Annotated in this window: 55 protein-coding genes and 1 pseudogene (1 of these 56 running past the window's edge); 16 read left to right on the top strand and 40 right to left on the bottom strand. The window is 71.5% G+C overall.

Annotation, left to right across the window (positions count from 1 at the left end):
- Positions 1-131: 131 nt before the first annotated feature.
- The 7 genes from pheT to infC form a co-directional block, all read right to left on the bottom strand.
- Positions 132-2,642 (bottom strand): phenylalanine--tRNA ligase subunit beta, encoded by a 2,511-nt coding sequence (gene pheT, locus ABT001_RS27995; protein ID WP_351282956.1) that lies wholly within the window; start codon positions 2,640-2,642, stop codon positions 132-134.
- A complete protein-coding gene (gene pheS / locus ABT001_RS28000; protein ID WP_351282959.1) occupies positions 2,642-3,769 on the bottom strand; it encodes a phenylalanine--tRNA ligase subunit alpha in 1,128 nt (375 codons plus the stop codon). Before pheS ends, pheT begins: the two co-directional genes overlap by 1 nt.
- Before the next feature lie 114 nt (positions 3,770-3,883).
- Positions 3,884-5,038 (bottom strand): sensor histidine kinase, encoded by a 1,155-nt coding sequence (locus tag ABT001_RS28005; RefSeq protein ID WP_351282962.1) that lies wholly within the window; start codon positions 5,036-5,038, stop codon positions 3,884-3,886.
- A 145-nt stretch (positions 5,039-5,183) separates the two neighbouring features.
- Positions 5,184-6,023: a TrmH family RNA methyltransferase gene (locus ABT001_RS28010; RefSeq protein WP_351282964.1), complete on the bottom strand. Its 840-nt coding sequence runs from the start codon at positions 6,021-6,023 to the stop codon at positions 5,184-5,186.
- A 150-nt stretch (positions 6,024-6,173) separates the two neighbouring features.
- Positions 6,174-6,557: a 50S ribosomal protein L20 gene (gene rplT, locus ABT001_RS28015; RefSeq protein ID WP_003970214.1), complete on the bottom strand. Its 384-nt coding sequence runs from the start codon at positions 6,555-6,557 to the stop codon at positions 6,174-6,176.
- Between the two features lie 114 nt (positions 6,558-6,671).
- Positions 6,672-6,866 (bottom strand): 50S ribosomal protein L35, encoded by a 195-nt coding sequence (gene rpmI, locus ABT001_RS28020; RefSeq protein WP_099176763.1) that lies wholly within the window; start codon positions 6,864-6,866, stop codon positions 6,672-6,674.
- Positions 6,867-6,986: 120 nt separating this feature from the next.
- Positions 6,987-7,766 (bottom strand): translation initiation factor IF-3, encoded by a 780-nt coding sequence (gene infC, locus ABT001_RS28025; protein WP_351282968.1) that lies wholly within the window; start codon positions 7,764-7,766, stop codon positions 6,987-6,989.
- 280 nt (positions 7,767-8,046) lie between these two features.
- On the opposite strand from infC, the gene ABT001_RS28030 reads away from it, so the two are divergent.
- A complete protein-coding gene (locus tag ABT001_RS28030) occupies positions 8,047-8,412 on the top strand; it encodes a DUF1844 domain-containing protein (RefSeq protein ID WP_031097477.1) in 366 nt (121 codons plus the stop codon).
- 60 nt (positions 8,413-8,472) lie between these two features.
- On the opposite strand, the gene ABT001_RS28035 is transcribed toward ABT001_RS28030, so the two are convergent.
- Positions 8,473-9,237, bottom strand: a complete 765-nt coding sequence (locus ABT001_RS28035) for an SseB family protein (RefSeq protein WP_351282970.1) — start codon at positions 9,235-9,237, stop codon at positions 8,473-8,475.
- A 146-nt stretch (positions 9,238-9,383) separates the two neighbouring features.
- Between ABT001_RS28035 and ABT001_RS28040 the strand changes: the two genes are divergently transcribed.
- Positions 9,384-10,097, top strand: a complete 714-nt coding sequence (locus tag ABT001_RS28040; protein WP_502967539.1) for a serine hydrolase — start codon at positions 9,384-9,386, stop codon at positions 10,095-10,097.
- Positions 10,098-10,103: 6 nt separating this feature from the next.
- Here the strand turns inward: ABT001_RS28040 and mycP are convergent, their stop codons facing one another.
- Entirely contained in the window at positions 10,104-11,342 is a 1,239-nt protein-coding gene (gene mycP / locus ABT001_RS28045) for a type VII secretion-associated serine protease mycosin (protein ID WP_351282972.1), read from the bottom strand.
- On the bottom strand, positions 11,339-12,202 hold the full coding sequence (locus tag ABT001_RS28050; RefSeq protein ID WP_351283091.1) for a hypothetical protein: 864 nt from the start codon (positions 12,200-12,202) through the stop codon (positions 11,339-11,341). Before ABT001_RS28050 ends, mycP begins: the two co-directional genes overlap by 4 nt.
- A gap of 382 nt (positions 12,203-12,584) precedes the next feature.
- Here ABT001_RS28050 and ABT001_RS28055 point away from each other — a divergent pair, with 382 nt between their 5' ends.
- A complete protein-coding gene (locus tag ABT001_RS28055; RefSeq protein WP_351282975.1) occupies positions 12,585-13,787 on the top strand; it encodes an amino acid deaminase/aldolase in 1,203 nt (400 codons plus the stop codon).
- Between the two features lie 75 nt (positions 13,788-13,862).
- Here the strand turns inward: ABT001_RS28055 and ABT001_RS28060 are convergent, their stop codons facing one another.
- From ABT001_RS28060 to ABT001_RS28070, 3 genes are read right to left on the bottom strand one after another with little or no spacing between them, the layout of a single operon-like run.
- Positions 13,863-14,654 (bottom strand): 3-oxoacyl-ACP reductase, encoded by a 792-nt coding sequence (locus ABT001_RS28060; RefSeq protein WP_351282977.1) that lies wholly within the window; start codon positions 14,652-14,654, stop codon positions 13,863-13,865.
- A gap of 6 nt (positions 14,655-14,660) precedes the next feature.
- Positions 14,661-16,025 (bottom strand): aldehyde dehydrogenase family protein, encoded by a 1,365-nt coding sequence (locus ABT001_RS28065; protein WP_351282980.1) that lies wholly within the window; start codon positions 16,023-16,025, stop codon positions 14,661-14,663.
- A gap of 8 nt (positions 16,026-16,033) precedes the next feature.
- On the bottom strand, positions 16,034-17,395 hold the full coding sequence (locus tag ABT001_RS28070) for a glutamine synthetase family protein (protein ID WP_351282983.1): 1,362 nt from the start codon (positions 17,393-17,395) through the stop codon (positions 16,034-16,036).
- Positions 17,396-17,433: 38 nt separating this feature from the next.
- Here ABT001_RS28070 and ABT001_RS28075 point away from each other — a divergent pair, with 38 nt between their 5' ends.
- Together ABT001_RS28075 and ABT001_RS28080 are read left to right on the top strand one after the other, a co-directional pair.
- A complete protein-coding gene (locus ABT001_RS28075) occupies positions 17,434-18,195 on the top strand; it encodes a FadR/GntR family transcriptional regulator (RefSeq protein WP_502967540.1) in 762 nt (253 codons plus the stop codon).
- A 112-nt stretch (positions 18,196-18,307) separates the two neighbouring features.
- Complete coding sequence (locus ABT001_RS28080; protein ID WP_351282988.1) at positions 18,308-19,027, top strand: gamma-glutamyl-gamma-aminobutyrate hydrolase family protein; 720 nt, start codon at positions 18,308-18,310, stop codon at positions 19,025-19,027.
- A gap of 30 nt (positions 19,028-19,057) precedes the next feature.
- Here the strand turns inward: ABT001_RS28080 and ABT001_RS28085 are convergent, their stop codons facing one another.
- Positions 19,058-19,999, bottom strand: coding sequence for a LysR family transcriptional regulator (locus ABT001_RS28085; RefSeq protein WP_351282991.1), 942 nt, complete (start codon positions 19,997-19,999; stop codon positions 19,058-19,060).
- 70 nt (positions 20,000-20,069) lie between these two features.
- Between ABT001_RS28085 and ABT001_RS28090 the strand changes: the two genes are divergently transcribed.
- Complete coding sequence (locus ABT001_RS28090) at positions 20,070-21,215, top strand: TDT family transporter (RefSeq protein WP_351282993.1); 1,146 nt, start codon at positions 20,070-20,072, stop codon at positions 21,213-21,215.
- Positions 21,216-21,227: 12 nt separating this feature from the next.
- Here ABT001_RS28090 and ABT001_RS28095 read toward each other — a convergent pair whose 3' ends face one another.
- From ABT001_RS28095 to ABT001_RS28105, 3 genes are all read right to left on the bottom strand, one after another.
- Positions 21,228-21,773 (bottom strand): helix-turn-helix domain-containing protein, encoded by a 546-nt coding sequence (locus ABT001_RS28095; RefSeq protein ID WP_351282995.1) that lies wholly within the window; start codon positions 21,771-21,773, stop codon positions 21,228-21,230.
- 202 nt (positions 21,774-21,975) lie between these two features.
- On the bottom strand, positions 21,976-24,600 hold the full coding sequence (locus tag ABT001_RS28100; RefSeq protein WP_351282997.1) for an ABC transporter permease/substrate binding protein: 2,625 nt from the start codon (positions 24,598-24,600) through the stop codon (positions 21,976-21,978).
- The gene (locus ABT001_RS28105; protein WP_351282999.1) at positions 24,593-25,684 is read right to left on the bottom strand and encodes a quaternary amine ABC transporter ATP-binding protein; all 1,092 of its coding nucleotides are present in this window, start codon (positions 25,682-25,684) and stop codon (positions 24,593-24,595) included. Before ABT001_RS28105 ends, ABT001_RS28100 begins: the two co-directional genes overlap by 8 nt.
- Before the next feature lie 263 nt (positions 25,685-25,947).
- On the opposite strand from ABT001_RS28105, the gene ABT001_RS28110 reads away from it, so the two are divergent.
- Both ABT001_RS28110 and ABT001_RS28115 read left to right on the top strand, forming a co-directional pair.
- Entirely contained in the window at positions 25,948-26,856 is a 909-nt protein-coding gene (locus ABT001_RS28110; protein ID WP_351283094.1) for a 5'-3' exonuclease, read from the top strand.
- 65 nt (positions 26,857-26,921) lie between these two features.
- The gene (locus ABT001_RS28115) at positions 26,922-27,764 is read left to right on the top strand and encodes a siderophore-interacting protein (protein ID WP_351283096.1); all 843 of its coding nucleotides are present in this window, start codon (positions 26,922-26,924) and stop codon (positions 27,762-27,764) included.
- Between the two features lie 63 nt (positions 27,765-27,827).
- On the opposite strand, the gene ABT001_RS28120 is transcribed toward ABT001_RS28115, so the two are convergent.
- A complete protein-coding gene (locus ABT001_RS28120; protein WP_351283002.1) occupies positions 27,828-28,490 on the bottom strand; it encodes a MerR family transcriptional regulator in 663 nt (220 codons plus the stop codon).
- A 104-nt stretch (positions 28,491-28,594) separates the two neighbouring features.
- On the opposite strand from ABT001_RS28120, the gene ABT001_RS28125 reads away from it, so the two are divergent.
- From ABT001_RS28125 to ABT001_RS28140, 4 genes are all read left to right on the top strand, one after another.
- The gene (locus tag ABT001_RS28125) at positions 28,595-29,557 is read left to right on the top strand and encodes a hypothetical protein (protein WP_351283004.1); all 963 of its coding nucleotides are present in this window, start codon (positions 28,595-28,597) and stop codon (positions 29,555-29,557) included.
- Positions 29,554-30,024 carry an ABA4-like family protein gene (locus tag ABT001_RS28130; RefSeq protein WP_351283007.1) on the top strand — a complete coding sequence of 157 codons (471 nt, stop codon included), beginning with the start codon at positions 29,554-29,556 and terminating at the stop codon, positions 30,022-30,024. Before ABT001_RS28125 ends, ABT001_RS28130 begins: the two co-directional genes overlap by 4 nt.
- Before the next feature lie 77 nt (positions 30,025-30,101).
- Positions 30,102-30,686 carry a sigma-70 family RNA polymerase sigma factor gene (locus tag ABT001_RS28135; RefSeq protein ID WP_351283010.1) on the top strand — a complete coding sequence of 195 codons (585 nt, stop codon included), beginning with the start codon at positions 30,102-30,104 and terminating at the stop codon, positions 30,684-30,686.
- Positions 30,683-31,438 carry an anti-sigma factor gene (locus tag ABT001_RS28140; protein WP_351283013.1) on the top strand — a complete coding sequence of 252 codons (756 nt, stop codon included), beginning with the start codon at positions 30,683-30,685 and terminating at the stop codon, positions 31,436-31,438. The genes ABT001_RS28135 and ABT001_RS28140 overlap by 4 nt, the downstream gene beginning before the upstream one ends.
- A gap of 56 nt (positions 31,439-31,494) precedes the next feature.
- On the opposite strand, the gene ABT001_RS28145 is transcribed toward ABT001_RS28140, so the two are convergent.
- Genes ABT001_RS28145 through ABT001_RS28165 form a run of 5 tightly spaced genes read right to left on the bottom strand, consistent with a single transcriptional unit; the run spans position 31,495 to position 36,965 of the window.
- Positions 31,495-32,298, bottom strand: a complete 804-nt coding sequence (locus tag ABT001_RS28145; RefSeq protein WP_351283016.1) for a DUF1295 domain-containing protein — start codon at positions 32,296-32,298, stop codon at positions 31,495-31,497.
- On the bottom strand, positions 32,295-33,662 hold the full coding sequence (locus tag ABT001_RS28150; protein WP_351283019.1) for a class I SAM-dependent methyltransferase: 1,368 nt from the start codon (positions 33,660-33,662) through the stop codon (positions 32,295-32,297). Before ABT001_RS28150 ends, ABT001_RS28145 begins: the two co-directional genes overlap by 4 nt.
- A complete protein-coding gene (locus ABT001_RS28155) occupies positions 33,659-34,921 on the bottom strand; it encodes a class I SAM-dependent methyltransferase (RefSeq protein WP_351283099.1) in 1,263 nt (420 codons plus the stop codon). The genes ABT001_RS28150 and ABT001_RS28155 overlap by 4 nt, the downstream gene beginning before the upstream one ends.
- 53 nt (positions 34,922-34,974) lie before the next feature.
- Positions 34,975-35,700: a DUF1365 domain-containing protein gene (locus ABT001_RS28160; protein WP_351283101.1), complete on the bottom strand. Its 726-nt coding sequence runs from the start codon at positions 35,698-35,700 to the stop codon at positions 34,975-34,977.
- Positions 35,694-36,965 (bottom strand): NAD(P)/FAD-dependent oxidoreductase, encoded by a 1,272-nt coding sequence (locus ABT001_RS28165; RefSeq protein WP_351283022.1) that lies wholly within the window; start codon positions 36,963-36,965, stop codon positions 35,694-35,696. Before ABT001_RS28165 ends, ABT001_RS28160 begins: the two co-directional genes overlap by 7 nt.
- A 227-nt stretch (positions 36,966-37,192) precedes the next feature.
- Between ABT001_RS28165 and ABT001_RS28170 the strand changes: the two genes are divergently transcribed.
- The 3 genes from ABT001_RS28170 to ABT001_RS28180 all read left to right on the top strand — a co-directional run bounded on the left by ABT001_RS28170 (position 37,193) and on the right by ABT001_RS28180 (position 40,155).
- Positions 37,193-38,743 (top strand): molybdopterin-dependent oxidoreductase, encoded by a 1,551-nt coding sequence (locus ABT001_RS28170; protein WP_351283024.1) that lies wholly within the window; start codon positions 37,193-37,195, stop codon positions 38,741-38,743.
- Between the two features lie 70 nt (positions 38,744-38,813).
- A complete protein-coding gene (locus tag ABT001_RS28175) occupies positions 38,814-39,458 on the top strand; it encodes a fasciclin domain-containing protein (protein WP_351283026.1) in 645 nt (214 codons plus the stop codon).
- Between the two features lie 253 nt (positions 39,459-39,711).
- The gene (locus ABT001_RS28180) at positions 39,712-40,155 is read left to right on the top strand and encodes an SPW repeat protein (RefSeq protein ID WP_351283028.1); all 444 of its coding nucleotides are present in this window, start codon (positions 39,712-39,714) and stop codon (positions 40,153-40,155) included.
- A gap of 88 nt (positions 40,156-40,243) precedes the next feature.
- On the opposite strand, the gene ABT001_RS28185 is transcribed toward ABT001_RS28180, so the two are convergent.
- From ABT001_RS28185 to ABT001_RS28240, 12 genes are all read right to left on the bottom strand, one after another.
- A complete protein-coding gene (locus ABT001_RS28185; protein WP_351283030.1) occupies positions 40,244-43,072 on the bottom strand; it encodes a DEAD/DEAH box helicase in 2,829 nt (942 codons plus the stop codon).
- 49 nt (positions 43,073-43,121) lie between these two features.
- Positions 43,122-44,012 carry a diacylglycerol kinase gene (locus ABT001_RS28190; RefSeq protein WP_351283033.1) on the bottom strand — a complete coding sequence of 297 codons (891 nt, stop codon included), beginning with the start codon at positions 44,010-44,012 and terminating at the stop codon, positions 43,122-43,124.
- Between the two features lie 18 nt (positions 44,013-44,030).
- Entirely contained in the window at positions 44,031-44,993 is a 963-nt protein-coding gene (tatC, locus tag ABT001_RS28195; protein WP_351283035.1) for a twin-arginine translocase subunit TatC, read from the bottom strand.
- Positions 44,994-45,043: 50 nt separating this feature from the next.
- Positions 45,044-45,337 (bottom strand): Sec-independent protein translocase subunit TatA, encoded by a 294-nt coding sequence (tatA, locus tag ABT001_RS28200; RefSeq protein ID WP_014157210.1) that lies wholly within the window; start codon positions 45,335-45,337, stop codon positions 45,044-45,046.
- 215 nt (positions 45,338-45,552) lie between these two features.
- Entirely contained in the window at positions 45,553-45,750 is a 198-nt protein-coding gene (locus tag ABT001_RS28205; protein WP_351283037.1) for a hypothetical protein, read from the bottom strand.
- A gap of 23 nt (positions 45,751-45,773) precedes the next feature.
- The gene (locus ABT001_RS28210) at positions 45,774-46,058 is read right to left on the bottom strand and encodes a hypothetical protein (protein WP_351283040.1); all 285 of its coding nucleotides are present in this window, start codon (positions 46,056-46,058) and stop codon (positions 45,774-45,776) included.
- Positions 46,059-46,095: 37 nt separating this feature from the next.
- Positions 46,096-47,052 carry a helix-turn-helix transcriptional regulator gene (locus ABT001_RS28215; protein WP_351283043.1) on the bottom strand — a complete coding sequence of 319 codons (957 nt, stop codon included), beginning with the start codon at positions 47,050-47,052 and terminating at the stop codon, positions 46,096-46,098.
- A gap of 15 nt (positions 47,053-47,067) precedes the next feature.
- Positions 47,068-48,021: a helix-turn-helix transcriptional regulator gene (locus ABT001_RS28220; protein WP_351283046.1), complete on the bottom strand. Its 954-nt coding sequence runs from the start codon at positions 48,019-48,021 to the stop codon at positions 47,068-47,070.
- 115 nt (positions 48,022-48,136) lie between these two features.
- The gene (locus ABT001_RS28225) at positions 48,137-48,508 is read right to left on the bottom strand and encodes an FKBP-type peptidyl-prolyl cis-trans isomerase (RefSeq protein ID WP_351283048.1); all 372 of its coding nucleotides are present in this window, start codon (positions 48,506-48,508) and stop codon (positions 48,137-48,139) included.
- A gap of 43 nt (positions 48,509-48,551) precedes the next feature.
- Positions 48,552-49,484 (bottom strand): FKBP-type peptidyl-prolyl cis-trans isomerase, encoded by a 933-nt coding sequence (locus ABT001_RS28230; RefSeq protein ID WP_351283051.1) that lies wholly within the window; start codon positions 49,482-49,484, stop codon positions 48,552-48,554.
- 120 nt (positions 49,485-49,604) lie between these two features.
- Complete coding sequence (gene pafA, locus ABT001_RS28235; RefSeq protein ID WP_351283054.1) at positions 49,605-50,966, bottom strand: Pup--protein ligase; 1,362 nt, start codon at positions 50,964-50,966, stop codon at positions 49,605-49,607.
- A 9-nt stretch (positions 50,967-50,975) separates the two neighbouring features.
- Positions 50,976-52,235: an MFS transporter gene (locus ABT001_RS28240; RefSeq protein WP_351283057.1), complete on the bottom strand. Its 1,260-nt coding sequence runs from the start codon at positions 52,233-52,235 to the stop codon at positions 50,976-50,978.
- A gap of 131 nt (positions 52,236-52,366) precedes the next feature.
- On the opposite strand from ABT001_RS28240, the gene ABT001_RS28245 reads away from it, so the two are divergent.
- Positions 52,367-53,395 carry a LacI family DNA-binding transcriptional regulator gene (locus ABT001_RS28245; protein WP_351283059.1) on the top strand — a complete coding sequence of 343 codons (1,029 nt, stop codon included), beginning with the start codon at positions 52,367-52,369 and terminating at the stop codon, positions 53,393-53,395.
- A 65-nt stretch (positions 53,396-53,460) separates the two neighbouring features.
- Here ABT001_RS28245 and prcA read toward each other — a convergent pair whose 3' ends face one another.
- The 5 genes and pseudogenes from prcA to dop form a co-directional block, all read right to left on the bottom strand.
- Positions 53,461-54,303: a proteasome subunit alpha gene (prcA, locus tag ABT001_RS28250; RefSeq protein ID WP_351283062.1), complete on the bottom strand. Its 843-nt coding sequence runs from the start codon at positions 54,301-54,303 to the stop codon at positions 53,461-53,463.
- 55 nt (positions 54,304-54,358) lie between these two features.
- Positions 54,359-55,204, bottom strand: coding sequence for a proteasome subunit beta (gene prcB / locus ABT001_RS28255; protein WP_351283064.1), 846 nt, complete (start codon positions 55,202-55,204; stop codon positions 54,359-54,361).
- Positions 55,156-55,333, bottom strand: a pseudogene (locus ABT001_RS28260) (endonuclease domain-containing protein); the annotation flags it as partial. The gene prcB and the pseudogene ABT001_RS28260, both read right to left, overlap by 49 nt.
- A gap of 119 nt (positions 55,334-55,452) precedes the next feature.
- Positions 55,453-55,671: a ubiquitin-like protein Pup gene (locus ABT001_RS28265; RefSeq protein WP_351283066.1), complete on the bottom strand. Its 219-nt coding sequence runs from the start codon at positions 55,669-55,671 to the stop codon at positions 55,453-55,455.
- A 120-nt stretch (positions 55,672-55,791) separates the two neighbouring features.
- A protein-coding gene (dop, locus tag ABT001_RS28270; RefSeq protein ID WP_351283069.1) for a depupylase/deamidase Dop crosses the window boundary here: on the bottom strand, positions 55,792-56,213 show its end. Its footprint extends 1,090 nt past the window's final position; 422 of the gene's 1,512 nt are visible here — the last part of the coding sequence; its start codon lies off the right edge, out of view; the stop codon is at positions 55,792-55,794.

Here is a 56,213-nt window from a genome sequence, read left to right on the forward strand (position 1 = left end):
ACATCTGCCCACCCCAAACACAACGTCGGCCTGACCCACCAACGAGATGGATCAGGCCGACGTCACGACGAAGGGGCATTCGCCAACAGCATCCGGTGGCCGGATACGCCCCTTCTCACCTTCGCTGACGGCTACGCGCCGCGCAGCACCGCGCCGGTGCGCTCGGTGGCCAGGGCGACTGCGGTGTCGCGGGCCGCGGAGGCCTCCTCGACGGTCAGCGTGCGGTCCGGGGCACGGAACCGCAGCGCGTACGCCAGGGACTTCTTGCCCTCACCGATCTGCTCACCGGTGAAGACGTCGAACAGGCGCAGCGATTCGAGGAGTTCCCCGGCGCCCTCGCGGAGCGCCTTCTCCACCGCGTCGGCGGACACGTCCGAGGCGACGACGAGCGCGACGTCCTGGGTCGCCACCGGGAAGGTGGAGATCCGGGGCGCCTGGAGCGCACCGTCGACGGCCTGTTCCAGGACGTCGAGCTCGACCTCCATGGCGCAGGTCCGCTCAGGCAGGTGGAGCTCCTTGACGACACGCGGATGCAGTTCGCCCGCGTGACCGAAGAGGGTCTCCTCACCGGCGACCGTGACGTACAGCGCGGCACAGCGGCCGGGGTGCCACGGGGCGTGCCGGTCGGCGCGCACGGTCACCTCGACGCCCGCCTCACGGGCGAGGGAGCGCGCCGCCTCGACGGAGTCCGCCCAGTCGGCGGGGCGGCCCTTGCCCCACCAGCCGGCCTGCTCGCGGGCGCCCGCGAGCACGACGGCGGCCCGGCGGGGCTGGCGCGGGAGCGCCGCGTCCAGCCCGGCGATCTCCTCGTCGGTGGGACGGCGGTCGACGGGCAGCCGCACGGCCTTCGTCTCGTGACCGGTCGGCCTGAAGACCAGGCCGGTCTCGAAGAGGGCCAGGTCGTGGCTGCCCCGGCCGTCGTTGCGCCGCAGTGCGCCGAGCAGGCCCGGCAGCAGCGTGGTGCGCAGCGCCGGCTCCTCGTCGGAGAGCGGGTTGACGAGGGTGACCGTACGGCGGCGGTCGTCGTCCTCGTCGAGGCCGAGCTGGTCGAGGACGGCTTCACCGATGAACGGGTAGCTGAGCGCCTCGACGTAACCGGCTCCGGCGAGCGCCCGGCCGATGCGGCGGTGCAGCCGCTGACGGTCGGTGAGCCCGCGTCCGGACGGGGGTGTCGGCAGGGTGGAGGGGAGGTTCTCGTACCCCTCCAGCCGGATGACCTCTTCGGCCAGGTCGTTCGGCTCGGCGAGGTCGGGACGCCAGGACGGCACCGTGACGATCAGCTCGTCCTGCCCGTAGACGTCGCAGCCGACCTGCTGGAGGCGGCGTACGACGGTCTCGCGGCCGTACGCGACACCGGCCACCCGGTCGGGGTGGTTCGCCGGCATCGCGATGGTGCGGGGTGCGGACGGAGCGGTGATCTCCGTGACACCGGCCTCAGCCGTGCCGCCCGCGAGGAGGACCAGCAGGTCGACCGTGCGCTGTGCGGCGGCGGCCGCGGCCTGCGGGTCGACACCGCGCTCGAAGCGCTTGGACGCCTCGGAGCTCAGCTTGTGGCGGCGGGCCGTCCGGGCGATGGCGATCGCGTCGAAGTGCGCGGCCTCGATGACGACCTCGGTGGTCCCGGTGTCCTCGGCGTGGTCGGCGATCTCGGTGTCGGCGCCGCCCATGACACCCGCGAGGCCGATCGGCCCGCGGTCGTCGGTGATGACGAGGTCCTGGGCGTCCAGGACGCGCTTGGCGCCGTCGAGCGTGGTGAGCTTCTCGCCCTGCTGGGCGCGGCGCACCCCGATCGTCCCCTCGACGCGAGTGCGGTCGTAGGCGTGCAGCGGCTGGCCGAGCTCCAGCATCACGTAGTTGGTGATGTCGACGGCCAGCGAGACGGTGCGCATCCCGGCCTTCTGCAGCCTGCGCTGCATCCAGATCGGGGAGCGTGCCTCGGGCCGCAGGCCGGTGACCGTGCGCGCGGTGAAGTTGCTGCATCCGATCGGGTCGGACACCTTCACCGGGTAGCCGTGCGCGTTGGGCGGCGGTACGTCGAGGAGTGCCGGGTCACGCAGCGGCAGCCCGTACGCGATGGCGGTCTCGCGGGCGACGCCACGCATCGAGAGGCAGTAGCCGCGGTCCGGTGTGACGGCGATGTCGAGGACCTCGTCGACAAGCTCCAGGAGCTCGATCGCGTCGGTGCCGGGCTCGAACTCCGGCGGCAGCACGATGATGCCGTGCGTGCCGTCGTCGCCCATGCCGAGCTCGTCGGTCGAGCAGATCATGCCGTGCGAGGTCTTGCCGTACGTCTTGCGCGCGGCGATCGCGAAGTCGCCGGGCAGCACGGCGCCCGGGAGGACCACGACGACCTTGTCGCCGACGGAGAAGTTACGGGCGCCGCAGACGATCTCCTGCGGTTCGCCGGTGCCGTTGGCGGTGCCCACGTCGACGGTGCAGAAGCGGATGGGCTTCTTGAAGCCCTCCAGCTCCTCGATGGTCAGGACCTGTCCGACGACCAGGGGGCCCTTGAGGCCGGCGCCGGTCTGCTCGACGGTCTCGACCTCGAGGCCGACAGAGACGAGCTCGGCCTGTACGTCACGGCCGGTCTCCGTCGCCGGCAGGTCGACGTATTCCCGCAGCCAGGAAAGCGGGACGCGCATCAGATCTCCATCCCGAACGGCCGGGTGAACCGGACGTCGCCCTCGACCATGTCTCGCATGTCCTCGACGTTGTGGCGGAACATCAGCATCCGCTCGATCCCGAATCCGAAGGCGAATCCGCTGTACTTCTCGGGGTCCACACCGCAGGCGACGAGCACCTTCGGGTTGACCATGCCGCAGCCGCCGAGCTCGATCCAGCCCTCGCTGCCGCAGGTGCGGCAGGGGCGGTCCGGGTTGCCGACGGACGCGCCGCGGCAGACGTAGCAGACCATGTCCATCTCGGCGGACGGCTCGGTGAACGGGAAGAAGTTCGGCCGCAGCCGGGTCTTCATGTCCGGGCCGAAGAGCGCCTGGACCATGTGGTCGAGGGTGCCCTTGAGATCGGCCATGGTGAGGCCCTCGTCGACGGCGAGCAGCTCGATCTGGTGGAAGACCGGGGTGTGCGTGGCGTCGAGCTCGTCGGTGCGGTAGACCCGCCCGGGGCAGACCACGTAGACGGGGGGCTTACGGCTGAGCAGGGACCGGGCCTGGACCGGCGAGGTGTGCGTACGCAGCACGACACCGGACTCGTCACCCTTGGCACCGTCGGCGCCCTGGACGAAGAAGGTGTCCTGCATCTGCCGCGCCGGGTGGTCGGGCACGAAGTTCAGGGCGTCGAAGTTGAACCACTCCGCCTCGACCTCGGGGCCCTCGGCGATCTCGTACCCCATGGCGACGAAGACGTCGGCGACGCGCTCCATGATGGTCGTCAGGGGGTGGCGCGCACCGGCCGGGGTGCGGTCGTAGGGCAGTGTGACGTCCACCGCCTCCTCGACCAGCACCCGGGCGTCACGCTCGGCCTCCAGCTCGGCCTGGCGGGCGGCCAGCGCCTTGGAGACGGCGCCGCGGGCCTGGCCCACGCGCTTGCCCGCCTCGGCCTTGGCCTGCGGCGGGAGGGCGCCGATCTCCCGGTTGGCGAGCGACAGGGGCGAGGTACCACCGGTGTGCGCGGTCTTCGCCTGGGCGAGCGCGTCGAGGTCGCCTGCGGCGGCGAAGGCGGCGAACGCCTCGTCCCGCATGCGCTCGATCTCTTCCGGTTTCAGTGCCTCGACCTCGACTGGGTCGTACGACTTGTTCGGTGCCGACATCTCTTCCCGTGCTTCCGATTGGCTGGTGGCGACCCTGGTTCGACGACTGAGGACGCAAAGGTGCCAAAAGTCGAGTCTACGGGCCGCCGGTGGGCGAAGAAGCCCGTGGGCCGCCTAGACCAGGTAGGCCGGCGCGCTCACGGGCAGGATAAATCGGAATTCGGCGCCGCCGCCCGGCGCGCGGTCGACCGTGATGGTGCCGCCGTGGGCCTCGACGATGCCCTTGACGATGTACAGGCCCAGGCCGGTCCCGCCCCGCTTGCTGCCCCGCCAGAAGCGGGTGAAGACGCGGGCCATCGACTCCTCGGGGATGCCTGGACCTTCGTCGCTCACGGTGACTGCCGTTCCCGTCTCGTCGCTCTTCCCCGGCGCGGATGCGGGGGCGATCTCAATGGTGACGGTTCCCTCGCCGTGGCGCACCGCGTTTTCCAGGAGGTTGCCGAGCACCTGGTCGACCTTGTCCGGGTCGGCCCAGAGGTCGGGCAGCGGCTGCCGGGTGCGGACGAGGAAGCGGTCGGGCGCCTGGCCGTTCGCCGTGAGGGCCTGGATGTGGCGTTCGACGGCGGCGGAGACGTCCACGGGCTGCCGGCGCAGCTCCAGCCGGCCGGAGTCGATGCGGGAGATGTCGAGCAGCTCGGCGATGAGCCGGTTGACGCGGTTGGCGTCGGCGTCGACGGTCTCCAGCATCAGCCGCTTCTGGTCGTCGGTGAACCTCTCCCACTTGGCCAGGAGCGTGGCGGTGAAGCCCTTGACCGAGGTCAGCGGGGAGCGCAGCTCATGGGCGACGGTGGCGATCAGCTCGGCGTGGCTGAGTTCGGTGCGGCGGCGCGCCTCGGTGCCGCGCAGCGAGACGACGAGTCGGCGGACCGGCCCGGTCGGGGCCTCACGGACGTAGCGGGCGGAGACCAGGACCTCACGGCCGCCGGGGAGCAGCAGGTTCCGCTCGGGCTGGCCGACCCGGATGGCGAGCCCGCCGTACGGGTCGGTCAGGTCCCACCAGCGTCGCCCTTTGAGGTCTTCGAGGGGCAGTGCCTGGTGCAGGGAGCGGCCGATTGCGGCGGCCCCGGGCGTGGCGGTGATCCGGGCCGCGGCCGCGTTGAAGCAGATGACCGTGCCGGTCTCGTCGGCGACGACGAGACCGTCGGGCAGATCGTCCGGGTCGATGCCCGTGGTGGGGTCTCCGACGGTGCGGCTCGCGCCGGGCCCTTCGGAGAGTGCGCGCACGGTGGCCGTGTGTGCCGATCGCGGCCTGCTCATGCCGACAGCCATTTTCCCGTACCCCACCTCTCGAAACCGGTGCAGTGGGCCCCCGAGTCCGTCACCCTACTAGCCGTCAGCAGCCGTGCGACACCCTCCGGGCGGGCACCGGAGGCCCGGTGGCCGGTATCGATCGGTGGGCGGCCCCGCGGGGGGATCAGCCGGTGCGTGGCGGGCGCTGCGCCCGCGCGGAGGCGTAGAGGCACACGGCGGCGGCGGTGGCGAGGTTGAGGCTCTCGGCCTTGCCGTGGATCGGGACCCGGACCACGGCGTCGGCCAGGGCGCGTGTCTCCTCCGGGAGCCCCCATGCCTCGTTTCCGAACACCCATGCGGTGGGTCCGCCCATGGTGCCCGCGTCGAGTTCGTCGTCGAGGTCGTCCTCGCCTGCGCCGTCGGCCGCCAGGATGCGTACACCGGCGTCACGGAGCCCTCGTACGGCCTGTTCGACGGGCACGCCGACGGCTACCGGCAGATGGAAGAGCGAGCCGACGGAGGCCCGGACCGACTTGGGGTTGTAGAGGTCCACGGAGGCGTCGGTGAGCACGACCGCGTCCGCTCCCGCCGCGTCCGCGCAGCGCAGCACCGTGCCCGCGTTCCCGGGGTCGCGTACGTGGGCGAGGACGGCGACCAGCGTGGGCTTCGCCGCGAGGATGTCCTCGAAGGGCGAGTCCAGGAAGCGGCAGACGCCGATCAGGCCCTGCGGGGTGACGGTCTGGGAGACGTCGGCGAGCACGTCGCCGTCCGCGAGGTGCACCCGGGCGCCCGCGGCGGCGGCGGCCTCGATGATGTCGGCGTACCGCTCGGCCGCCTCGACGGTGGCGAAGAGCTCGGTCAGCGTGGGTTCGCCGTCGCCGCCCCGGTGTGCGGCGGCCTCCCGCACGGCCTGTGGTCCCTCGGCGATGAACCTGCGCTCCTTGCCGCGGAAGTTGCGCCTGGCCAGCCGGCGTGCGGCGGCGATTCGCGGCGACCGCGCGGAGATCAGTTCGGGGGTGCCCATGGTCGGCGGCGAGCCTCTCTGCGTAAGTCAGCTTCTCTGCGTACGTTTCTCCGCGTACGGCTGACTACGTACGCGACACGTGGTGCAACGCGCCGGACCCGCAGACGGCACACGCCTGCGGGTCCGGTGACGACGGAAGTGCTGCCTGGGTCAGGCGGCCTTCGGGGCGTTGACGTCGCTCGGGAGGGCCTTCTGGGCAACCTCGACGAGGGCGGCGAACGCGTTGGCGTCGTTGACCGCGAGCTCGGCCAGGATCTTGCGGTCCACCTCGATGTTGGCGGCCTTCAGACCCTGGATGAGGCGGTTGTACGTCATGCCGTTCTGGCGGGCGGCCGCGTTGATGCGCTGGATCCAGAGCTGACGGAAGTCGCCCTTGCGCTTCTTGCGGTCGTTGTAGTTGTAGACCAGGGAGTGGGTGACCTGCTCCTTGGCCTTGCGGTACAGGCGCGAACGCTGACCGCGGTAACCGCTGGCGGCCTCGAGGATCGCCCGGCGCTTCTTGTGGGCGTTTACTGCCCGCTTGACGCGTGCCACTTTTAACTCCTTGCAGCGGGGTCGGGTGGTCGCAGTGGGGACTCACCCGGCCCGGAAACGAATTGGTCCCGGTCGGATCGAGGTCGTGCCTCCGGGTTCACCGGAGGCGGCGCCTCACTTGCCGAGAAGCTTCTTGACCTTCTTGGCGTCGGCCGGAGCCACGACGACCGTGCCGGTCAGCGAGCGGGTCTTCTTGGACGACTTGTGCTCGAGCAGGTGGCGCTTGCCGGCCTTCTCGCGGAGCACCTTGCCGGAGCCGGTGATCTTGAAGCGCTTGCTGGCACCGCTGTGCGTCTTGTTCTTCGGCATCGCGCCGTTATCTCCTCGTCAGTGGCGCCCCTCACGGTGCGGGCACCGGACTGCAGGGGCGTCAGATCTCTGGGTGGTTTCCGGGGGACCCGGGGGCGCCTGGGTGGCGACCCCCGGAGGTCACGCCTCGGAAGGTGTCTCGGCCGGAGCCTCTGCCGGAGCCTCGGCCGCTGCGGCGGGGGCCTCAGCGGTCTCACCCTCGGACTCGGCGTCAGGGGTGTATCCCTGGCGCTCCGCCTTACGGGCGGCCTGGGCCTCGCGGGCTTCGGCCATGGCTTCGGTCTTCTTCTTGTGCGGGCCCAGAACCATGATCATGTTCCGGCCGTCCTGCTTCGGGTTGGACTCGATGAAGCCGAGGTCCTCGACATCCGAAGCGAGACGCTGGAGCAGTCGGAAGCCCAGCTCGGGGCGGGACTGCTCACGACCGCGGAACATGATCGTGATCTTGACCTTGTCCCCCTGCTTGAGGAACCGGACGACGTGACCCTTCTTGGTGTCGTAGTCGTGCGGGTCGATCTTCGGCCGGAGCTTCATTTCCTTGATGACCGTGTGCGCCTGGTTCTTGCGCGCCTCACGGGCCTTCATGGCCGACTCGTACTTGAACTTCCCGTAGTCCATGAGCTTGCACACGGGGGGACGGGCTGTCGCCGCCACCTCGACCAGGTCGAGGTCGTACTCCTGTGCGAGTTCCAGGGCCTTGGCAAGCGGAACAATCCCGACCTGCTCGCCGCTGGGACCGACAAGTCGCACCTCGGGAACGCGAATCCGGTCGTTGATGCGGGGCTCGGCGCTGATGGATCCTCCTCGGTAGCACCACGCGACCGCCTGGCGGACAGCCGCGTAACGTCTTATGTATGACCAACCGAGCCGGAAAGCAGAAATGCCCCGGACGGGACACATGCGGGGCTCCTGGAACTACCGGAACACCGCCGCGTGCAACCGCGGGGCGCAATCGGGCGGCCCCATCGTCCGTACGGAACGATGGCTGCCACCTGACCGGTGACCCGCCGTCCCTGAGGACGGTCAGGTGGGAGATCGGAGCCTCCACTTGTGGGCCGGTCACATAGGTGTCCGGCCGGTCGTTACACAAGGTTAGCAGCTCCCCGGGGCTACGGCTAACCCGCTGCCCGGACGGCTCCCGCAGCAGGAACCGCGCCGACGTGGCCTTATCGTGTGGTGCATGAGCGACGCGACCACCCCCAGCACCGAGAACCCCGGCTTCGACGACATGGCCCGCGACATCGCGGAGGTTCCCGCGGTCGAGGTGATCGTGACCGTCGCCGTCAACCTGATGAGCGCGGCAGCCGTGAAGCTCGGCCTGACCGAGGAGGGCGAGCAGCACAAGGACCTGGACGAGGCGCGCAAGCTGGTCCAGGCACTGGCCGGGCTGCTCGACGCGAGCGCCACCGAGATCAGCACGTTCCACGCCTCGCCGCTGCGCGACGGCCTCAAGTCGCTGCAGTTGGCCTTCCGCGAGGCCTCGCTCGTGCCGGACGAGCCCGGCCAGGGCCCGGGCGAGAAGTACACCGGTCCTGTCTACGGCTGACCGCCCCGCGCCCTTCCAGCCCGAGCCCGCCGCCCACGACAGGTGGCGGGCTCCTGCGTGTCAGCGGCTGAACAGCGGCTCGCCCGGGGCCTCAGCGCCTGCCGGGAGCACTGCCAGATCGAGCCCGCGCACCAGCCTGGCGCGCAGCACCTCGCTGGTCGAGAGCGCGTCGGCGACCCGGCGGGCGGCGTCCGCGACCACCGCGTCCGGGGCGAGGACGAGGGCGAGGGTGCCGTCGGCAGCGCCGGGGCCGAGGTGGGCGCGCAGCACCGCGGGCTCGGCGGCGACCGCCTCCCGCACCGCGGCGACGACGGCGGGGTCGTCGAGCGGGTCCACGCCGACGCGGTTCTCGGCCAGGGCCAGCAGCGCCGGCCCGGTCAGCTCGAAGGCCACGGGCCCCGCCAGGTCCAGCACCACCGTGTCCGCCTTCTCGTGCGCGGCCGCCTGCAACGCCTGGTGCAGGGGTACGGCGACGGGGCGCGCCTGCGGGTCCCAGCGGGCCAGCGAGGCGGTGGAGGTGAAGGCGGGCAGGGCGCGTCGGTCACCGGCCTGGAGGGTCGGCACCGCCATGTCGCTGGTCTTCTCGCGGCGCAGCCCGCTCCCCCGTCGCCCGCCGTGCCCCTCCTCGTGGGCTTCGTGCCCCTCCTCGACCTCACCGAGGACGGCGACGACCGGCACGAGCAGCCGGGCGTCACGGAGCGCCGCGAGGACCGGGCCCACGGCCGTCCGGTCCGCGGCCCATGCGGCGAGGGCCGCCGTGAGTTCGGGCGAGGCGGTGCCGTCGTCGTCGGAGAAACCGGGGTCCGGGATGTTCTTGAGCTCCACACGACGAGCGTAGTGGACCGGTTCTCCCACCTGGGCGACAGGTCGGCCCCGGTGCGAGGGCCGTGCCCCGCCCCGTGCCCGGGGCGGCGGACGTATCGTCCGCGTCGAGCCCGTCGGCCGCGGCGGGCCGGAGCGAGGAGGCCGGGATGGATCTCGACGTGGAGCTGGCCGACGCGCTGGCGCCCCTGGTGGAAGGTGCCGATGTGTCGGTGGCCGTGCTGGACACGGAGAGCGGCACGGATGCCGCGTACGGGGACGGGGCGTACGACACCGCCAGCATCGTCAAGGTCGACATCCTGGCGGCGCTGCTGCTCCTGGCGCAGGACGAGGGCCGGGAGCTGAGCGGCGCCGAGCACGCGTACGCGGAGGCCATGATCCGGTGCAGCGACAACACCTCGGCCACCGAGCTGCTCAAGGTGGTCGGCGGCGAGGAGGGCCTCGACGCGGCCAACGAACGGCTGGGGCTGACGGCGACGGTGGCCGCCCACGCGTGGGGACTCACCCGGACCACGGCAGCCGACCAGGTGCTGCTGCTGGAGGCGGTGTTCGGAGCGGATTCCGAGCTGTCGGCGGACTCACGCGCGTATCTGACGGAGCTGATGGGCCGGGTCCAGGCGGATCAGCGGTGGGGGGTGTCGGCGGCGGGCACCGGCGCGGTACTCAAGAACGGCTGGATGCCCCGGACCACGACCGGGCTCTGGGACGTCAACAGCATCGGGCGGGTGGAGAGCGGAGGACGCACCGTGCTGGTGGCGGTGGTGTCGCGCGGGCACGCGACCAAGGAGGCGGGGATCTCGCTCGTCGAGTCCGTCGCGAGGGCGGCGGTCGGTGTGGTCGGCGCGGGGGCCGGAACAGGCTGATCCGGGTCAGCGCAGGGGGCCGGTGGGGAACGGGTGGTATCCGGCCGCGGGGTTCCCGCCGCCGTTCCTGCCGCCGGTGCCCCTGCCCCGCCACAGCACCACGGCCAAGCCGAGGAGGACGGCGCCGAGCCCGCCCGCCGAGGGGGCCAGCCAGCCGGCCGGACCGCCCTCGTCCCGCTGGGGGGTGGGACCGGAGCCGAAGTACTCGGCACGGTGCCCCGACTCGGTGGACCGGGCGTCCAGACCCTCGGGGCTCAGCTTCGCCCCCGCCTCGATCGCGGCGGCCGGGTCGACCATGCCGTAACCCCTGGCGTCGTCACGGCCGCCCGAGGGGGCGTCGCCGGCGGTGTCCGCGAGCAGGGTCTTGATCTGCGCCGGGGAGAGGCCCGGGTGCGCGGCGCGTACGAGGGCCACGGCCCCGGAGACGAACGCCGACGCGGCGGACGTTCCCCACTCGATGTAGTAGTGCCGGTCGGGGTTGGCGACGACGATGTCGACACCGGGCGCGCTGACGGTGGCGTACCAGCGGCGGGTGGAGAACGAGGCGTGCGTGCCGTACTCGTCGACGGCCGCGGCGGCGATCACTCCGGGGTAGGCGGCGGGATAGGAGATGCGGTCGCCCTTCTCCCCGCTGTTGCCCGCGGAGGCCACGACCACGACGCCCTTGCCGAGGGCGTACTGCACGGCGGCGTCCTCGCCCGGCTCCGGATGGGCCGATTCGCTGTCGTCCCCGAGGGAGAGGTTGATGACGTCGGCACCCTGGTCGGCCGCCCAGCGGATGCCGTCGGCGAGCGCGGTTCCGCGTGACTCACGGGCCTTGGCGCGCGACGGGTCGCCGGATTCGAGGATCACCCGCACCGGCAGGATCTTCGCTTCCGGAGCCACGCCGAGCACGCCGTCGGCCCTGGAGGGGCCGTTACCGCGGCCCGCGATGATGCCGGCCATCGCGGTGCCGTGCAGGGCCCAGGAACGGTCGCCGCGTTCGGCGCCGAAGCCTATGAGGTCCTTGCCCGGGAGCACCTGCCCCGCCAGGTCGGGGTGGACGTCGTCGACCCCGGTGTCCAGGACGGCGACCGTGACGCCCTTGCCCTTCGTGGTCTGCCAGGCCGTGTCGGTGTGCAGGGCGTCCAGGCCCCACTGCTGGTCGCGGATGGCGTCCGCGTGGGCGGGGACGGCGGGCAGCAGCGCGAGAGCGGTGGCCGTGGCCACGGCGGCGAGCGCCCGCAGCCTGCGGGGACGGGTCATTCCGGCTTCTCCGTGAGGTCCGTGACGGTCCTGCGCAGGGTGCGCTCCACGCGGTCGGCGACGCCCTTCGCCTCGTGTCCCAGTCCGGCCTGGGCGGTCGCCGTCGTGGCACCCGCCACCATCGCCTCGGCCGCGGGCTGCGGCTCGGGTACCGCGCGGCCGTCGGCGAAGCCGGAGACGGCGAACGTGACCACGGGCAGCTCGGACAGGACGTGCACCGTCCAGCTGGCGCGCTGCCGGTCGCCGAAGCCGGCGGCGACGGTGCCCTCGACCGGGTAGGTGCGGGGCATCAGGTCGGAACGGCCGGCGAGGTGCTCGGTGGTGAACCGGGTGTCGAGAGCGCTCATCGCCTCGGCGCCGGCCTCGGTGAAGACCATGCCGACGGTGGTGACGCTGCTGCGCGTGGCGTCGGTGTAGGTGGCGCGCACCAGTCGTTCGCAGCCGACCGGGCGGAGCGTCTCGATCAGCAGCGGGTCCAGACCCCCCGTGCAGTCGCTGTCGCCCGCGACGGCGACCCTGGTCCAGACCCGGTCGGTGGCTCCCGGGCCCGCGCCGTCGCCCTTGAGGGTGCGGGGGAAGAGACGGTCCACGGGCACGCTGTGCCAGGCGGAGCGGCCCACGGTGTACGCGTCGGCGTCGGCGGGCCCGGCCGCGGAGTCGCCGGTGAGCCAACTGCCGGTGACCGCACCTCCGATGAGCCCGAGGCCGAGCACGGCGCAGACCGCCGCGGCCGCGGTCCTGACGGGTCGCCCGGCCCTGACCGGACGGAGCCGCGTGGTGGTCTCGGCGGGCGTCTCGGCGTACGCGTAGTACGCGCCGGGAGGGGCGGGGGTGGCGCCGGGGCGCGGGGTGAGGTCCACGGCACCGACCGGCCTGCGCCGGGTGGCGGCGGGGGGTACGGGGCGGAGCCGGGTCGTCGTCTCCACCGGCGGGGCGGCCTCCGTGCGCGGGGGCGGCGGCCCGGGCCGCGCCTGCGGCCTGGGGGCGTGGCCCGGTGCGGCCGGCGGGTCGGTCGGGCGGGGCGGCACTGGAGCGCGCTGCGCCTCGGTACTCATCCGCCCCCCTGGTCCACGTCCCCGTACGGCCCACGGACCGCCGTTGCGCACGGGCCCGTCGGTCGATCGTGTGAGCGTCACTCTACGGGGTGTACGGCGCCCGGTGGGAACGGTACGGAGGGCACGGTACGGATCTGCACGGAACGTCCCCCTACCCAGTGGTACGGCCGTCTGGCAAGCTGCGGCCATGACTGTCCGCGCCGCTGACCGGACCCGTTACGACCGGGCCACCGCCCATCTCGACGCCCCGGTGGCCGTCGTCGATCTGGATGCCTTCGACGCCAACGCCGACGATCTGGTCCGCCGCGCGGGCGGGAAGCCGATCCGGGTGGCGAGCAAATCGGTGCGCTGCCGTGCCCTGCTGGAGCGGGTGCTCGCGCGTCCGGGCTTCGCCGGGATCATGTCGTTCACCCTCGCGGAGTCGCTCTGGCTGGCCCGCGCCGGATTCGACGACGTCCTGCTGGCCTATCCGTCGGCCGACCGGTCCGCGTACGCCGAGCTGGCGGCGGACCCGAAGCTCGCCGGGGCGGTGACGGTCATGGTGGACGATCCCGCGCAGCTGGAGCTGATCGACGCGGCGCGGGCCGGGGGCGCGGAGGAGATCCGGGTCTGCCTGGAGCTGGACACCTCGTTGCGGCTGCTCGGCGGCCGGGTCAGGATCGGCGCGCTGCGCTCCCCGCTCCGTTCCCCCGCGCAACTCGCCTCGATGGCACGGGCGGTGGAGCGCCGGCCGGGCTTCCGGCTGGTGGGCCTGATGGCGTACGAGGGCCATGTCGCCGGGGTGGGTGACTCGGTGGCCGGCCGGCCGCTGCGGTCGCGCGCGGTCCGGCTGATGCAGGCGACGGCCCGCAGGGAGCTGGCGGCCCGGCGCGCGGAGGCCGTGCGGGCGGTCCGCGCGGTCGCACCGGGCCTGGAGTTCGTGAACGGGGGCGGCACCGGCAGCGTGCAGCACACCGCCGCCGAGACCGCGGTGACCGAGATCGCGGCGGGGTCCGGACTCTACGTACCGAGGCTGTTCGACAACTACACCTCGTTCACGGGCCGTCCGGCGGCGCTGTTCGCCCAGCCCGTGGTGCGGCGGCCGGGCGTGGGCGTGGTGACGGTGCTCGGCGGCGGTTATCCGGCGTCCGGGGCGGCGGGCGCGGACCGGCTGCCGGTGCCGTACCTGCCCGAGGGGCTGCGCTACGACCCGCAGGAGGGCCCCGGTGAGGTCCAGACGCCGCTGCTGGGTTCCGCCGCGGACGATCTGCTGATCGGCGACAAGGTGTGGTTCCGGCACGCGAAGGCCGGTGAGCTGTGCGAGCGCTTCGACGAACTGCGGCTGATCGAGGGTGAGCGGATCACCGCCACCGTGCCGACGTACCGCGGTGAGGGCCGCGCCTTCCTGTAGGGGCGGGTCGAGGCGCCACGGTGCTGCCCACGCCGGCCCCGGGCGTCGCCGATCGGGGCCGGTTCTCCGGGAGCGTCAGTCGAGCGGGGTCACGTACGCTCCCGAGATTCCGCCGTCGACGAGGAAATCGGTGGCGTTGACGAACGAGGAGTCGTCGCTCGCCAGGAAGGCCACGGCCGCCGCGATCTCCGTCGCCTCCGCGAACCGGCCGAGCGGGATGTGGACGAGCCTGCGGGCGGCCCGCTCCGGGTCCGTGGCGAACAGCTCCTGGAGCAGCGGCGTGTTGACGGGCCCGGGGCACAGGGCGTTGACCCGGATCCCCTCGCGGGCGAACTGCACGCCCAGTTCGCGGGAGAGTGCGAGGACGCCGCCCTTGGACGCGGTGTAGGAGATCTGGGAGGTCGCGGCGCCCATCCTGGCGACGAAGGAGGCGGTGTTGATGATCGAGCCGCGGCCCTGGCGCCGCATGTAGGGCAGGGCGGCCTTGCAGCAGAGGTAGACGGAGGTGAGGTTGACGTCCTGGACGCGTTTCCATGCCTCCAGGCCGGTGGTGAGGATGGAGTCGTCGTCGGGCGGTGAGATGCCGGCGTTGTTGAAGGCGATGTCGACGGAGCCGTACGTCCCGTCCGCCGCCTCGAAGAGCGCGTCGACCTGGTCGGGGTCGGTGACGTCGACGCGTACGAAGGTGCCTCCCACCTCCTGCGCGGCGGCGGCGCCCGCGGTCTCGTCGATGTCGCCGCAGACGACGTGCGCGCCTTCCGATGCCAGGCGGCGGGCGGTGGCGAGGCCGATGCCGCTGCCCGCCCCGGTGACGACGGCGGTGCGGCCGGTCAGCCGGCGGCAGATGTTTCCGGAGTCGGTGGTCATGTGTTCTCAGGCCTCCGTGCCGATGAAGACGTTCTTGGTTTCGGTGAAGGCCGCAAGGGCGTCGGGCCCCAGTTCACGGCCGAGCCCGGACTGTTTGTACCCGCCGAACGGGGTCCAGTAGCGGACGGCGGAGTGGGAGTTGACGGACAGGTTCCCGGCCCTGACCGCCTGGGAGACCCGCAGGGCGCGCCCCACGTCCCGGGTCCAGATCGAGCCAGCCAGGCCGTGGTCGGTGGCGTTGGCGAGCCGGACGGCGTCCTCCTCGTCCTCGAAGGGCAGGACGACGGCGACGGGGCCGAAGACCTCCTCGGTGGCGACGGGGGCGTCGGGGGCGATCCCGGTGAGGACGGTCGGCGGGAACCAGAAGCCGGGTCCGGTGGGGGCGCTGCCCCGGATGCCGTCGGCGGTGCCGGGGACGTAGCCGCGGACGCGCTCCAGCTGGGTCCGGGAGATCAGCGGGCCCATCTGGGTCCTCTCGTCGGACGGGTCCCCCACGACGACGGAGGCGACCGCCGGGACGAGGAGCTCCAGAAAACGGTCGTACGCGGACCGCTGGACCAGGATGCGGCTGCGGGCGCAGCAGTCCTGGCCCGCGTTGTCCAGGAAGGACATGGGCGCGGCGGCGGCCGCGGCCTCGATGTCGGCGTCGGCGAAGACGATGTTGGGGCTCTTGCCGCCGAGTTCGAGGGTCAGCCGCTTCACCCGGTCCGCGCATCCGGCCATGATCCGTTTGCCGACCCGGGTGGATCCCGTGAAGACGATCTTGGCTACCCCGGGGTGTTCGACGAGCGCGTTGCCCGCCACGTCCCCCGCACCTGGCAGCACCTGGAAGAGGTGCTCGGGGAGGCCCGCCTCCAGAGCGAGCCGGGCCAGGTGCAGTGCGGTGAGCGGGGTGGTCTCGGCGGGTTTGAGGAGGACGGCGTTGCCGGCCGCGAGGGCGGGGGCGGCGCCCCATGCGGCGATGGGCATGGGGAAGTTCCACGGGGCGATCACACCGACGACGCCCAGCGGTTCGAGGAGCGTGAGGTCGATCCCTCCCGGTACGGGGATCTGGCGCCCGGTCAGGCGTTCCACTCCGCCGGCTGCGTAGTCCAGCAGGTCCCGGACGTTGGCGGCCTCCCAGCGGGCGTTGCCCAGGGTGTGTCCGGCCTCGGTGACCTCCAGCTGGGCCAGGTGTTCGGCCTGTTCGTCGACGAGGACGGCGAAGCGACGCAGCAGCCGGGCTCGGTCGGCGGGGGCCGCTGCGGCCCAGGTGCGCTGGGCCGCGGCGGCGCGGACGACCGCGGTGGCGACATCGGCGGCGGTGGTGGCGGGGACGGTGGCGACGAGCTCTTCGGTCGCCGGGTTCAGGACACGGTGTTCGTGGACCACGGGGTGCCTCACAGGCGTTCGAAGGAGCGGCGGAGCTCCCAGTCGGTCACCGCTGCGTCGAAGGCCTCCAGTTCGACGCGTGCCATGGTGCGGTAGTGGGCGACGACGTCGTCGCCGAAGGCTTCCCTTGCCATGTCGCTGCTCTCCCAGAGGTCGGCGGCTTCGCGGAGGGTGGCGGGGATCCGGTCGTATCCGGCGGTGTAGGCGTTGCCCTCGCAGGCGTCGGGGAGTTCCAGTTCGTGTTCGATGCCGTGGAGTCCGGCGGCGACGAGGCCGGCGACCGCGAGGTAGGGGTTGACGTCGCCGCCGGGCAGCCGGTTCTCGAAGCGCATCGAGCGGCCGTGTCCGACGACGCGGAGGGCGCAGGTGCGGTTGTCGTGCCCCCAGGCGACGGCGGTCGGGGCGAAGGAGCCGGGCTGGAACCGTTTGTAGGAGTTGATGTTCGGCGCGTACAGCAGGGAGAAGTCGCGCAGGGCGGCGAGCTGGCCCGCGAGGAACCGCCGCATCACGGGGGACATCGTGCCGTCCTCGCCCGCCATGACGCTGTGTCCCGCGGCGTCCTGGAGCGAGAGGTGTATGTGGCAGGAGTTGCCCTCACGCTCGTCGAACTTGGCCATGAAGGTGAGCGAGACGCCTTCCTGGGCGGCGATCTCCTTGGAACCTGTCTTGTAGACGGCGTGCTGGTCGCAGGTGACGAGGGCCTCGTCGTAGCGGAAGACGATCTCGTGCTGGCCGGGGTTGCACTCGCCCTTGGCCGACTCGACGGTGAGCCCGGCGGCGGCCATCTCGTTGCGGATGCGGCGCAGCAGCGGCTCGACGCGGCCGGTGCCGAGGACGGAGTAGTCGATGTTGTACTGGTTGGCCGGGGTGAGGCCGCGGTAGTCGCGGTCCCATGCCTGCTCGTAGGTGTCCTTGAAGACGATGAATTCGAGTTCGGTGCCGACGTGGGCGGTCAGTCCGTGGGCGGCGAGCCGCTCCAGCTGCCGCCGGAGGATCTGGCGGGGCGAGGCGGCGACCGGTGAGCCGTCGTCCCAGGAGAGATCGGCCGTGACGAGGGCCGTCCCTTCGTGCCAGGGGATCCGGCGCAGGGTCGTGAGGTCGGGGCGCATCGCGAAGTCGCCGTAGCCGTTGGACCAGGAGGACATCGCGAATCCGTCGACGGTGTTCATGTCCGTGTCGACGGCGAGCAGGTAGTTGCAGCCCTCCGTGCCGTGTTCCAGCACCTCGCCGAGGAAGAAGGACGCCGCGAACCGTTTGCCCTGCAGTCGGCCCTGCATGTCGGTGAAGGCGAGGACGACGGTGTCGATCTCACCGCTCGCGACGAGCGCGCGCAACTCCTCGACCGGGAGCGGGGGTGTTCGGTCTGCCACGGGGTACTCCTCGGTCGGTCAGCCGGAAGGCTTAAGGTATGGGAGAAAACCATTGGAGGGAAGGGAATCCGGACGTGGCGGAAGAGAACGGGGAGCCCGCGCCGCTGCCCGCGCTGCGGCCGGTCCGCGCGGGCAACGGCTTCGAGGAGGCTCTGGAGCAGATCCTCCAGGTCGTCCGGCTCGGACTGGTGCCCGGCGGTGGGCGGCTGCCGGCCGAGCGCGAGCTGGCCGGGCTCCTCGGCGTCAGCCGTGTCACCCTGCGCGAGGTACTGAAGGTGCTCCAGGACCAGGGGCTGATCGAGGCCAGACGCGGCCGGTACGGCGGTACGTTCGTACTCCCCCGCCCGGACCCGGCGGACGGCGCCGGGCTGCGCCGCCGGGTGGCGGACGTGGACATCGAGGACGTCCTGCTCTTCCGCGAGGTCCTGGAGTCGGGGGCGGCCGGTCTCTGCGCGTCGCGCGGCCTCGACGACGAGGGGGCGGAGCGGCTGCGTACGGCTCTGGCGGCGACACACGAGGCACCTCTGCCCGACTACCGCAGAATCGACACCCTCTTCCACCTGACACTCGCCGAGCTGTCCGGGTCGCCCTCCCTCGCCGCCCGGTACGCGGCCGTGCGCGCGAGCGTCAACGACCTGCTGGACTGCATCCCCCTGCTGGTGCGGAACCTCGAACATTCGCAGCATCAGCACGCGGCCCTCGTCGAAGCGGTCCTCGACGGAGACGAGGAGGGGGCGCGAGCGGTGATGCGCGAGCACTGCGCCGGGACGGCCGCTCTGCTCCGGGGCTTCCTGGCTTGATCCCGACTTTCCGGATCACTGCTCTTGCGCGGTGGCCCGGTACGAACAAAGGTATGACGCAACACCATTGCACCGGGCCGGCCGGCAGGCCGGCCGCCGGAGGGACCGCACCATGCACGAACCGCTCATCGGCGTCACGACCTACATGGAGCCGGCGGCTCGCTGGGGCGTCTGGGAACTCCCGGCGGCGGTGCTCCCCTCCGCCTATCCCCGGCTGGTCCAGCGGTCCGGCGGACTGGCCACACTGCTGCCGCCGGACGACCCGGCGCGGGCCGAAGCCGTCCTGGCGAGGGTGGACGGTCTCGTGATCGCGGGCGGCGCCGATGTCGACCCCGGGCTGTACGGCGCCGAGCGCGATTTCAGGACGGGTCCGCCGGCACCCGAGCGCGACACCTGGGAAGTGGCCCTGCTCCGCGCGGCGAGGGCGAGCGGCACCCCGGTGCTGGGCATCTGCCGCGGTATGCAGCTCCTCAACGTGGCGCTGGGCGGCACACTGATCCAGCATCTGGACGGCCACGCGGGCCCGTTCGACAAGGCCGGGGTCCTCGGCGAGCACACGGTGAAGCCCGTCCCGGGGACGCTGTGCGCCTCACTCGTCCCCGAGGAGGCGTCCGTACCCACGTACCACCACCAGGCCGTGGACCGGCTCGCGCCGGGTCTGACGGCGTCGGCTCACGCGGCGGACGGCACGGTGGAGGCGGTCGAACTGCCGGGCCCCCAGTGGGTGCTGGGCGTGCAGTGGCACCCCGAGATGGGGGACGACCTGCGGATCATGCGGGCCCTGGTGGAAGCGGCCAGGACGGTGGCGTACCCGGTGGCGAACACGGTCTGAGCCCGCCTCCGGCACGCGCCGGGCCGCGCCTCAGCCGCGTACCGGACCCGAGGGGTGCGCGGTCAGGGACAGCAGATCGCGGGCCGGGCCGGCCGGCCGGTGCCCGGCGGGCCAGACCGCGCGCAGCTGACGGCGCAGCCGCACGCCCTCGAGCGGGACCTTGACCAGACGCCGCGCGGACAGCTCCTCGCCCAGCGCGAGTTCACTCAGTACGCAGGGGCCGGCGCCGCTCTCCGCGGCTCCCTTCACCGCGGTGGTCGAGGAGAGCTCCAGCAGGGGGCGCGCCAGTCCGCCGTGCACCGCGAGTGCGGCGTCCAGGACCTGGCGGGTACCCGAGCCGTGCTCCCGCAGGATCAGAGGCGTTCCGGCGAGTTCCCCCGGGGTCAGCCTGGCCCGGCGCGCCCAGGGGTGGGAGGGGGCGACCACGACGACGAGCCGGTCGTGCGCGATGACGGTGCCGTCGAGCCCTTCCGGTGTCGAGAGCCCCTCGACGAAGCCGAGGTCGGCCTCGCCGGCCAGCAGGCGCAGGGCGACCGCCGCGGAGTTGCCCGCGAGCAGGGACACGGCGGTGTCGGGGCGCTCGGCCCGGAGCGCTATCAGCCAGCCGGGCAGCAGGTACTCCGCGATGGTCATGCTCGCGGCGACCCGCAGCCGGGAGTCACGCCGGTCCCGCAGCGCCTGGGCTCCGGCGTCGAACGCCTCGGCGGCCTCGACGACCCTGCGCGCCCAGTCGGTGACGAGGGCGCCCGCGTCGGTCAGCCGGGAGCCGCGCGGCGAGCGGTCCAGGAGCGCGACGCCCAGCTGCCGCTCCATCGACCGGATGCGGCCGGAGGCGGCGGGCTGGCTGATGCCGACGTCCCGCGCCGCCCTGCCCAGGCTCCCGTGCCGCGCGACGGCGAGCAGCAGGACCATGGCTCCCAGGTCGGGGACCCGGTGGGGCAGGGAGGAGGGCGTGGACGGAGGACGGGGCATAAGCCCAGCCTATGACCTCATAGCCCCGCGCTCCCTGGTGGGCACCGGCCCGCCCGCCGAAGATCGTGGCATGGCCATCTTTATGCGGACCGAGACCGGGACGCCGTCCCCCCGAACCGTCCTCCACCGGCTCCCGGCCCTGCGGCACCTCGGCCCCAACTGGTACGCCACCGTCATGGGCACCGCCGTCGTGGCCACCGCGGGCGCGGCACTGCCCGTGGAGATACCGGGCCTGCGCGCGTTCTGCCTCGCTGTCTGGGCGCTGTCGGCGGTGCTGCTCGTCGTGGTCCTCACTGCCCGCGCCGGGCACTGGCTCCTCCACCGGGACCAGGCCCGCGCCCACCTGCTGGACCTGTCCGTGGCCCCCTTCCACGGGTGCCTGTCGATGGCCCTGCTCGCCGTCGGCGCCGGCACCCTGGTCGTGGGACGGGACGTCATCGGGCATCCCGCCGCCGTCGCCGTGGACGCGGTGCTGTTCACGGCCGGCACGGTCACCGGACTCACCGCCGCGGTGGTGATCCCGTACCTGATGGTCGTGCGTCACCGGCCGGCGCACGGCACCGCGTCCCCGGTCTGGCTGCTGCCTCTGGTGGCCCCGATGGTGTCGGCCGCGGTGGGGCCGCTGCTGGTGCCCGAGCTGCCGCCCGGCCAGGCGCGAGAGGCCCTGCTGCTCGCCTGCTACGCGATGTTCGGGCTGTCCCTGCTGGCGACCCTGGTGGTCCTGCCGCTGGTCTTCGCGCGCCTGGTCCACCAGGGCCCGCTGCCGCTCGCGCTGACCCCGACGCTGTTCCTGGTGCTCGGGCCGCTCGGCCAGTCCACGACCGCGGTCAACCAGCTGGCCGATGCGGCGCCCGGCGCGATCGCGGCGCCCTACGCCTCTGCCTTCGGCGCGTTCGCCGTGCTGTACGGGGTGCCGGTCATGGGGTTCGCACTGCTCTGGCTGGCGCTGTCCGCCGCGATGGTGGTGCGCGCGGTCCGGCGTGGCATGGGGTTCACGATGACCTGGTGGGGCTTCACGTTCCCGGTCGGCACGTGTGTCACCGGCGCGGCGGGGCTGGCCGGGCACACCGGGCTGGACGCGTTCACGTGGCTGGCCGTGGCGCTCTACGCGCTGCTGGTGACCGCCTGGGCGGTCGCCGGCGCCCGGACGCTGAGCGGGCTGTTCAGCGGCGTACTGCTCGCGGGGCCCCGGCCGCTGCCGGTTCCTGCCGCGTGAGACCGCGTCCCGTCAGCGGCGTGCGTCGTACGTCGCGTCGATGTGCTCGGCCACCGAGACCATCAGCAGCCGCGTCCCGGCGACGGTCGCCCGCCACCGGTGCCGGACCCCGCCGGAGAGGAAGAGCGTGTCGCCCCGGCCCAGCCGGTGGGCCTGCCCCTCGGCCTCGACCTCGACGGCACCCTCCACGACGTACATCACCTCGTCGTTGCGGTGCTGGAACTCGCGCCCGAGGTCCTGCTCGCCGATGAACTCCAGGGCACTGAGCTGATGCCGGCCCCGCACCAGCCGGTGCACACCGTCCTCGTCGTCCGCCCGTACGACGTCCACGGCGCGGGCCGAGTCCGCCGCCGCCCGCAGCCGCTCGGTCGTGGTCTCCAGCGCCTCCGCCACCCGGTGCAGGGACCGGGGGCTGGGTCTGGCCCGTTCGTTCTCGATCTGGCTGAGGAACGGTACGGACAGTCCGCTGCGCCCTGCCACCGCGGCCAGGGTCAGCCCGAGGGTCCTGCGGCGTCGGCGAACCGCGGCACCCACGCGGAGTGCTTCCTTCTCGTCCATGTCCGGCTCCCTCCCCGGATCGCCATCCTCCCGGTTGCCAGCACCCTACGCATGTCCTTCGCGCCACGGGGCGTAACGGCCTCCCCCGCGGGGGGACGGGGGCGTTCGGGGGCGGCTCCCCCCGACCAGCCTGAAGGGGACGGCTCCGGTTCGCTACCGGTGCCGTCCCCTTCGTCGTGGCGGAGGTGTGCGGATCAGAGGGTCACCCGGTGACGGGCGCCATCTTCGCCACCACGTCCGGGTTGGCGTCCATCCAGCGTCGGGCGGACTCCTTCTCCTTGCCGGCGCCGCCGTTCTGCATCTCCACCTCGAGGGAGGCCAGCTGCGCCTCGGTGAGCTCGAAGTCCTTCAGCCAGCCGGTCAGCTCCGGGAAGTCCTCGGCGAAGTCCTTCTTGGCGACGGTGTGGATCTCCTCGCCCTCGCCCCAGGCACCCTTCGGGTCCTCGAGCTTCTTCAGGTCGTGCTTGCCGTAGGCCCAGTGCGGCGACCACAGGGTCACCACGACCGGCTCCTTCTTCTTGATCGAGCGGTTCAGCTCGGCCAGCATCGACGAGGTGCTGGAGGAGACCACCTCGTACTCGCCCTCCAGGCCGTACTCCTTGAGCACCTTCTTGTTCAGGGTGCCCATCATCCCGGCGCTCGACTCGATGCCGATGATCTTGCCGTCGAACTTCTTGCCCTGGCCCTTGAGGTCCGCCAGCGAGTCGATGCCCTTGACGTACGACGGGACCGTCAGCTCCAGCGAGGTCGGCCCGTACCAGGAACCGAGATCGACGAGGTCGTCCTTGTACTTGTCCCAGTAGTCCTTGTGCGTGGTCGGCAGCCAGGAGTCGAACTGGACGTCCAGCTGCCCCTGCGCGAGGCCGGTGTAGAGCGGGCCCGGGTCGAGCTGCTTGACCGTCGTCCTGTAGCCCCGGTCCTCCAGCACGTTCTGCCAGAGGTAGGTGCTGGCGATGGCCTCGTCCCATGGGAAGTACCCCATGTCGACGGTCTTGCCGGCGTCCTTGCCCTGCTGCTTCGAGCCGCCGGGCAGCGGGGCCAGCTGGTCGACGAGGCCCGGGTTCTTCTTCAGCCAGGCGCGGACGCCGTCCTGCTCCTTGCCCTGACCGGCTTCCTGGATCTCGTTCTCCAGGCCGGTGAGCTGCTCCTCGGTCAGCTTGAACTTCTTCAGCCAGTCCGCGACGGCGGGTGCCTTCTTGGCGAAGCCCTTGTGGGCGACGGTGTGCACCTCTTCGCCCTTGCCCCAGGCACCCTTCGGGTCCTCGAGCTTCTTCAGGTCGTGCTTGCCGTAGGCCCAGTGCGGCGACCACAGGGTCACCACGACCGGCTCCTTCTTCTTGATGGAGGCGTTGAGCTCGGCCAGCATCGACGAGGTGCTGGAGGAGACCACCTCGTACTCGCCCTCCAGGCCGTACTCCTTGAGCACCTTCTTGTTCAGGGTGCCCATCATCCCGGCGCTGGCCTCGATGCCGATGATCTTGCCGTCGAACTTCTTGCCCTGGCCCTTGAGGTCCGCCAGCGAGTCGATGCCCTTGACGTACGACGGGACCGTCAGCTCCAGCGAGGTCGGCCCGTACCAGGAGCCCAGGTCGTCCAGCTGGTCGCTGTACTTGTCCCAGTAGTCCTTGTGCGTGGTCGGCAGCCAAGAGTCGGTCTGGAAGTCGATGTCGCCGCGGGCGACCCCGGAGTAGAGCGGGCCGGCGTCGAGCTGGGTGATCCCGGTCTCGTAACCGCGCTGCTCCAGGATCTCCTTCCACAGGAAGGTGGAGGCGATGCCCTCGTCCCAGGGGATGTACCCCATGTTGATCTTCTGGCCCTTGCCGACGTCGCCGCTGTCGGCCGTGGTGGCCTTCGAGTCGCCGGAGCCGGCGATGTTGAGGCCGCCCGCGATGAGCGCGAGAACGACGACACCGGTCATGGCGACGGCGGTTCCCGGCTTGTAGTGCGCGAACTTGAGGCGCCGGGCGCCTGCGGCGACCTTGGCGGCTGCGCGGCGGCCGAGCGGGGAGACCCGCTCGTTGAGCGCGCCGGTCATCCGGTCCAGGTACATGGCGAGGATGACGACGGCGATGCCGCTCTCGGCGGCGAGGCCGACCTGCAGCTGGGTGATCGCCGCGTAGACCTTCTCACCGAGGCCGCCTGCGCCTGCCATGCCGCCGATGACGACCATCGACAGCGCCAGCATGATGACCTGGTTGATCCCGGCCATGATCGTCGGCAGGGCGAGCGGCAGCTGCACCCGGGTGAGGGTGTGCTTGGGCGTGGTGCCGAAGGCCTGGGCCGCCTCGACCAGCTCGCCGTCGACCTGGCGGATGCCGAGCTCGGTCATCCGGACGCCGGGCGGCATCGCGAAGACGATGGTGGCGATCACGCCGGGGGTGACTCCGACGCCGAAGAACATGACGCCCGGGATCAGGTAGACGAAGGCGGGCATCGTCTGCATGACGTCGAGCACCGGCCGCAGCGCGGCGCTGACCCTGTTGTTGCGCGCCGCCCAGATGCCGGTGGGCACCGCGATCACGATCGTGATGACGGCTGCCACGACGACCAGCGACAGCGTGGCCATCGCCTCGTCCCAGAGGGCGAGGGAGTCGATGAGCGCGAAGCCCACGAAGGTGAGCACGGCGGGGAACACACCCCGCAGCCAGAACGCGACGACGGCGAAGATCCCGGCCAGGAGCAGGGGCTCACCGCCGCCCAGCACGGCGTTGACACCGTCGTACATGCCGCCGAGCACGGTCTTGATGGCGTCGAAGATCCAGGTGAGGTTCGACTGGAGCCAGTCGACCGCGTCCTCGACCCACGCGCCGAAGGAGAGCCTAGGCACCGGCGTTCACCTTCTTGGTGTCCCGCTGGGCCGGGACGGCGGCCTCGACCTGCGGTTCCTCGCCGAGCGCGGCGAGCAGCCTGCTGCGCGGGACGACGCCGATGACGCCGCCGTCCTCGTCGGTGACGGCCACGGCGAACCCGCTGGTGGAGCAGGGGGTGAAGAGCTCGGCTATGGGCGTGTCGGCGGCCACGGTCGCGGGAGCGTCGGCCATCAGGTCCTCGTCGGAGCGCCCCGCTTCGGGCGCCTCCATGATCGAACCGGCGGTGAGCACCCGGGAGCGGTCCACGTCCTGGATGAAGGACGCGACGTAGTCGTTGGACGGCCGGACGAGGATGTCCTCGGCCGTGCCCTGCTGGACGATCTCGCCGTCGCGCATCACGGCGATGCGGTCGCCGAGACGCATGGCCTCGTTGAGGTCGTGGGTGATGAAGACGATGGTCTTCTTCAGCCGCTTCTGCAGCTCCAGGAGCTGGTCCTGCATGTCGCGCCGGATCAGCGGGTCCAGCGCGCTGAAGGACTCGTCCATCAGCAGCAGGTCGGCGTCGGTGGCGAGCGCGCGGGCCAGTCCCACACGCTGCTGCATGCCGCCGGACAGCTCGTCGGGCCAGGACTTCTCCCAGCCGGCGAGCCCGGTCATCTGCAGCGCCTCGGCGGCCCGCTTCTCGCGTTCGGCACGCGGTACGCCCTGGACCTCCAGGCCGTACGCGGCGTTCTCGAGCACGCTCCTGTGCGGGAACAGCGCGAAGTGCTGGAAGACCATGCTGATCTTGGTGGAACGGACGGTGCGCAGGTCACGGGCGCTGAGGGCGGTCAGGTCCTGGCCGTCGAACAGCACCTGGCCGGCCGTCGGCTCCAGCAGACCGTTGAGCATCCGCAGCAACGTGGACTTCCCCGATCCGGAGAGCCCCATGACGACGAAGATCTGTCCCGGTTCCACGGTGAACGAGGCGTCGATCACCGCTGCGGTCGTTCCGTCGGCGCGCAGCTCGTCGCGGTGGGTACCGCTCTCGAGCTTCTGCACGGCTTGATCGGGTCGTCTGCCGAACACCTTGTACAGGTGCTCCGCTTGCAGCCTTGACACATACACCTCACGCGTTGAACCGAAACGGTCCGCCACACCCGCCGGCAGACCGTGGAGCGGTGCGGAGTCGGTCCGCAGAGCACGCGCATCGGTTGAAAGATGGACGTGGTCCGCTCCGATGCCGCGCCTGCCCCCGCTTACACGAACCAAACACTTGTGTGACCCAGCTCACTACGGAAGCCGGTGGATGCGGGAACCGCGCGCTTGTCGGCCCGGGCGTGTCGGTGGGGTGGGGCATGATCGGGGGTGTGACGCGACGCCTGATGCTCCTCGACACCGCCTCCCTCTACTTCCGCGCCTATTTCGGCGTCCCGGACTCGGTGCGCGCACCGGACGGCACCCCGGTGAACGCCGTGCGCGGCCTGCTCGACTTCATCGCCAGACTCGTGCAGGACCACCGGCCGGACGACCTGGTCGCCTGCATGGACGCGGACTGGCGCCCGCAGTGGCGGGTCGATCTGATCCCGACCTACAAGGCGCACCGCGTGGCCGTCGAGACCGCCGAGGGACGCCCCGACGAGGAGGAGGTCCCCGACACCCTCTCCCCGCAGGTCCCGGTGATCGAGGCCGTGCTGGACGCCCTCGGGATCGCCCGGGTGGGCGTCTCTCCGTACGAGGCTGACGACGTGATCGGCACGCTGGCCGGGCGGGCCACCGGTCCGGTGGACATCGTGACCGGGGACCGCGATCTGTACCAGCTGGTCGACGACGCCCGCGAGGTACGGGTGCTCTACCCCCTGAAGGGGGTGGGCACGCTCCAGATGACGGACGAGGCCTGGCTGCGGGGCAAGTACGGCGTGGACGGCAGCGGATACGTCGATCTGGCCCTGCTGCGTGGCGATCCGAGCGACGGACTGCCGGGGGTTCCCGGCATCGGCGAGAAGACGGCGGCGAAGCTGCTGGACGCCTTCGGCGACCTGGCCGGGATCATGGCCGCGGTGGACGACCCCGCCTCCCGGCTGACCCCGTCCCAGCGCAAGCGGCTGGACGAGGCCAGGGACTACGTGGCGGTCGCCCCGAAGGTGGTCCGCGTGGCCGGCGACGTCCCGCTGCCCGCGTTCGACCCGGCGCTCCCCCGCGAACCGCGCGACCCCGCGGCCCTGGAGACCCTCGCGACACGGTGGGGCCTGGGGAACTCCCTGCAACGCCTGCTCCTGACGCTCCAGTCGTGAAAGTGCTAGCTTAGGTAAGCCTAACTATGCAGTACGTCAATGACGCCGACCTCAGGGAGACCCTCGTGGCAGAGCGGCCGCAACGCCGGACACCGCAGGCGCAGGGGGCGCAGGTTCTGCGCACCGAACAGATCACCCCGCACATGGTTCGCGTGATCCTCGGTGGCGACGGCCTGGCCGGCTTCACCCTCGGAGGACACACCGATCACTACATCAAGCTGTGCTTCGCCCCCGAGGGCGCGGACTACGGTCACCCCTTCGACATGGCCCGCATCCGCGAGGAGTACCCCCGCGAGCTGTGGCCCACCACCCGCACGTACACGGTGCGCTCCTGGGATCCCGGCGCCCGGGAGCTCGCGGTCGATTTCGTGGTGCACGGCGACGAGGGCCTGGCGGGCCCCTGGGCCGCGCGGGCCCGGCCCGGCGACCAGGTGACGTTCCTCGGCCCCGGCGGCGGTTACGCGCCGGAGGCCTCGGCCGACTGGCATCTGCTGGTGGGCGACGAGAGCGCTCTGCCGGCGATCGCCGCCGCACTGGAGCAGATGCCGCAGGGTGCGACGGTCCACGCCTACGTGGAGGTGGCGGACGCCTCGGAGGAGCAGAAGCTCACCGCCCCGGACGGCGTCTCGCTCACCTGGCTGCACCGCGACGACCGCCCGGTCGGTGAGGCCCTCGTCGCGGCCGTGACCGGGCTGGAGTTCCCCGAGGGCGAGGTACAGGCCTTCGTCCACGGCGAGGCGGGCTTCGTGAAGGAGATCCGTCGCCACCTCCGTCTGGAGCGGGGCATCCCCCTCCGGCAGCTGTCGATCTCGGGTTACTGGCGCCTCGGCCAGAACGACGACGCCTGGCGCGCGGTCAAGCGTGAGTGGAACGAGCAGGTGGAGCGCGAGCAGGAGAGCGCCGCGTAGCCTTCCCCGCTCCTCCGGAACCCGGTCACCGTCCTGGACGGTGACCGGGTTCCGTGCGTGCCCTCACTCCCCGGCCTCCTCCGCCCCGGCCTCGTAGGCGCGGGCGGAGGCGTCCACATGGGCGAGCCGCCTGAGGGCGCCGAGCATGGCCTCGCCGAGCACCGTGCCGACCACCACGCCCTCCACCAGGTCCTCGCGCGCCACCCGTCGCCGGACGTAGTCGAGGTCCGCGCGGGCGACGGACTCCGCCGCGTCCGCGTAGACGTCGAGCAGCTCGACGAATCCGGCGTGTCCCGCCCGGCGCAGGGCCGCCAGCACATTCGCCAGTGACCGCCCCGCCGAACCGTCCGCACGCGCGAACCACCCGCGCCGCTCCAGCAGCGCGGCGACCTCCTCGCGGGCCTCGGCGGACTCGGGCCCCTCCTCGGTCCGCCCGGACTCCTCGGACCCCTCGGGCGTGATGCGCCTGGCCGCCTCACCGAGCACCTTGTGCACCGGCTGCCCTGGATCGTCGACGGCCTCCAGGACCTCCGCGATGGCGGACAGCGACAGCCCTCCGACGTCCAGGAGCGCGCGGATCAGCCGCAGCCTGCGCTCGTGCCCGTCGTCGTAACGGGCCTGGTTGGGGCTGGTCAGAACGCCGGCGGACAGCAGTCCCTCGCGTACGTAGTACTTGATCGTCGGTACGGGGACCCCGGACCTGCGGCTCAATTCGCCGATGCGCACTGTGTGTTCAACCTCCAGGAGTTGCCATGTCGATCTCCATCATAGATAGTCCCCCTATCGGATAGCGGGAAGTGCCACTATCCATAATGTCCCTGGGGGGACCTATGCAGTCATGGCGCACATGGCACAGGCCGTTGGTCCTGTTCGCCGCCTCGATGATCGTGATGTCCGTCGTCTCAGCGGTGGGGATCCTGGTGGACGACCGCGTCCTCGCGGGCGCGCCGATCTGGGCCAAACCGTTCAAGTTCGCCGTCTCGTTCGTGGCGTACGCGCTGTCCCTGGCCTGGATGCTGACGCTGCTGACCCGCGGCCGGCGCGTCGGCCGGTGGGCCGGCACCGTGGTCGCCCTGGCGTGCGCCGGAGAGATGGTGATCATCACCGCCCAGGTGATCAGGGGGAAGCGGAGCCACTTCAACCACGAGACCCCGCTCGACTCGGCGTTGTACGACGCGATGGCCGCCACCGTCGTCGTCCTCTGGGCCGGCACGCTCGTCATCGCGCTCCTGCTGCTCCGCGCACGGATCGCCGACCGTGCCTCGGCCTGGGCCGTCCGCTCGGGGGTGCTGATCGCCCTGGTGGGCGCGGGGTTCGGCTTCCTGATGTCCCAGCCGTCCGCCGGACAGCGGGCGGCCGGCGGTCTCGACACCGCGGACGTGGTCGGCGCCCACGCGGTCGGTGTGCCGGACGGTGGGCCCACGATGCGGCTGACCGGCTGGTCGACGACGGGCGGCGACCTGCGCATCCCGCACTTCGTCGGCATGCACGCCCTGCAGGCGCTCCCGCTGTTCCTGGTCGTCCTGATCCTCCTCGCGCCCCGGATCGCCCGGCTGCGCGACCCGCGTGTGCGGTTGCGGCTGGTGCTCGTCACCTCCGGTGCGTACGCGGCGGTCGTCGCTCTGGTGACCTGGCAGGCGCTGCGCGGCCAGCCGCTGGTCCATCCCGACGGCACGACACTCGCCGCCGCGGGGCTGATCGTCGTCGCGACGGCCACGGGGGCCCTCGTCGCACTCCGCCCGGCCGCCCCCGCCTCGTCGGCCACCGCGCCGGACAAGGAGCTCGTGTCATGACCGGTGCGCTCTTCGAGATCACGTTCATGGCGGCCGCCCCGTTCTGGCTGCTCATGATCTTCGCGCCGAACTGGCGTCCCACCGCGCGCGTGGCGTCCTCGCCGCTGACCGTCCTGCCGGTGCTGACCCTCTGGGCGGTGATGGCCGCGCCGGTGTTCCCGGAGCTGTGGGCCGCGGTGAGCAGCCCGGACATCGACGCGTTCCGCGACCTCACCTCGCTGGCGAACGGCGCCGGGGCCGTCTGGGCGCAGATCATCGCCTGGGATCTGCTGCTGGGGCAGTGGATGTTCCTGGAGTCCCGCAGGCTGGGTATGTCCCCGCTGGTGACGGGTCCGCTCCTGGTGATGACGATCCTGCTCTCACCGATCGGGCTGGTGGTCCTCCTCGTCGTCCGTGCGGCACGGCGCACCCGGTCCCGGCCGGCGGGGCGTGCGTACGAGAAGGTGGGCGGACCGGCCGATCACTGAAGCGTCCGACCAATCCTCCGGGCCGCCGGCTCCGAATCACCCAGGAAACCGTTGCGTGCTCCGGGAGGACCGTCCGCGTGAGAGAAGCCGTACACATCAGTGGGGTCCCTTCGTCGGGCCCTGGCCTGCAGGAGCTGCTCGGCCGGGTCGCCCGAGGCGACCAGGCCGCCTTCACCCAGGTGTACGACCAGGTCAGCGGGCCGGTCCTCGGCCTGGTGCGGAGCGTGCTCCGCGACCCGGCCCAGTCGGAGGAGGTGGCCCAGGAGGTCCTGGTCGAGGTGTGGCGCACCGCCCCCCGCTACCAGGCGTCCCGCGGCAGCGCCATGAACTGGGTGCTGACGCTCGCCCACCACCGGGCGGTGGACCGGGTCAGGTCGGCCGAGGCGACCGCGGCGCGGGAGCACAAGGCGGCCCTGCTCGACCGCACCCCGGAGTTCGACGAGGTGTCCGAGCAGGTCGAGAGCCGGCTGGAGAGGGAGCAGGTCCGGCGCTGTCTGCGGACGCTCTCCGAGCTCCAGCGGGAGTCGGTGACGCTGGCGTACTACCGCGGACTGACCTATCGCGAGGTCGGCGAGCTGCTGTCCGTACCACTGGGAACCATCAAGACACGGCTGCGCGACGGACTCATCCGGCTGCGCGACTGCCTGGGGGTGAACGCATGAACACGGCCGAGCTGCACACACTGACCGGGGCCTACGCCCTGCACGCGCTGCCGGACGAGGAGCGCGTCGCGTTCGAACGGCATCTGGGTGCGTGCGAGGCGTGCGCCCAGGAGGTGCGGGAGCTGTCCGCCACCGCCGCCCGGCTGGGGCTCGCCGTGTCCGCCACCCCGCCCCCGGGGCTGAGGGACCGGGTGCTGCGCGACATCGCGACCGTACGGCAGGAGCCGCCGCCCCGGGCCCGGGGTGCCGGTTCCGGGGGCTCCGCCGGCCGGGCCGGCCGCTGGTCGACGTATGCGCTCGCCGCCTGCGTCGCCGCCGCTGCAGCCTTCGGTGGCGTCGCCGTGTGGCAGAACCAGGTCGCGCGGGACGCCCGGCAGGAGACCGCCCGGGCCGAACAGCACAACGCGCAGGTGGCGCGGGTGCTGACCGCGCCGGACGCCAGGACCAGCGCCGCGGATCTCGGGGGCGGGGCACGGGGCACGGTGGTGGTGTCGCAGAGCGTGAACCGTGCGGTGTTCCTCGCGTCGGACATGGCACGGCCACCCGGCGGCACGGTGTACCAGCTGTGGTTCGACGACGGCGGCACCATGCGTGCGGCCGGTCTGATGAACCCGTCCGCCACGGATGACGCCGTTCTGCTGGACGGTCCGGTGGACCGCGCGTCCGGCATGGGCATCACCGTGGAACCGGCGGGCGGATCCGAACAGCCGACGTCCGAGCCGGTGGCCCTGATGGAGTTCCAGGACGCCTGAGCCCACGTGGGCGCGCCCCATGCCGGGGCGCGCCCACGCTCCGTCTCAGGGCCGGCTCAGGGCTGGCGGGGCGGGCGCGGGAAGAAGCCGCTGGTGCGGGCCCGGTAGCCCGCGTACCCGGGGCGTCCTGCCATGTGCCGCTCCAGCAGCGCCTTCCCGCTGCCTCTGGTCAGCAGCAGGCTCATGACGACGGGCGAGACGAGCGTCGCGGCGGCGACCGCCGGGTTCGGGCAGACGACGAGGAACAGCCCCCACCAGACGCAGAAGTCCCCGAAGTAGTTGGGGTGGCGGGTCCAGGACCACAGACCGGTGTCCATGATCCGCCCCTTGTTGGCGGGATCGGCCTTGAACCGCGCGAGTTGGGCGTCCCCCACCGTCTCGAAGCCGAGACCCACCGCCCACAGCGCCGTGCCTGCCCAGGCCCACCCGCCGAGCGGTCCCGTGAGGTGGCCGGCCGCCTGCACCGGCAGGGAGATCAGCCAGACGAGCGCGCCCTGGAGGAGATACACCGTGCGCAGGGCGTACAGGTCGGAGTTGCCCGGCGCCTTGGCGAGCATGGCCGCGTAGCGCGGGTCCTCGCCGTGGCCACGGCCCCGCCGGCCGATGTGCACGGCCAGCCGCAGACCCCAGACGACGGTGAGCACCGTCACCAGGGCGCGGCGGCCGTCGTCGCCGTCGCCGGACGACAGGGCGTACGACACGAGGGCGACGGCCGCGAAGCCGAGTCCCCAGGCGACGTCGACGATGCGGTGCACGCCCTTGCGCAGGGCGATCAGGAACGTCACGAGCATGACGGCGAGGGCGGCGCCCGCCGCCACCGGCAGGCCCCGGGCGAACTCCGCCCATCCGAAGCCGCTCACCGGGTGGCCGTCCGGTCGTCCGCTTCCGCCGGTCCGCCGGGCTCGCCACCGGTCCTCGCGTACCAGCTGCGGCGGGTGGCGGCCGGGCCCGCCGATCCGGCGGCGTCGGGGCGCACCGAGAGGATCTGGTCGACGCCCATGCGCCGTTCCTCGAAGGCGAGGGCGCCGCCCACCAGGTAGAGGCGCCACACCCGAGCGGTCTCCTCACCCACCAGCGCGACGAATTCGGGCCAGCGCTCCTCCAGGGTGCGGTGCCAGGCCTCGACGGTGAGGACGTAGTGCTCCCGCATCGACTCGACGTCCCGGACCTCGAGCCCGGCGCCCTCCAGCAGGGCCACGGTCTCGCCGAGCGGGCGCATGTGCATGTCGGGTGCGATGTAGGCCTCGATGAACGCCCCGCCGCCGGGGGCGGTCGAGCCTCGGGACATCTGCTGGACCAGGGCGCGTCCCCGGGGCCTGAGCACGGAGTGGAGCAGGGCGGTGAACGCCGGGTACCGGTCGTCGCCGACGTGCTCCCCCATCTCGATGGTGGACACGGCGTCGTACCCGCCCCGGAAGCCGGGCAGACCCGTGATGTCCCGGTAGTCGCAGTGGTGCACCTCGACGAGGTCCTCCAGGCCGCGCGCCTCCACCTGCCCGCGTACGTACGCCGCTTGTTCGGCGGCGAGCGTGACGGCGGTGACCCGGACTCCGTGCCGGGCCGCCGCGTGGAGCGTCAGGGAGCCCCAGCCGCAGCCGATGTCGAGGAGGCGGGCGCCGGCCGTCAGGCCGAGCTTGCGGCAGATCAGCTCCAGCTTGTCGCGCTGGGCGTCGGCCGGCCCGTAGTCGGGGGCGTCACCGGCCCAGTAGCCGCAGGAGTACGCCATGGTCTCGTCGAGCAGCAGGGAGTAGAAGGCGTTGGAGAGGTCGTAGTGGTGGCTGATGGCCGCCCGGTCGCGTGCCCTGCTGTGCGGCGCGCCCCGGAGCCCCGCGCGCGCCGCCGGGGTCGGGGGACGGAGCCCGACCGCACCGAGCCGCAGCGCGGTGCCGACCGCCCGGAGGCGGTCGGCGGTACGGGGGCGGGGCGGCCGGGGGCCGTGCGCCCCTGCGGCGCGGCGCAGCGCGCGCAGCCCGTCCGCCAGGTCGTCGTCCATGTCGATGTCACCGGTGATGTAGGCCTCGGCGAGCCCGAGTTCGCCCGGCTGCCACAGGAGCCGGCGAAGCGCCCTCCGGGAGCGCACGTGCACCGTGGGGGCTTCCCTGGGTCCGGTCTCGCTGCCGTCCCACATCCTGATCCTGACCGGCGGGGGACCGCCCAGGAACTGCTCGATGACGGGCGCGATCCGCTGCGCCGCGCCCCCCGGGGTGTCGGTCGTTGTGTTCACGCGGTGTCCTCACGGGTCAGGAGAATCTGCTGCACGTCGAGATAGCCGGACCGGAAGCCGGCCTCGGAGTAGGCGAGGTAGAAGGTCCACATACGGCGGAAGGTCGCGTCGAAGCCGAGCGCCTCGACCTCCGCGGCCCGCTCCGTGAAGCGTTCGCGCCACAGCCTCAGGGTCTCGGCGTAGTGGGCGCCGAAGCCGTCGCGCCGCACCGTCCGCAGGGAGGTGTGGCCGACGGTGACGCGCTCCATCGCCTCGGTGGAGGGCAGCAGTCCGCCGGGGAAGATGTACTTCTGGATCCAGGTGTAGGTGCTGCGGCTGGCCAGCATCCGGTCGTCCGGCATCGTGATCGCCTGGAGCGCGATCCGACCGCCGGGGGCCAGGCAGCGGTCCAGGGTCCGGAAGTACTCCGGCCAGAACTCCGCCCCGACCGCCTCGATCATCTCGACGCTGACGACCGCGTCGTACGCGCCGGTGACGTCCCGGTAGTCGCTGAGCCGTACGTCGACGCGGTCCTGGTGGCCCGCCTCGCCGATCCGGTCCCGGGCCAGCTGCTGCTGTTCCCGGGAGAGGGTGAGGGTGGTGACCCTGGCTCCCCGAGCGGCCGCCCGTACGGCGAGTTCACCCCAGCCGGTGCCGATCTCCAGCAGCTCCGTGCCGTCGCGCACACCGGCCAGGTCCAGCAGCCGGTCGATCTTGCGGTGCTGGGCGGCGGACAGCAGTTCCCGCTCGGCGGGGAATCCGCGGAAGACGGCGGCGGAGTACGTGAGGGTGTCGTCGAGGAAGAGGGCGAAGAGGTCGTTCGACAGGTCGTAGTGGTGACTGATGTTGTCGCGGGCCCCCTCGGGGGTGTTCGCCCGGGCGGCGGGCTGCCGAAGGGCCCACAGCCTCCGCAGCTTCTGCAGGGGTGCGGGCACGAGGCCGGCCGCGTTCCCCGCGAGGACCGTGAGGACGCCGACGAGGTCGGGAGAGTCCCACTCGCCCGCCATGTACGACTCGCCGAAGCCGATGAGTCCGCTCGCTCCGATCCGCCGGAAGAAGGCGTCGGGTTCGCGGATCTCCATGAGGGGCCCGCCCAGCCCGATGCTGTCGGTACCGGCGAGCCCGGCGCGCAGCGGGAGCCGGGCGAGCGCGTGGCGTACGAGCCGCTCCGCCACGGCGGTCCGCGCCCCGGAGGCCGGTGGCAGGGAGGCGACGTCGGGCCAGCGCCCGGGATCGACCCCTGCCCCGGGGTCGGTGGCGGGGCCGGTCCGGGCCGGTATGCCGAGGCCGGCCGGGGCGGGGGAATGAGATGAGACGGGGGAGGTGGGCACCTTCACCGCATGCCTTCCTGGGTGTGATGACGGGGACGTGGCTGCACGGGGAGCCTGTGCAGGAGGAGCCGGATGCCGTGCAGCCGGATCGCGGCGGAGGTCACCGCGGTGGAGAAGGGGTGACGCAGGAACAGCCGGACCAGCTGGGCGGGGGTGCCGGGACGCCGGGTACCGCGTACGGTCGCGGTGAACGGGCGTGACTCCGCGCGCTCCAGGTGGACCGTCAGGTTCAGCCGGGGGCCCGGTTCGGGGAGCCGCATCCGGTAGTCGCCGTCCACGGGGAAGAACGGCGAGACGTAGAAGTCCTTACCGGTCACCGCCCGGCCCGCCGCGTCCGTCCGCAGCAGGTAGCTGTGGCGTTCCCCGTAGGTGTTGTGCACCTCGGCGACGACGCAGAGCGGGGTGCCGTCGGGCCGGTGGCACCAGTAGACGGTCAGCGGGTTGAAGACGTGGCCGAGGACACGGGCCTGGGTGAGCATGGTGACGGTTCCGTCCGCGAGGTCGATGTCCCGGGCGCGGAGGAACCGTGCGAGCCCGGCCCGGATGGTGGGGGCGGTGCCGCCGAAGTGGTCCCGGGCGTCGAAGCGGGCCAGCGGACGCAGCACGGCCGGCAGCCGCGGCGGCTGGTCCGGGTCGATGAGCCAGAGAAAGGTGCGGTGCCGCAGGGCGTATCTGCGGGGTGCGGTCCGTACGTGGGTGATGGTGCAGGGGTAGAGGGCGTTCACCAGGTCACGCCCAGCGCCTCGGCGGCCCGCACTCCGGAAAGGCAGCCGTCCTCGTGGAATCCCCAGCCGTGGTAGGCCCCGGCGAAGGCGGTGACGGGTCCCGACAGGGCAGGCAGCCGAGCCTGCGCGGCCACCGAATCCGGTGTGAAGACGGGGTGTTCGTAGACCATGCGGGCCCGGACGAGGTCCGGGTCGACACGGTCGGCTCCGTTCAGGGTGACGACGAACCGCTCGGGGGCGTCCAGCCGTTGGAGCCGGTTCATGTCGTAGCTGACGGTGACGCGGTCGGCGTCGGCCGAGCAGCGTGGCATCAGGTAGTTCCAGGACGCGGCAGCCCCACGGCTGCGGGGCAGCAGTGTGGTGTCGGTGTGCAGCAGCGTGGTGTTGCGGGAGTAGCGGAACGCTCCGAGGGTGCGGCGCTCCTCGTCGGTGGGGTCGGCGAGCAGCCGCAGCGCCTGGTCGGGGTGGGTGGCGACGACGACCGCGTCGTACTCCTCGGTGGCGCCGTCCTCGGTGACGATCTCCACGCCGTCGCCGTGCCGGCGCACCTTCCGTACCGGGGCTGCGGTGCGCACGGAGTGCACCTGCTCGGTGACGCGGTCGACGTATGCGCGTGATCCGCCGGTGACGGTCCGCCAGACCGGTGAGTCGCCGATCGAGAGCATCCCGTGGTGGTCCAGGAAGCGGAAGAGGTAGCGGGCCGGGTAGCGCAGGGCGGTCACCGGGTCGCAGGACCAGACGGCCGAGACCATCGGCGTCAGGAAGTGCGCGGAGAAGTACGGGGAGAACCGGCCCCGTGCCGCGAACTCGCCGAGGGTCATGACCCCGGTGCCCTCGGGCACGGCGAGCAGCGCCTTGGCCGCCCGGTGGAATCGGGGCACCTCGGTCAGCATCCTCAGGTACGGGCCCCTGAGTACGGATCCCGGGCGGGCGAACAGCCCGGCGGCGCCCCGGGCGCCCGCGTACTCCAGTCCGCACCCCTCGCAGCGCACGGACATGCTCATCTCCGACTCCTGGGTGAGGACTCCGAGTTCGTCGAAGAGGCGCAGCAGATGCGGGTACGTACGCCGGTTGTGCACGATGAACCCCGAGTCGACGCGGTGGGTCCGGCCGTCGGACGAGCTCACGTCGTGGGTGTGCGCGTGCCCGCCGACGCGCGGGTCCGCCTCGATGAGCGTCACGTCGTGCGCCCGGCCCAGGACGTGAGCGGCGGTCAGCCCCGCCACCCCGCCGCCCACTACGGCTGTGCGCCGCCGTTCCCCTGCCATCCGGGTTCCTTCCGGTGTCGTGTGCCTGGTCAGGGCCCTGTTGGAGTGGCCCTCAGAGGTCATTCGAGACAGCGGACGCGGCGGATTGGCCGATGATCGGACTTCCTTCGATCGGGTGAACGACCAATCCGCCGGGTGATCGGCGTCGAATCCCCGGTGTGAGAACAGACCGATACGTTTCGCAGAAGCAAGGGGCCTCCGGGTCCCGGCGATCCCGCTGGCCGCGCGTGGCATCCGCCGCGTCCAGCGGTCTGATCGCCGGGTTCACCGCCCTGTGTGTCGCCGAACTGGTCGCCGCCGCCGTACGTCCCGAGTCGGGTCCGGTCACGGCCGTGGGCGGGGCGGTCATCGACCGCACTCCCGCGGCGGTCAAGGACTTCGCCGTACGGAACTTCGGCACGGACGACAAGCTGGTGCTGCAGCTCGGGATCCTCGTCCTCCTGGCGGTCTTCGCCATGGCGGTGGGGGTCCTCGCGCTGCGGCACCGGTGGACCGGCGCTGCGGCCGTACTGGTCTTCGGCGTGGTCGGGGCAGTGTCCGCGGCAGGGCGGCCGGAGGGCCGCCCTGGTGACGTACTGCCCTCGGTCGTGGGCGCGTTCGTGGCCGCGGGAGTGCTGTATCTCCTGGCCGGACGGCTGCTCGCGCCGCCTCCCGCGGCTGGGGAGACGGACGGCGTGGCACCGGGCGCCTTCGACCGCCGCGGATTCGTCATCGCGGCGACCGCGACGGCGGCGGCCTCGGCCGGCGCGGGACTCCTGGGCCGGAGGCTCCAGGAGTCCCGGCTGGCCGGGGTCTCCGCCTCACGCGGCGGCGTCACCCTCCCGGCTCCGGCCTCACCCGCACCCGCGATACCGGGCGGCGCGGATCTGGGTCTCCGGGGCCTGAGCTCCTTCACCACGCCGAACAAGGACTTCTACCGGGTGGACACCGCTCTGGTGGTCCCGCGTGTCGACGCCGGCCGGTGGCGGCTGCGGATCCACGGCAAGGGGGTGGCGCGCCCCGTCACCCTGAGCTTCCAGGACCTCCTGGAGCGCGAGCTGGTGGAACGCGACATCACGCTGACCTGTGTCTCCAACCAGGTGGGCGGCCCTTACGTGGGAAACGCCCGCTGGATCGGCGTACGCCTGGCCGACCTGCTGGGCGAGGCCGGGGTGAAGCCACCGTCGAAGGGCGGACCGGCGGATCAGCTCGTGGCGCGTTCCGTGGACGGGATGACCATCGGTACTCCGGTCGAGAAGGTCATGGACGGCCGTGACGCACTGCTCGCGGTCGGGATGAACGGCGAACCGCTGCCGTTCGACCATGGTTTCCCGGTCCGGATGGTCGTCCCTGGGCTCTACGGCTACGTCTCGGCGTGCAAGTGGATCCAGGACATCGAGCTCACGACGTTCGACGCGTACGACGCCTACTGGGTCGAGCGCGACTGGTCGCGTGAGGCTCCGGTCAAGACCCAGTCACGCATCGACACGCCCCGTCCCTTCGCCGCCCCGCGTCCGGGGACCGTGCCGGTCGCCGGTGTCGCGTGGGCCCAGCACCGGGGCATCGCACGGGTCGAGGTCCGGGTCGACGGAGGCGAGTGGCACACGGCGCGGCTGGCCGCGGAGGCCGGCCGGGACACCTGGCGCCAATGGGTGTGGGAGTGGCCCGCCACGACCGGCCACCACACCCTCGAGGTCCGCGCGACGGACCGGACCGGCGCCACCCAGACCGACGAGCGGGTCGGCACCGTGCCCGACGGTGCGACCGGATGGCACTCGGTGGTGGTCGACGTGACCTGACCGCCGGCCCTGGAGCCCGATTTCCCTTCCTTTCCCCTCTGTTGCTCAACGATCACATCAGGAGAACACCATGAACAACCGTCACCTGCGCCGCATGGCCGTCACCGTCTCCGCCGTGGCGCTGCTGCCGCTCGCCCTGACCGCCTGCTCCGGCGACTCCGGGACCTCCGCGTCCGAGGCGGGCTCCGGTGCGGACAAGGCCGCGTCGAGCGCACCGGCCAAGGAGGCCCAGCCCATGGACGAGCCGTTCGGGCCGGGCTGTGCGTCGGTCCCGAAGGACGGAGCGGGCTCCTTCGCCGGCATGGCGCAGGACCCGGTCGCCACGGCCGCGTCGAACAACCCGGCGCTCTCCACACTCGTCGCGGCCGTCAAGCAGGCCGGCCTCGTCGACACGCTGAACAGTGCCGAGAACATCACGGTGTTCGCCCCGACCGACGACGCCTTCGCCAAGATCCCGAAGGCCGACCTGGACAAGCTGCTCGCCGACAAGGCCGGGCTCACCGAGGTGCTCACCGGGCACGTGGTCGGTGAGAAGCTGACCCCGACGCAGCTGGAGCAGGGCTCCTTCGACACCTTGGCCAAGACGAAGCTGACGACGTCGGGGGCGGACACGTCCTACACCGTGAACGACTCCTCGAAGGTCGTCTGCGGCAACGTCCCGACCGCCAACGCGACGGTCTACATCGTGGACACCGTCCTGATGCCGGCGAGCTGAGCCGACGTGCGGTCAGCCCGCTGACGGCACGACACCGACGAGCCCCGTGGACTGCGCCCTCCCACCCGACAGGAGCGGCGCGGCCCCCGGGGCTCAGTGTCGTCCCGCGCGGACCCGGGGCCCGCGGAAGTGCGGGAATCAACCGACCAGAAAACTACACATAAGGGACATATAAGAGCACACTGGTCAGGAGAGCTGATGACCGTGGCCCCCGAGCGCGGTCGCTCCAGCGAGTGCGAAGGAGAACATCCTCATGAGCAACATCTCCCACGCCGGCAGGGACATCTCCGGCCACCCCGACGCCGAGGAAATGCGGGCGCGCCACGACCGCGTGGTCGGCGGGCGCCGCACCACGGCCGGTGCCGACGCCCCGGTGTTCCTGCTCGGCCTGTACTGCGCCGTCTCGCCGTGGGTGCTTCACTTCACCGCGAGCCAGCCCTCCCTGGTGACGCACAACCTGGTCATCGGGATCGCGATAGCCGTGCTGGCGCTCTGCTTCACCGCCATGCCCGAGCGGATGACCGGGATGAGCATGGCCATCGTCGCCCTGGGCGCATGGCTCATCGTGTCGACCTGGATCGTGGGCCAGAGCCCGGACATGGGCGTCGTCCTCAACAACGTGATCGTCGGTGGTCTGGCGATCTTGCTGGGGGCGGCCTGCGCGGGACTCTCGATGAAGAACAGGAAGAGCACCTGACGGGAGGAAGCCCGGGAGTGGCCACAGGCACCGACCCGCCCGTGGCCACTCGTCGGCCCATGTCGACCCGGTCGCCCGGGCCGCTCGTTCACCCGACGGAGCTGTAGGCCACCACGCCCCGCAGAACCGCGTCCACGGCCTTGCGGGCGTTCTTCGCGACCGAACTGCCGTCCCGGGGTGCGGCTGCCGCGATCTGGCCGAGTACGTCGATGACCTGCTTGCACCACCGCACGAAGTCACCGGCCGGCATCTCCGCCTCACGGAGCACCTCGTCCAGCGTCCGTCCGGAAGCCCACATGTAGACCGCCCAGGCGAAGCCGAGATCGGGTTCGCGCTGACCGACCCCCTCCGTCTGACTGATCTTGAAGTCCTCCTCCAGGGCGTCGAGACGGCCCCAGATGCGGACCATCTCGCCCATCGCGGCCTTCGCCGGTCCGGAGGGCAGCTTCGGCGCGATCGCGTCGTCGGCCTGCCGCGCCTCGTAGACGAGCGCGGAGACGCACGCGGCGAGCTCGGCTGGGTTGAGCCCCTCCCAGACCCCCTCCCGCAGACACTCGCTGGACAGAAGGTCGAGCTCTCCGTAGAGCCGGGCCAGCCGCCGCCCGTTGTCGGTGACCTCGTTGCCCCGGAGGTAGTCGAGCTCGGTGAGGAGCGCGACGATGCGGTCGAAGGTCCGGGCGATGGTGTTCGTCCGGCCCTCGATGCGCTGCTCCAGCTGCCGGGTGTCGCGCCGCAGCCGGTGATGGCGCTCCGCCCAGCGCGCGTGGTCCTCACGCTCGTCGCATCCGTGGCAGGGATGGGCCCGCAACTCCGTGCGGAGCCGGGCGATCTCCCGGTCGTCGGCCGCGGCGGCCCGCTGCTTGCGGTGGCGCCCCGGGTCGATGTGGCCGGCCTTGCTCCGCAGGGCGGAGGCCAGGTCACGACGGGACTGCGGGGAACGGGGGTTGAACGACCTGGGCACCCGCATCCGCTCCAGCGCCTCGACCGGCACCGGGAAGTCGATGTGAGCCAGCCGCTTGACCTGTCGCTCGGCGGTCAGCACCAGGGGTCGCGGTCCGTCGTGGTACTCCAGGCCGCGATGACCGTCGGTCCGCCCCCCGGGCAGCCCTGGGTCGAGGACCAGCGCGAGTCCGGCGAACTTGCCCGTGGGGACGTGGATGACGTCACCCGGCTTCAGCTTCTCCAGTGACGTGGCCGCGGCGGCCCGACGCTGGGCCGCGCCCTGTTTGGCCAGCTCCGTCTCACGGTCCTTGAGCGCGCGGCGCAGCCCCGCGTACTCCTCGAAGTCCCCGAGGTGGCAGGTCATGCCCTCCTTGTAACCGGCGAGGCCCTCCTCGTTGCGCTGGACCTGCCGGGAGATCCCGACCACGGACCGGTCGGCCTGGAACTGCGCGAAGGAGGTCTCCAGCAGCTCACGCGAGCGGTGCCGCCCGAACTGCTGCACGAGATTGACGGCCATGTTGTACGAGGGCCGGAAGCTGGAGCGCAACGGATACGTGCGTGTGCCCGCGAGTCCGGCGAGCGCGCCCGGGTCCATGCCCCGCTGCCAGAGGACCACCGCGTGGCCCTCGACGTCGATACCTCGACGCCCGGCCCGTCCGGTCAGCTGGGTGTACTCGCCGGGCGTGATGTCGGCGTGCTGCTCGCCGTTCCACTTGACGAGCTTCTCGAGCACCACGGAACGCGCGGGCATGTTGATGCCGAGCGCCAGCGTCTCGGTCGCGAAGACCGCCTTGACCAGACCCCGGACGAACAGCTCCTCCACGACCTCCTTGAAGGTCGGCAGCATTCCGGCGTGGTGGGCGGCGATGCCCCGCTCCAGGCCTTCGAGCCACTCGTAGTACCCGAGGACATGGAGGTCCTCGGGGGGAATCGACGCCGTCCGCTCCTCGACGATCTCCCGCACCAGCTGACGCTTGTCCTCGTCGTTCAGCCGCAGCCCTGCCTGCAGGCACTGCTGGACGGCCGCCTGGCAGCCGGCCCTGCTGAAGATGAAGGTGATGGCGGGCAGGAGCCCTTCGGCGTCGAGCCGGTCGATGACCTCGGCGCGGGACGGGGTCCAGATCCGGCTGCGCTGACGGCGCTCGCGCTCCCGGTCCGCCTCGCGCACCATCTTCCCGCGCCGGCGCTCGCGCGGGTTGTACCCGCGCTGGTTCTCCATCCGGGCGAGCCTGACGAGGTCGGGATTGACCTCGCGGCGGCCTGTGCCCCGGCCGCCGTGGTCCGTCTCCTCCTCGAAGAGGTCGTACATCCGGCGCCCGGCCATGACGTGCTGCCACAGCGGCACCGGCCGGTGCTCGGAGACGATCACCTGGGTGTCGCCGCGGACGGTGTCCAGCCAGTCACCGAACTCCTCGGCGTTGGACACCGTCGCCGAGAGCGACACCAGGGTCACGGACTCCGGCAGGTGGATGATCACTTCCTCCCACACCGCGCCCCTGAAGCGGTCCGAGAGGTAGTGCACCTCGTCCATGACCACGTAGCCGAGGCCGGTGAGGGACCGGGAGCCCGCGTACAGCATGTTGCGCAGGACCTCGGTCGTCATCACGACCACGGGCGCGTCCGCGTTGACGCTGTTGTCACCGGTCAGCAGACCGACCTTGTCCGCGCCGTAGCGCCGGACGAGATCGGTGAACTTCTGGTTGGACAGCGCCTTGATGGGTGTCGTGTAGAAACACTTGCGGCCCTGCTCCAGGGCCAGGTGAACGGCGAATTCACCGACGATCGTCTTGCCCGACCCGGTGGGGGCCGCGACCAGCACCCCCTTGCCGGCCTCCAGGGCCTGGCATGCCTCGATCTGGAACGGGTCCAGTCCGAATTCGTACATCTCGCGAAAGGGCCCGAGGGCCGTGGCCTGCTCGGCCGCACGGACCCGGGACGCCTGGTATCGCTCAGCTGGTGAGAGGTCCTCTGTCATCTTGATACGAGCCTACCCGCCCCGTATGACAGTCAGCCCGATCTTTATTTCACGGTGCGAGGACCCTGACCGCGCCCGGTACGCAGGTGGCGTGGACCGGCAGTGCGCCGAAGGGTTCACCGTCCGCGTAGGCCGTGACACCGGCCGCGGCCAGCTCTATCGAGGACACCCGGTGCACGGTGACCACCGGGTGCCCGAGGTGCGTCCCCCTGTACACCTTCGGGAAGACCTTGAGCAGGGTGGCCCGGCCGCAGTCGCCGACCAGTGTCACGTCGAAGAGGCCGTCGTCCATGACCGCGTCGGCGCAGATCCGCATCCCGCCGCCGTACGTCGTCCCGTTGCCCACCGCGATCAGCGTCGCCTCGATCTCGGTCACCGGCCCGCCGTCCAGCCTCACCCGGTACGGGATCGGCCGGAAGGCCGCCAACTCGGCGAGGATCGCCAGGTCGTACTTGAAGCGCCCGCCCACCCAGCGCATCCGGTTCCCCCGGTCGTTGACCCGTGAGTCGAAGCCCGAGGCCAGCACCGAGCCGAACCAGCGCTCCCCGACCCGCCCCAGGTCGATCGCGCGCCCCCGCCCGGCCCTGAGCACCTCGGCGGCCAGCCGGCCGGCGGCGGCCGGATCCCGTATCGGCAGCCCGAGGGCGCGGGCGAAGTCGTTCCCGGTGCCCACGGCGACGGCGCCGAGCGGCGTCGAGGTGCCGGCGACAGCCTGAAGGGCGAGGGACACCATGCCGTCCCCGCCCACGGCTATCAGTGCGCCGGTCCCGCCCGCCACCGCGTCCCGGGCCCGCCGCAGGGCGTCGTCGGCGTCCTCGCCGAGAACCGTCCGTACGGAGAAGCCGGCGTCCCGCAGAGCGGAAGCGGCCGGCCGCGCGGCACGCGCGCCCCGGCCGCTGCCCGCGGTGGGATTGACGAAGAGAGTGATCTCGCTGGTCACCAGCGGGACCCTACAAGGTCAGGTGATGTCGTCGTAACCGTTGAGCCGGTGCGAGCGGCCACCGTCGGCGTCACCGCCGGCCTGCTCGGGAAGCGCCGGTCGGGAGGACACCGGCTCGATCGCGCCGACGGCCTCGGGGGTGAGGTCGAGCTTCGACGCCTCGTCGTCGTCGAGCTCGGCGTCGGGGTTGCGGCGCCGCCTGCGCTTGTCGTTGAGCAGCGAGAAGCCGACGGCGATGAAGTAGAGCACCGCGAGCGGACCCGCGAGCAGCAGCATCGAGATGGGCTCGCCACCCGGCGTGGCGATGGCCGCGAAAGCGGTCAGGCCGACGAGCATCCCGCGCCACCAGCGCAGCATGCGGGCACCGGACAGAACCCCGGTCAGGTTGAGCAGGATGAGCAGCAGCGGCAGCTCGAAGGCCAGCCCGAAGACGATCACCATGCGGGTGATCAGGTCCAGGAAGTCGTCCAGCGGCAGCAGGTTCTTGACGTTGTCGGGTGTGAATCCGAGCATGATCTCGGCGGTCTGCGGCAGGATCGCGTACGCCAGGTAGGCGCCGCCGACGAAGAGCGGGACCCCGGCCGCGACGAAGGCGACGGAGTAGCGCTTCTCCTGCTTGTGCAGGCCGGGGGCGACGAAGGCCCAGAGCTGGTAGAGCCACACCGGGGTGGCCACCAGTACGCCTGCCATCAGGGACACCTTCAGCGCGATGGTGAACGGCGACAGCAGACCGTTGGTGGTCATCTCCGCGCAGGGGCGACCATTGATCATGGTCACGGCGCCGTTCCTGCAGCCGACCGAGTCGAGGATCGGCTTCATCAGGAACTCGAAGATCTCCTTCTGGAAGAACGCCGCCACGATCACGGCGATCACGATCGCCAGGACCGACTTCAGCAGCCGGTTGCGCAGCTCACGCAGGTGATCGAGGAGGGGCATGCGCCCCTCGTCGTCCTTCTCCTGCTTGCGGGCAGACTTGAGCAACCCACTTCCCTCGTCTCGTGCGACAGCGTCCGGTGGTCAGGGATCAGCTGTCAGCTCTGGGTGGTGGGCTTGGCCTCGCTGACCGGGCGGGAGCTGGTGACGTCTCCCGGAGCGGCCTGGATCGTGCGTGCCGTGGCCGCGGGCGGGGTGGTGTCCGCGACGGTCTCGGTGGTGGGCGCCGCGGGCTCCGCGTCGTCCTTCTTCATGGCCTTGGCCTCGCTCTTGAGGATGCGGGCCGACTTGCCGAGCGAACGCGCCATGTCGGGAAGCTTCTTGGCACCGAAGAGCAGCAGGATGACAGCGATGATCAGAACGATCTCGAGGGGCTTCAGATTGCCGATCATGTGCGACTTCCTTCTCACTGAGGCGTCTGGAGGGTGGGTTCGCTACCCGTTCGACCGGACGGGTGCCCGACCTTCGCGCTGGCAGCGATCGTAACCCGCAGGGGTAAACGCGAGGCAATGCCCGTGCGTACTCCGGCTTGCGGCCCACACCTCCCTGCCTGGGCCGCTCCAGCAGCGTACCCCCCGAACCGGTGAATCTGGAGGCCGCGCACCACCTACCGCAGGGCCTCGCCCGTCTCGGCGAGGGTGGTGGCCGCTCGTTCGAGATCCTCGGCCGCCCGGTTGATCTGCCGCGTGGTCGCGGCGACCTGCCCGGCGAGCCTCTGTGCCTCGACGAAGACCTTTACGGCCAGCACGCCGAGCACGGCCAGGCCGGCGAATCCCAGAGCGATGGCGAGCATGGGCCAGAACATGGGCGGATCCTCGATGTCTCTCGTCACCGCAGGGCGGTGTGCAGGCGCAGCGTCCGCACACCGCCGCCGCTGAGGAGCTCGACGATGCGCTCCCCGGCCGGCTTGCGGACCGCGGAACCGCACGCGGGGCAGGTGAAGGAGTAGAAGGTCGTACGACGGCTGGCTCCTATCGCCAGCCGCAGCGCTCCCGCCCCGAGCTCGAACCGCTCACGGCAGTCGGGGCAGGCGGCCCGGAAGCGCACGGCGTCGGGCACGGGGACGGTGACCGGTCCGGTCCTCCCGGTCCTCGTACCCGATATCGCGGTCATATGACTTCTGTCTCCTCGATGCACCGGTGGCCGCCGCTCAGAGCGCACCGTCGTAGGCGGCCAGTGCCTCGCGTGCCGCGAGCCTGGCGCTCTCGGCCAGTTCCGGGGGTGAGGTGATGCGTCCCTCGCCACCCAGCCGCAGGGCGAGCCTGCGCAGGGAGGCCGGGTCGGGGGTACGGAGGGTGACCCGCAGACCGCCGTCGGGCAGTTCCTCCGCGCTGTCGTGCGGGTAGTACTCGGCGACCCACCGGCCGCCGGGGCCGACCTCGATCACGACCTCCGGATCCTCGACGGCGGGCTGCACCAGTCCCTCGGAGAGGTCACGGAGCTCCAGCTCCGGAGGGGCGGACGGGGCGTCGAGGAGCCTGATCTCGGCGACCCGGTCGAGCCGGAACGTGCGCCGCGCCTCGGTGAGCCGGCACCAGCCCTCCATGTAGGTGTGGCCGACGGCGAACAGCCGGATCGGGTCCACCTCGCGCTCGGTCAGCTCGTCGCGGGCGGGCGAGTAGTAGCGCAGCCAGAGCCTGCGCCGCTCGGAGATCGCCCGGTCCACGTCGGCGAAGACACCGCCCTCGGACTCGAAGGTGACCGAGAGCCGCGAGCTGGCGGCCCCCACCTCACCGGCCGCCGTCTCCAGCTTCGCGGTCGCGCGCACCAGTGCCTGCCGGTCGCTCTCGCGCAGGCCCGGCAGCGTGGCCACGGCGCGGGCCGCGACGAGGAGGGCGGTCGCCTCGTCGGCGGCGAGCCGTAGCGGCTCGGCGACGTCGTCCGGGTTGTGCCACCAGATCCGGTCGCCGTCGGTGTCGATGTCGAGCAGGTCACCGCCGCGGAAGCTGGTCCCGCACATGGGAAGCACGTCGAGGTCGGAGATCAGCTCGTCCTCGGTGATCCCGAAGGCCCGCGCCACGTCCTGGACGTGGGCGCCCGGGCGCTCACGCAGATACGTGACGAGGGAGAGCATCCGCCGGGTCTGGTCGATCGCGTTCGTGGCCACGAGTACGGCTTCTCCTCAGTCCTTGGCCACGGCGCGCAGCCGGTCCATCACGTCGGCCCGCAGATCGGCGGGCTCGCTCACGATCACGTCGGGCCCGAACTCGACGAGCCAGGCGTCCAGCCCGTGCCCGTACGGGATCTCCAACTCGTCCCAGCCGTCTCCGAGTTCGGTGACGGCTGTCGCGCGGGAGCGCAGTGGGTAGCCGGAGCCGGTACGCAGCCTGATGCGGGCGGTCCTGGTGGCGGTCTCCCCCGCCCAGCTCTCCACGGTCTCGCGGACGGTCACGGCGTCGGGCACCCGGGCCGTGAAGGCCCCCGCACGGGAACGGACCCGGCCCGAGATCCGGGAAAGCCGGAAGACGCGCTCGGCGCCCCGGTCGCGGTCCCAGCCGGCCAGATACCAGTGGCCTCGCCAGCACTCGAGCGTCCAGGGCTCGACCTGGCGCTGCTCGGGGCGGGCGGAATTGCCCTTGCGGTAGTCGAAGGTGACCGGGCGGCGGTCCCGGCAGGCGAGCATCAGCGGCTCGAAGGCGGCCTCGTGGACCGGGATGCGGGGTTCGAGGGCGCTGTGCACCTCGTAGGCGTCCTCGGCCTCGGGCATACCGGCGGCCCGAAGCTTCTGCAGGGCTCCGCTGGCGGCGCCCGCGAGCCTGGCCTGCTGCCAGACCTTGGCGGCGAGGCCGAGAGCGGCGGCCTCCTCGGCGTCCAGGGTGATGGGGGGCAGCCGGTTGCTGTCACGGCGCGCGAGGTACCCGGTGTCGCCGTCCAGGTTCTCCACGGTCTCGATGACCAGGCCGAGTTCGCGCAGATCGTCCTTGTCGCGCTCGAACATCCTGTTGAAGGACTCGTCGGAGCCCGCTTCCAGGTACGCCTCGATGGACCCGCGGAGCTCACGCTTGCTGAGCGGACGCCGGGTACCCAGCAGACACAGTGCCAGGTTCATCAGCCGTTCGGCCTTGGCAATCGCCATCGACGCCCTTTCTCGACATGCTCTCCGACCGTCGACCGTACCGCCCCGGGGTGTCCGGACCAAAGCGAGGGCCCGTGCCTTGCGGCACGGGCCCCGACTGCGGTAAACGGACCGGTCAGACGCCGACGAGGTCGCAGACGAAGATCAGCGTCTCGCCGGGCGCGATGGCGCCGCCCGCGCCGCGGTCGCCGTAGGCGAGGTGCGCCGGGATGGTCAGCTGGCGACGGCCGCCGATCTTCATGCCCTGGACGCCCTGGTCCCAGCCGGCGATGACCTGGCCGGCACCGAGCTGGAACCGCAGCGGGGTGCCGCGGTTCCACGAGGCGTCGAACTCCTCGCCGGTGGAGAAGGCCACACCGACGTAGTGCACGGAGACGGTCTGGCCCGCCTGGGCGACCGGTCCGTCACCCTCCCAGATGTCCTTGATCTCCAGGTCGGCCGGCGGCTCGCCACCCGGGAAGTCGATCTCGGGCTTCTCGATGCTCACTGAACTGCTCCTCCTACTGATGAACTGGGCAACCGGGACAGTCTTACACCTTTGCCAGGATGTCCATGGTCCACACGAGCGTCGAGTTGGCGGGGACGGTCTGCTGGGCCTGGTCGCCGAAGGCCTGGTCCGGCGGGATGACGAGCAGGACCCGGCTGCCGACCTTCTTGCCGGCCAGGCCGCTCTTGAGCCCGGCGACGTTGATCTGGGCGAGCGGGAAGCCCACGGCCTTGCCCGCCTTGTAGGTGCTGTCGAACTGCTTCGCACCCTTCCACAGGTACGCCTCGTACTTCACGACGAGGGTGTCGTTCTCCCCGACGGCCTTCCCGTCGCCCTCGATGACGTAGCTGGACACCAGCTTCTTGGGCGGGTCGCTCTTGGGGATGGTGACCTCGGGTGCCTTGCCGTCGGTGTTGGTACCGATCTTCGGCAGGTCGATGTTGTCCTGGGCGACCGTGCCGCCCTTCGCGGACTGCGGGATGGCCTTCCCGCTCACGATGTCCACGACGAAGACGAGGGTGGCGTTCGGCTTGATCTCCCCCTGGCCCTGCGCGCCGTAGCCCAGGTCCGGAGGGATGATCAGCTGCACACGGCTGCCGACCTTCTGCCCGACGAGACCCTGCTCCCAGCCCGGGATGACCATGCCGGTACCGAGAGCGATGCCGAACAGCTGCTTACGGTCGAAACTGTTGTCGAAGGGCTTCGTCGAGTCCCACGCCTGCCCGAGGTAGTTGACCTCGGCCGCATCGCCTTCCTTGAGTTTCGCACCGTCCCCCTCGCTGATGACCTCGGTCTTCAGCTTCGTGGGGGGCTTACCCTCACCCTTCGCCAGAGTGGGCTTCTCGCCGAACTTCGCTCCCGCGGTGATCGCGGGATTCCCGTTCTTGGAGGCGGAGTCGGAGGCCTTGTCGTCGCCGCATGCCGCCGTGGACAGCAGCAGTAGGGGGACGACGAGAAGGCCGGCAAGTCGGCGCACTGGTTCCTCAGATCTCAGACGGCACGTATTCGGTCCCCGACACTCTAGGCCGACGAAAGGGCCCCGTACGAGGAACGTACGAGGCCCTGTCGTCCGCGGGGCGGACATTCCTGTCCCGGATCACATGCCCGCGATCAGCTTCTCCACCCGGTCGTCGACGGAACGGAACGGGTCCTTGCACAACACGGTGCGCTGTGCCTGGTCGTTGAGCTTGAGGTGGACCCAGTCGACGGTGAAGTCCCGCCGTTGTTCCTGGGCCCGGCGGATGAAGTCGCCGCGCAGCCGCGCCCTGGTCGTCTGCGGGGGCACCGACTTGCCCTCGAAGATCTTCAGGTCGTTGCAGATCCGGGCTGCCTGGCCCTTGCGCTCCAGGAGGTAGTAGAGCCCGCGCCGCCGGTGGATGTCGTGGTAGGCGAGGTCTATCTGAGCGACCCTCGGATTCGACATGGTCATGTTGTGCTTCGCCCGGTACCGCTCGATGAGCTTGTACTTCATGACCCAGTCGATCTCGGTGCCGATACGGTCGAGGTCCTCGGCCTCGATGGCGTCCAGTGTGCGGCCCCACAGCTCGAGGACCTGGTCGACGGTGCCGGTGCGGATGCCCCGGCGCTCGACGAAGTCGACGGCCTTCTCGTAGTACTCGCGCTGGACCTCGATGGCGGACGCCTCGCGGCCGTTGGCCAGACGCACCTTGCGCTGTCCCGTGATGTCGTGGCTGACCTCACGGATGGCCCGGATCGGGTTCTCCAGGGTCAGGTCGCGCATCACCGTGCCCGCCTCGATCATGCGCAGCACGAGGTCGGTGGCGCCGACCTTGAGGAGCATGGTCGTCTCGGACATGTTGGAGTCGCCGACGATGACGTGGAGGCGCCGGTACCGCTCCGCGTCGGCGTGCGGTTCGTCCCGGGTGTTGATGATCGGACGGGAGCGCGTCGTCGCGGAACTGACGCCCTCCCAGATGTGCTCGGCCCGCTGGCTCACGCAGTAGACGGCTCCACGCGGTGTCTGCAGCACCTTGCCGGCACCGCAGATCAGCTGACGGGTGACGAGGAACGGAATGAGGATGTCCGCGAGCCGGGAGAATTCTCCGTGCCGGGCCACGAGGTAGTTCTCATGGCATCCGTAGGAGTTTCCCGCCGAGTCGGTGTTGTTCTTGAAGAGATAGACGTCGCCCGCGATTCCCTCCTCGTGCAGGCGGCGTTCGGCGTCGACGAGCAGACCTTCGAGAATGCGCTCGCCGGCCTTGTCGTGCGTGACCAGTTCGGTCACGTTGTCGCATTCGGGTGTCGCGTATTCCGGATGCGATCCCACATCGAGGTAGAGGCGGGCGCCGTTCCGCAGGAAGACATTGCTGCTGCGGCCCCATGACACAACACGGCGGAAGAGGTAGCGCGCCACTTCGTCAGGTGACAGTCGGCGCTGTCCCCTGAACGTGCACGTGACGCCGTACTCGTTCTCCAGCCCGAAAATGCGGCGGTCCATGACTGAACATTACGCCTTATGGCCTGAGCTGAAACCGGGTTCGGCAGCACCGTTTCGATCATTTTCCGAACCGGCCACAACCGCAGGCGTACGCCCGGGAGCTGCGAGGACCCTTCCGGTGGCCAGCAGGACCAGCAGCGCCGCCACTCCACCGGCCCCGGCGACGGCGAAGCTCCACGCCGTCCCGCCGAGCTCCACGGCCGGTCCGGCCACCGCCGTCCCGGCCGCGGCGCCCACCCCGAAGGTCGTCACGAGCCAGGAGAACGCCTCGGTCACCGTGCCCCGCGGCGCGTGCCGGTCCACGACGATGAACGAGCAGGCGATCGCGGGGGCCAGGAACACCCCGGCCAGCGCCGCCAGCGCGGTCATGGCGGGCACACCGGGCGTCAGCATCAGCGGGAGATAGCCCAGGGCCAGCAGCGCGACGATGACGCGCAGCCTGCGCTCGGGTGCCCCGGCCCACTGCCGAGCCCCGTACACCGCTCCGCCGATCAGCGCGCCGAGGCCGAGCGCGGCCATCAGCCAGCCGTAGACGGACTCCCGGCCGTGGTCGTCGGCGTACGCGACGCCGGCCACCGTGATCGAGCCGAGCGCGACCCCGACGAAGAAGAAGGCCCCCAGCAGGGCGAGCAGCCCCGGCGAGCGCAGGGCACCGAGCCAGTGCGCCTCGCGCGGAGCCGAACGCCATGCCCTGGACGGCTCGGAGAGGACGACGGACAGGGCCCCCAGGACCCCGATCGCGTTGATGACGAGGAGGGCCGCGGCCGGCGACCAGAACGACACCAGCAGCGTCACGAGGAGCGGCCCCACCGTGAACATGATCTCCTGGGCCACCGCGTCCAGGGCGTACGCCCGGTGCACCCGGTCCTCCCGGCCGAGGACAGCCGGCCACAGGGCGCGCAGACCGCCCTCCAGCGGGGGCGTGAACAGGCCGGCCACCACGACCGCCGCGTACGCCGCCGGGAGCGAGCCGAGACCCGCCAGGGCGAGCGCGGCCATGCCCAGCGCGGAGACGACCGCCGCGGGAAGCTGGACGCGCGGCTGGCCGTAGAGGTCCACGGCCCTGCCCAGCAGGGGCTGCCCCACCGCGGTGGCGACGCCGTACGCCGCCGCCAGGGCGCCGGCCAGGGTGTAGCTGCCGCCCTCGGCCCGGGTGAACAGGACGATCGCGATGTGGGCGGTGCCGTTCGGCAGCCGTCCCACCAGCGTTCCCGCCAGCAGCCTGACGGCGTGCCGGGCCCGGAGGATGTCCAGATATCCCGCGGCCATGTCCGCCCCCTCTCCCCCGACGGTGTCACGACCCCGGGGTTTTACGTATAACGTCGGCGTTCATACGTACCATGTGGGCAGCCCGGGAGTCCATCCCACCGCACCCGACCCGGACCGCCACGGAGGCACGAGTGAACAGCGCGCGGCAGTCCGCACCGCCCCGGCCCACCAGCCGTGACGTGGCACGGGCGGCGGGCGTCTCACAGGCCACCGTGTCACTCGTGCTCGGTGACAAATGGCGGGGCCGGGTGTCGGCGACGACCGCCGAAAGGGTCCGCGCCCACGCCCGGGACCTCGGCTACCGGCCGAATCTCGCCGCTCGCAGTCTCCGGCTCGGCGGCACCCGCACCGCGCTGCTCGTCGTCCCGGCACTCACCAACGAGTTCTTCGCCCGCGTGTACACGGGGGCCGCGGCAGTGGCCGCCGAGCACGACTTCGGCGTGGTGCTCTACCCGTCCCCCGACGGCACCGGCCCCGCCAGGGACCCGTTCGCCTCGGCCCGTGCGGCACTCGACGGGGTGATCGCTTCCTCGATGGCGGCGGACGCCCTGGGAGCCCTGCGGGGCGCCGACCTGCCACTGGTGATGCTGGACAGCGACCCGGAGGGCCACGGCGCGGCGGCGCGCGTGAATCTCGACATCGCGGACGGCATGCGTCAGGTGACCGGCCATCTGCTGGGTCTCGGCCACCGGCGGATCGTGCACCTCGCGTCCGCCGTGGACACCTGGACCTTCACGGTGCGCGCCCGGGCGCTGCGGGAGGCGGTGCGGGACGTCCCGGGCGCCGTCCTGCGCACCGTGACCGCCCCCCTGGACGTACGGGCCGGGCTCGACGCGGCCGAAACGGTCCTGGCGCGCCCCGGTCCCCTGCCCACTGCCATCGTCTGTGACGACGACATCCTGGCCGCCGGCGCCTGCAAGGCGGTGCGCAGGCGGGGGCTTCGGGTCCCCGACGACATCTCCGTGACCGGATTCGACGACCTGGCGCTCGCGACGGCGGTGGAACCCGAGCTCACCACGGTGCGGCTCCCCGCCGAACAGGTGGGCGAGCGGGGCATGAGAGCGCTGCTGGACGTCCTGGAGGGCCGCCCCACGGAGCGGGGTGATCTCCCCGTCCACCTGGTGACGCGGGGCTCCACCGCTCCCCCGCCCACCGCATGACCGAGCCCTCCGGACCGCCGCGTGCGGCAGCCGGAGGGCTCGGTCCGGAAAGCGTCCGGAGCTGACTACTTCTTCGGGGCCTTGCCCGAAGCCTCGTCGGGGCCGTCGGTGCCCTTCGCGGGGGTGTCGGCGCCCGCAGCGGCCTGCGCGTCGCCGCTTTCGGGCTCCTCCGTGTCGGACGGAGCGTCCGTCGGGGTCGCCCCCGCACCGTCCGCGTCGAGCAGCCTGGTCAGCTGCCGGCCGACGATCCGCTTGAACTTGCGCTGCTGCGGCCTCGTGCGGTCCAGGACCGCGACCTCGAGCCGCTCGGCGGGGATCTCCCGCTCGTTGCCGTTGGCCTCGCGGGACAGCGCCTGCACGGCCAGCTTCAGCGCCTCGGCGAGCGACATCCCGTCGCGGTGGCGCTGGTCGAGGAACGTGCTGATCTGCTCGGCGTTCCCGCCGACCGCGACCGAGCCGTGCTCGTCCACGATGGAACCGTCGTGCGGCAGCCGGTAGATCTGGTCGCCCTCGGGCCCGGCGCCGACCTCGGCGACCACCAGCTCCACCTCGTACGGCTTCTCGGCCGCGCTGGAGAAGATGGTGCCGAGCGTCTGCGCGTAGACGTTGGCCAGTCCACGGGCCGTCACGTCGTCGCGGTCGTAGGTGTACCCGCGCAGATCGGCGTAGCGGACTCCGCCGATGCGGAGGTTCTCGTACTCGTTGTACTTGCCGGCGGCGGCGAAGCCGATCCGGTCGTAGATCTCGCTGAACTTGTGCAGCGCGCGGGACGGGTTCTCGCCGACGAACACAATGCCGTCGGCGTACTGCAGCACGACCAGGCTGCGACCACGGGCGATGCCCTTCCGGGCGTATTCCGCCCGGTCGGCCATGGCCTGCTGAGGTGAGACATAGAACGGCGTCGACACCGGCTATCCGTCCCTTTCTGTCAGTGACGAGTGCATCGGAGAAGCATCGGGCCGGTCAGAGCAGCGCGGCACGGGGGCCGTCGGGCTGCTCGAGCCGGCGCTCCAGGATCGCGCGCGCGATCTCCGCGGATTCCGTGTCGTTCAGCTTGCGGAAGCCCTCGTCGGTGATGACGGTGACGATCGGATAGATCCGGCGGGCCACGTCCGGGCCGCCGGTGGCCGAGTCGTCGTCCGCCGCGTCATACAGCGCCTGCACGACCAGGGTGAGGGTCTGCTCCTCCGTCAGGTCGTCGCGGAACAGCTTCTTCATCGACCCCCGCGCGAAGACGGAGCCGGAGCCGGTGGCGGCGTAGCCGTGTTCCTCGGAACGCCCGCCGGTGACGTCGTACGAGAAGATCCGGCCCTTCTCGCGGTCGACGTCGTACCCGGCGAAGAGCGGGACGACCGCGAGGCCCTGCATGGCCATCGCCAGATTGCTGCGGATCATCGTGGAGAGCCGGTTGGCCTTGCCCTCCAGGGAGAGCGTGGCGCCCTCGACCTTCTCGAAGTGTTCCAGCTCCAGCTGGAACAGCTTGACCATCTCCACGGCGAGACCCGCCGTGCCGGCGATCCCCACCGCGGAGTACTCGTCGGCCGGGAACACCTTCTCGATGTCGCGCTGCGCGATCATGTTGCCCATGGTCGCCCGCCGGTCACCGGCGAGGACCACTCCGCCGGAGAACGAGGCCGCGACGATGGTCGTGCCGTGCGGCGCCTCGATGGCGCCCTGCATCGGCGGCAGGCTGCGGTTGCCGGGGAGGATCTCAGGTGAGTGGGCGGACAGGAAGTCCATGAACGAGGACGAACCCGGCGTCAGGAAGGCAGCTGGTAGACGCCCGGTGCTACGAGTGTTGGCTTCCACGCGTTTCCCTCCAGGTATGCGATGGCCCTGCGCAAGGAGTCAGGATCATCCCCCAACTTGCCACCGGCCGAATTGCAGTTGAAGCAGTACGCCACGGACCCTACCCGCCCTGTGACGGTGATCAACATGATCCCGGGTCCGGAGAAGCCCTTCCGTAGGCTGCCCCGGTCGAGCGAGGGCATCCCACGGAAGGCGCCGGCCGACATCGCGAGCGCGTCGGCGAGCGGTCCGGAGCAGACCTCCGGCTTTTACTCGCCGCCCTTTTGTACGAACGAACGCACGAAGTCCTCGGCGTTGGACTCGAGCACGTCGTCGATCTCGTCGAGGACGTCGTCGACGTCCTCGTTGAGCTTCTCCTGCCGCTCCTTGAGGTCCTCGGACGCCTGCGCGTCCTGCGCCTGCTCCTCGGTCGTCTCGGTGGAACGTGTCGCCTTCTGCTGTCCGCCGCCGGTGTCCTTGGTCGCCATATAGCTCACCCCGCTCGGTTCGAAGCACTTGATCAGACCCTACCTACGGGGTCCGACATCGGCCCGGTACTTTCCTCAACGTCCGGAGGTCATGTGATTGATTCCCAGCCGGAGGGCCTTTCAGCCCCCCGTGAGCGTCCGGACCAGCTCCTCCGCCGTACGACAGCGGTCCAGGAGCTCCTCGACGTGCGCACGTGTACCCCGCAGCGGCTCCATCGTGGGCACCCGCTGCAGCGAGTCACGATCGGGCAGGTCGAAGATGACCGAGTCCCAGGAGGCGGCGGCGACGTCGTCGGCGTACTGCTCCAGGCAGCGTCCCCGGAAATAGGCCCTGGTGTCCTCGGGAGGCTTCGTACGGGCCCGCTCGACGTCGCTCTCGTCCAGCAGCCGCTTGATCTTCCCGCGGGCCGCCAGCCGGTTGTACAGGCCCTTGTCGGCCCGTACGTCGGCGTACTGGAGGTCCACCAGGTGCAGCCGGGGGGCGTCCCAGTCCAGGCCGTCCCGGCGCCGGTAGCCCTCCATGAGCTCCCGCTTGGCGATCC

The organism is Streptomyces sp. NPDC002793, assembly GCF_040295485.1.
Lineage (GTDB): Bacteria > Actinomycetota > Actinomycetes > Streptomycetales > Streptomycetaceae > Streptomyces.

Coding starts and splice junctions, on each gene's coding strand:
- ABT001_RS28060 (WP_351282977.1), bottom strand. CDS start 14,654: ATGACCACCGACTCCGGAAACATCTGCCGCCGGCTGACCGGCCGCACC.
- ABT001_RS28075 (WP_502967540.1), top strand. CDS start 17,434: ATGGGAGAAAACCATTGGAGGGAAGGGAATCCGGACGTGGCGGAAGAG.
- ABT001_RS28205 (WP_351283037.1), bottom strand. CDS start 45,750: ATGTTCTGGCCCATGCTCGCCATCGCTCTGGGATTCGCCGGCCTGGCC.
- ABT001_RS28125 (WP_351283004.1), top strand. CDS start 28,595: ATGCAGTCATGGCGCACATGGCACAGGCCGTTGGTCCTGTTCGCCGCC.
- ABT001_RS28185 (WP_351283030.1), bottom strand. CDS start 43,072: ATGACAGAGGACCTCTCACCAGCTGAGCGATACCAGGCGTCCCGGGTC.
- ABT001_RS28010 (WP_351282964.1), bottom strand. CDS start 6,023: ATGGGCACCCCCGAACTGATCTCCGCGCGGTCGCCGCGAATCGCCGCC.
- ABT001_RS28140 (WP_351283013.1), top strand. CDS start 30,683: ATGAACACGGCCGAGCTGCACACACTGACCGGGGCCTACGCCCTGCAC.
- ABT001_RS28055 (WP_351282975.1), top strand. CDS start 12,585: ATGACTGTCCGCGCCGCTGACCGGACCCGTTACGACCGGGCCACCGCC.
- pafA (WP_351283054.1), bottom strand. CDS start 50,966: ATGGACCGCCGCATTTTCGGGCTGGAGAACGAGTACGGCGTCACGTGC.
- ABT001_RS28220 (WP_351283046.1), bottom strand. CDS start 48,021: ATGGCGATTGCCAAGGCCGAACGGCTGATGAACCTGGCACTGTGTCTG.
- rpmI (WP_099176763.1), bottom strand. CDS start 6,866: ATGCCGAAGAACAAGACGCACAGCGGTGCCAGCAAGCGCTTCAAGATC.
- infC (WP_351282968.1), bottom strand. CDS start 7,766: ATGTGTCCCGTCCGGGGCATTTCTGCTTTCCGGCTCGGTTGGTCATAC.
- ABT001_RS28005 (WP_351282962.1), bottom strand. CDS start 5,038: ATGGCTGTCGGCATGAGCAGGCCGCGATCGGCACACACGGCCACCGTG.
- ABT001_RS28080 (WP_351282988.1), top strand. CDS start 18,308: ATGCACGAACCGCTCATCGGCGTCACGACCTACATGGAGCCGGCGGCT.
- pheS (WP_351282959.1), bottom strand. CDS start 3,769: ATGTCGGCACCGAACAAGTCGTACGACCCAGTCGAGGTCGAGGCACTG.
- ABT001_RS28090 (WP_351282993.1), top strand. CDS start 20,070: ATGGCCATCTTTATGCGGACCGAGACCGGGACGCCGTCCCCCCGAACC.
- ABT001_RS28030 (WP_031097477.1), top strand. CDS start 8,047: ATGAGCGACGCGACCACCCCCAGCACCGAGAACCCCGGCTTCGACGAC.
- tatA (WP_014157210.1), bottom strand. CDS start 45,337: ATGATCGGCAATCTGAAGCCCCTCGAGATCGTTCTGATCATCGCTGTC.
- mycP (WP_351282972.1), bottom strand. CDS start 11,342: ATGACCCGTCCCCGCAGGCTGCGGGCGCTCGCCGCCGTGGCCACGGCC.
- ABT001_RS28175 (WP_351283026.1), top strand. CDS start 38,814: ATGAACAACCGTCACCTGCGCCGCATGGCCGTCACCGTCTCCGCCGTG.
- ABT001_RS28130 (WP_351283007.1), top strand. CDS start 29,554: ATGACCGGTGCGCTCTTCGAGATCACGTTCATGGCGGCCGCCCCGTTC.
- pheT (WP_351282956.1), bottom strand. CDS start 2,642: ATGCGCGTCCCGCTTTCCTGGCTGCGGGAATACGTCGACCTGCCGGCG.
- ABT001_RS28240 (WP_351283057.1), bottom strand. CDS start 52,235: ATGGCCGCGGGATATCTGGACATCCTCCGGGCCCGGCACGCCGTCAGG.
- ABT001_RS28040 (WP_502967539.1), top strand. CDS start 9,384: ATGGATCTCGACGTGGAGCTGGCCGACGCGCTGGCGCCCCTGGTGGAA.
- ABT001_RS28110 (WP_351283094.1), top strand. CDS start 25,948: ATGCTCCTCGACACCGCCTCCCTCTACTTCCGCGCCTATTTCGGCGTC.
- ABT001_RS28265 (WP_351283066.1), bottom strand. CDS start 55,671: ATGGCGACCAAGGACACCGGCGGCGGACAGCAGAAGGCGACACGTTCC.
- ABT001_RS28095 (WP_351282995.1), bottom strand. CDS start 21,773: ATGGACGAGAAGGAAGCACTCCGCGTGGGTGCCGCGGTTCGCCGACGC.
- ABT001_RS28085 (WP_351282991.1), bottom strand. CDS start 19,999: ATGCCCCGTCCTCCGTCCACGCCCTCCTCCCTGCCCCACCGGGTCCCC.
- ABT001_RS28180 (WP_351283028.1), top strand. CDS start 39,712: ATGAGCAACATCTCCCACGCCGGCAGGGACATCTCCGGCCACCCCGAC.
- ABT001_RS28210 (WP_351283040.1), bottom strand. CDS start 46,058: ATGACCGCGATATCGGGTACGAGGACCGGGAGGACCGGACCGGTCACC.
- ABT001_RS28165 (WP_351283022.1), bottom strand. CDS start 36,965: ATGGCAGGGGAACGGCGGCGCACAGCCGTAGTGGGCGGCGGGGTGGCG.